Raw genomic sequence first — 55,766 nt, forward strand, 5'->3', positions numbered from 1 at the left:
AAGGACGCGCGGCTCATATCGCCACCCCGAGCGCTTCCGCCACGGTGAAGATATCCTTGTCGCCGCGGCCGCACAGGTTCGCCAGGATGATTTGGTCCTGCCGCATCTCGCGCGCCTTCTTGGTCACCGTCGCGATCGCGTGGCTTGGTTCGAGCGCGGGAATGATGCCCTCCGTGCGACACAGCAGCTGGAACGCGTCGAGCGCCTCCTGGTCGGTCGCGCTGTCATATTCCACCCGGCCGATGTCGCGCAGCCACGCGTGCTCGGGGCCGATCCCGGGGTAATCGAGGCCTGCCGAGATCGAATGCGCCTCGGTGATCTGGCCGTCCTCGTCCTGCAACAGGTACGTCTTGTTGCCGTGGAGCACGCCCGGGAAACCGCCCGCAAGGCTTGCCGCATGTTCCTTGTCGAGCCCGTGGCCCGCTGCTTCGACGCCAAGCATCTGCACGTCGGCATCGTCGAGGAACGGATGGAACAGCCCGATCGCGTTCGAGCCGCCACCGATCGCGGCGACCAGCATGTCGGGCAGGCGACCGACGCGCGACAGCATCTGCGCGCGTGCCTCGGTGCCGATCACGCTCTGAAAATCGCGGACCATCTCGGGATACGGATGCGGGCCGGCGGCGGTGCCGATGATGTAGAAGGTGTCGTGGACATTCGCGACCCAGTCGCGCATCCCCTCGTTCATCGCGTCCTTCAGCGTGTGCGCGCCGCTGGTCACGGGGCGGACTTCGGCGCCGAGCAGCTTCATGCGGAACACGTTGGGCGCCTGACGCTCGACGTCCTTGGCGCCCATGTAGATAACGCAAGGGAGCCCAAACCGCGCGCAGACCGTTGCGGTGGCGACGCCGTGCTGGCCCGCGCCGGTCTCGGCGATGATCCGCGTCTTGCCCATCCGCATGGCCAGCAGGATCTGGCCGATGCAGTTGTTGATCTTGTGCGCGCCGGTGTGATTGAGCTCGTCGCGCTTGAACCAGACCTGCGCACCCATGCCCTCGGGCGCGGATTCGCGCAGAGCCTCGGTCAGCCGTTCGGCGTAGTAGAGCGGGCTCGGGCGGCCGACATAATGTTCGAGCAGGTCGTCGAACTGCGCTTTGAACGCAGGGTCGGCCTTGGCGGCGCGATACGCTTCGTCGAGTTCGAGGACGAGCGGCATCAGCGTTTCGGCGACATAGCGTCCGCCGAAATCGCCGAAATGACCGCGCTCGTCGGGCTGGGCGCGGTAGGAGTTGGGGGCGAGAGTGGGAGCGTTCATGTGGAGCGCTTTAGCACTTCGAAATGTCGCGCCAAGCCCTTGTATCCCCGTGAAGGCGGGGATCTAGTCTGGGCACCCGCCTTCGCGGGTGAACAATTCAGGTGCGGGCAGCCGCGAGGAACGACGCGATCTTCGTTTCGTCCTTGATACCGGACTCGCTTTCGACCCCCGACGACACGTCGACGAGTTTGGCGCCGGTGCGGCGGATTGCCTCCGCGACATTTGCCGGATCGAGTCCGCCCGACAGAGCCCAGGGCAGGGGATGCTTGAACCCGTCGAGCAGGTCCCAGTCGAACCGCAAGCCCATTCCGCCCGGCAATGCGGCCGAGTCCGGGGTCTTGGCGTCGTAGAGTATCCGGTCGGCGACTCCGGTAAAGCCTTGCGCAGCCTCCAGATCGCCGCGTGTGCGAACTGCGACCGCGACCCAGGTCTCGATCCCGAACTTCGCGCGGATCGCGGCGGTCCGCGCGGGCGTCACCTTGTGGAGTTGCAGCACGTCGAGCGCGGCGGAGCCGACCGCCTGTTCCAGCATCTCGTCTTCGGGATCGACGAACACGCCGACCTTCGCGACATGCTCCGGTACGCGTGCGGCGAGTTCGGCGGCTTTCGCGAACGTCACGTGGCGCGGCGAGGCGGGGAAGAACACGAACCCGACATGGCTCGCGCCGTGCCGGATCGCCGCGTCGAGCGTCGCGGGCGTGGACAGGCCGCAGATCTTGGCGGTGGTCATCATCGTTCCTAAAACGGATCACGGAAGTCCAGCGATCCTCCCCCGCCAGGGGGAGGTGGCGCCGAAGGTGACGGAGGGGGAGGACCCGGAACAGAGGTTTTCCCGTACCTCCCCCTCCGTCAGGCTATGCCTGCCACCTCCCCCTGGCGGGGGAGGATCGTAACGATTTCATCGGCTGACTACAGCGTCGCGCCGATCGCGCGGGCGGCGGTGTCGGGATCTTCGGCCTGCGTGATCGGGCGGCCGACCACCAGAATCGAAGCGCCCGCATCCATGGCCTGGCGCGGCGTCACGACGCGCTTCTGGTCGCCGATCGCGCCGTCGGGCAGGCGCACGCCGGGGACCACGAAGAACCCCTTCGGCCAGATCGCCTTCGCCGCCGCGACTTCGGCGCCCGAGCAGACGATGCCGTCGACCCCAGCCTCGCGCGCCAGTTCGGTCAGCCGCGTAACCTGGTCGTGCGCGTTCCCGGTAACGCCGGTCGCCGCGAGATCGGCCGCGTCGAGGCTGGTGAGCATCGTCACCGCGATCACCTTGGTCCCGATCGGCGCCGCGGCCTTCGCATCCTCCAGCATCGCCCGCCCGCCGCTGGCATGCACCGTGAGGATCGCCGGTTCGAGCGCGCCGAGCGCCTGCACCGCCTTGGCCACCGTGTTCGGAATGTCGTGCAGCTTCAGGTCGAGAAAGATCGGCAGGCCGAACTCCGCCATCGCATGCACGCCGGGCTGGCCGTGTGCCGAGAAGAATTCGAGCCCCAGCTTGATCCCGCCGACATGATGGCGGACGCGCGCGGCGATCGCCTTCGCGCGCGTCAGATCGGGCGTGTCGAGCGCGACGTAGATCCGGTTGCTCATCGCACGTCGCCCGGCGGCACGGCGGTGGGTGTGACCGGTGCCGTCACCGTCGTCGTCGGTGTCGCAACCGGCGTTTCGACCGGCGTTTCGACCGGCACGAACGCCACCGGCTCTGGCCGCGGCGTCCGCAGTTCCAGCAATTCGCGCTCGCACGTCGACAGCCGTTGCCGCAGCCGCCACCGGATCGCGTGATTATACAGCATCGTCGGCACGAACCCGATCAGGAACGTCACGAACAGCAACAGCGGCAGGTTCACGTCGGCAATCAGCCCACCCCACAGCTGGATCTGGACGGCGTTCCAGTTGCTTATGGTGAACACTGCGGCGACGAACGCCAGCAGGCACCAGAACAGGATTTTCAGGAACTGCATGCGGCGACCCTCTATTGTGCCCCAATCGCGCCGAAACGCGGTTGGAAACGCAGAGCTACCGCCACATCGGCGTTTTGGCCAGTCTTCTACCGAGCAAGAGGGGCTTTAGCCTATCTCGGTCCGCAACTGCGCGATCAGCGGCAGGATCGCGGTCAGCCGCGGTTCCTCCTCGTCGAGGATCGCGAGGAACGCCGCCCGCTTGATCGCCGCGACCCGCCCCGGCTTCATCCGTACGGTCTGCGGCAACGTCGAGACGGTGATGTCGATCATCCGCTCCGACCCGTGCAGCCGCCCCCAGAGATAGTCGTTCTCGCGGTAGGCGCGGCTAAAGAACGCACCGAACGTGCCGAACTGGATCCCCTTCAACGTCGCCTCCGCGCCGCCGGAGCGGATCGCGGTCGCATCGTCGGGTGCGATCCGGTCGACCTTGATCGGGTCGAACTCGTCGAGCCCCTCGCCCTGCAACAGCGGCAGCGTCGCGGTATCGAAATACGGAAAGCCCAGATAGGCGAGTAGCAACGTCCGCCGTGCAGGCTTGGCGAGTGCGGCGAACGCTTCCGCCAGCCGCTGGTCGGTTTCTGCATCGAGCCGCTCCAGATCGAACGTCCGCCCCAGCGTCTCCAGCACCGCGGTCGCATCGCCCTTCATCGCGCGCACCGCATCGTGCATCCCGGCATGCATCTCGCCGCGTAGCCGATCCAGATACGGCGAAAGCGATTCATAGATCGCGTCGCGCATCGGCGCGAGCTCGGGCTCGTCGGCGGCGGTTTCCACTTCCGACAGCCGCCGCGCCATCAGCCGCAGCCGACGGATGCGAAAGCCGATGTCGAAGGTTCGCAGGAACGCGATCGACGCCGGGCTGGCACCGTTTGCGAAGCCCGCCCCGAGCTGGTCCGCGCCCGTCGCCGCGACCCGCGCTACGATCGCGGCGCGGATCTGCACCAGCCGCCGCGGGCTATGATGCCGCCCCGCATCGTACAACAGGCTCGCGATCGTCTCAATCACCGCGCTGCGCTTCAGATGCCCGTACGCGACGAACCCATAGCCCGAACTCGCCGCCGCGGCCTTCTGCGCCCGCCGCCGCCACGCGATCAGCCGCGGCGCGGTCGGGCGATCGAGGAACAATGTGTGGCCGAACAGCGATTCGACGTCGGCCTCCACCTCCGGCCGGATCGCGGTGACGATCCCGCGCATCCGGTCGATCCGCGCCGAGCGCGCGGCGATCGCCTCCAGATTGTCGCGGATCGGCTGCTGGCGCGGAATGTCGCTGATCGCGCCGATGATCGTCTGGAAGAACCCCGGCGTGCCCTCGCCGCGATTGAGCCGCAGCTTGATGCCGGGCGAGGGGTCTATGTAGATGAACCGCCGGTCGATCTGACGGCGTGCCGGGCGTTCCTTCAGCGCATCGAGCGCCGGGCGGAACGGCGCATTGGCAAGCACCGAGCCGTCGATCAGCACCGCGCTTTCCGCCGCGTTGGCCGCAGTATGACGGGGCAACACGCGCGCGAGGAAGCCGCTGCGACCCGGCCACGCGATCTTGCGCTGCTCCAGCACGCCGTCGAGTTCGGCGACCGTGAACGGCGGAAACGCGCCCGGAAAGCTCGACGTCGCGCGGGCTGCGAACGCCAGTTCCGCGCGCGGCGCGAGTGTCTCGGTCGCGCCGCCATGATCGGTGAAGTCGACCACCAGCCGGTGCTCGGTCTCGACCACCTCGGCGGGAGAATTGAGCTGCAGCCGCTCGGGATGCCCGGAGAAATCTGTCACCGTCACGAACAGGTCGAGTGGCTGGCCGGGCGGCAACAGCCGCGGCCCGCGCTCGCTCTCGTCCATCGCCTCGAACGCATCGAGCAGCAGATTCGTAAAGGTCTTCCCCCCGAACGGCGGCTCGAACCAGCGCGAGCGGATGAAATGCGACAGCTTGGTCCGGACCTCCTCGCGGGTCGGCTCGTCGAGCGCCTCGACCTTGTCCGTGCTCCGCCCCGCCGCCATCCACGCGAGCGGCATCGCCCATGCCTTCGAAAAGCGCGATTTCGGTGCCGCCTCGGTATCGATCAGCGCCTCGACATCGGCCGACGTCATCCACAGGTCGGTCAGCGGATCGAGGCTCTGTCCGGTCGCGATCGCCTGCGCGAGGAAGATGCCGTTGATCCCGCCCGCACTCGCGCCGGCAATGATGTCGGCGAGCACCCGCACCCGGATCGCGGCGTGGTCCTCGATCTCCTGGAGCAGGGCGTGATACACGCCCTGGCTGCCGCCCTTCGGCGCCTCGCCGTCGTGGAACGCGCGACTAGCGCAGACGAGGCGCCAGATTTCCTTGGTGATCCCGTGCATGTAGACCGCCAGGCTGATCCCGCCATAGCAGACGAGCGCCAGCCGCAGTTCCTTCTCGCGCATTCCACATCCTCGTCCGGGTATCGATTATAGAGCCAAGGCCTTCGGTTCGAGTATAGCCCATATCGGCAGGTGATCCGATGCCTTCCGCGCGGCGGGGCTCGCATGCACGCCGCATTCGACGACGTTGAGGTCACGCGACACCATGATCCGGTCGAGCCGTGCGACCGCCCGCCGCGAATGGAAACTCGCCCCCGTCTCGGCGAACGCATAGTCGCGCCCGAAATCGCGCAGGCATCCGGCACCCGCGCTCCATTCGTTGAGATCGCCCATCATCACCGTCGGATGGCGGTGCGCGCAGGTATCGACATGGTTCATGATCGCCGCCGCCTGCTTGCGCCGCCAAAGCCCCGACAGATCGAGATGCATGCCGAGCACGCGGATCGTCCCGCCGGCGAGTTGCACGTCCGCCATTACCGCCCCGCGCGGCTCCAGCGCCGGCAGGTGCAAAGGTTCGCTGGCGATCACCCGGGCCGACTTGCGGACCAGGATGACGTTGCCATGCCACCCCATGCTGAGCGCGCGGAGGCCGAAATCGATCGGCTTCCAGTCGCTATGTTCCTCCAGCAGATGATGCGGCAAGACGCAGGCTTTCGCGCCGAACCGCCGGTCCGCCTCCTGCAGCGCGATCACGTCCGCGTCGATCTCGCGCAGAACCTCGACCACGCGCTCGGGGTTGCGCCGACGGTCGAGCCCGATGCCCTTGTGGATATTGTAGCTGGCGACCTTGATCATGCGTGGGCCCTATAACGCCGTCCGCGCGATCGCGGTTGCATGTGACGGTGACGATCCAACCGTTTCCCGTCCCGGCGCGGCGCATCTTTCATAGCCCGATCGCCAGCCTCAGCGTGATTGCGCGCGGGCGGATCGGGACGGTCTGCGTGGTGGTGGCCAGCGTGAACGGATTACCGAACCCGAAGCTGTTGCCGCGACCATCGAGCAGATTGTCGACATCGATAGACCAGTGCCGCGGACCGTCGTCCAGCGTCGCGCCGGCGCCGACCGTCGCATAGTCTCCCGCGGGCCGATCGAGCAGGGGGTCGAAGCTCAACCGGGTCTCGCCGATATACCGGGCCGTGAGATAGCCGCTCGCCGGCATCCCGATCAGCGAGAACCGCCGCGTGACACCCAGCCGCGCCGAGTAATCGGGGACGACCGGCAAGCGGCGATCGTCCTGCTCCGCGCGGTCGCTTGCCGGCGATGTCAGCCGCGCGCGCTGGATCGTGGTGCCGAAGTCGATCGTGTAGGGCGCTGCGTCGAACCGCCCGCCGAACTCGACACCGTAATTGGTAGCGTTCCCCGCATCGACCGTCCCGAACAACCCGTCCGATCCCACCACGTCGCTGCGCAGATGCTCCCAGATCGATCCGAAGATCGCACCGCTCAAGCTCAGCCGATCGTTCAGCCCGCGGATGCGCCAGCCCAGTTCGAGGCTTTGCAACTCGTCGCCGGGGATGCGCTGTTGGTTGCTGATCGACGCCCGGGTTACGCCTGCCGGCCGAATCGCGCTGGCGTAGCGCAGCCAGATCATGCCGACATCGTCCCGATGCCAGCTGAGCGTGCCGCTCGGGGTAACGCCCAGCTTGGTGGTGCTCTGCTCGTCGGGGCCCTGCTGCTCGATGTCGTTCACGGTCACGAAGCCGCGCAGGCCGATCTTCAGATCGAGCGCGGACGACAGACGCTGCGTGCCCTCCGCGAACATCGCGGCCTCGAACACCGCCTCCTTGTCGTCGCGCCCGAGCACGTTGCCGGCGTCCGACTCGAAACGCCCCTTGAGGCGGGTGGTCGCATGCAGGATCGACGCGCCCACGATCCACGGATGGCGTGCGGTCGGATCGCTCAGCCGGACTTCCTGTGTCAGCAGGCGGATCGCGCGATCCTCGACATAGGCGACCGGCGCGATCGTCCCGAGCGCGCCGGCCATGATGCTCGCGTCGTATGTGCTGCCGAATTCATGCGATACGATCGAGGTGGTCGACTGCGCGTCGAGACTGCCGATCGGGCCGTGCACGTCGAGCGATGCCGAGAGGAAATCGTTGTCCTGCGGCTCGGCGATCGCGGTACTGCGTGAGAGGCCTCCCGTCGCATATTGGCTGTCGCGGGCCTCTATCGACTGCGCGATGCCGCTAGCGGTCGCGGTCCAGCCGTCGCCGATCGCCCAGCGCAGCGCGATGCGCCCGCCGCTGCGCCCGGTGCGGTTGACGTCGCGCTTGCCTCGGCCGGTATCGTTGATCCAGCCGGGCATCGTCTCGGTCCAGCGCGAGGCACGCAACGCCAGTGCACCGGTCACGATCGGCAGGTTCAGAACGCCCTCGAACGCGCCGCCGAACGCGCCGTTGTTGATGCCGGTCACCTCGCCTGCAACGCTGCCGGAGGCCTGGTCGAGCTCGGGTGCGGTGGTGACGATCCGGATGACGCCGCCCAGTGCGCCGGTGCCGTACAGCGTGCCCTGGGGCCCTCGGAGGATCTCGACGCGGTCGATGTCGACCATCCGGAGATCGGGATCGGGCGAGCAGTAACCGATGCGGGCGTCGTCCAGATACAGGCTGACGAGCGATTGGCTGGTGCCGTTGAACGCGCTGTCGGCGACGCCGCGCAGGAAGATGCGGTCGCGACCGGGGCCGAGATTGGTCGAGAACGCGCCATCGGTGGTCGCGAGCAGATCGACCAGGCCGCGTTTGCCGGCAAGGCGGTCGAGCGCGCGGCCGCCGAGGATGCTGATCGATGCGGGCAGATCGGACAGGCGTTCGTCGCGCTTGCTGGCGGTGACGATGATATCGCCGCCGTCGACGATCGGCGGTCCGACCGGCCGGGCACGGGCCGTACGAGGGGGCAGGGGCTCGATCCGCCAAGTCGTCGCATCGATGCGGACCGCGCGCAGCCGCGTCCCCGCCAGCAGCCGCTTCAGCGCGTCCGCGACATCGCGCGCACGTGTGATCCTCGGCGTCGGCGTATCGGGCAGGACGCCAGCCATCCCGATCGAAATGCCGGTCTGCCGGGCCAGCGAATCGAGTGTGGTGCGGAGCGATCCGGCGGGAATGACGATCGCCCGTAGCGGGCCGGTGCGCGCCGCCTCAGCGTGGGCCGGTACGCTCGATATGGACGACGCCATCAGCGCGGCGCACGCGTAGCGGCAACACCGCGCGAAGCTGATCGAGAAGCCGCGATCCGTCGCCAATCGTCAAAACCCCGGAGAAACTCAGTCCGGCGGCGGACGGATCGACCACCAGCGGGGTGCGTGCATACCGCGATATGTCCGCGACAACCAGCGTCAACGGCGCACCGTCATAGTCGAGGCGGCCATCGGTCCAGTCTGCCACCGACGTTGGTGCGACCGCGCGGCGTTCGGCGATCCCGGTCGCGGGGTCGATGTCGAGCCGTTGACCGGCCACGAGCGTCGTCGGCGCGCTGCCGTCCGCGGTATGCGGCGCGACGCTGACGCTGCCCTGCGCCACCGCGACCGAAATCCGGCCCTGTGCGCTGACCACCGCAAAGCGCGTGCCGATATCGCGGACGTCATAGCCGCCCGCCCGCACGATCAGCGTTCGCGACGGATCGTGGCGCACCGAGAAGCTCGCCGCACCGTCCGCGACTTCGATCAGCGGAGTCGTGCCGCCCGACACCGAGACCCGCGATCCGCGATCGAGCCGCATCGCGCTGCCATCGGCGAGCGTGACGGCGCGGGTCTCGCCGACGCCGGTCGCATAGGTCTGCACGCTGTCGTCCGGCCCGGTCAGCGTCGGCGCGACGAGCAACACTGCGAGGCCTGCGGCGAGCGCGCCGCCCGTGCCTGCGGCCAGCCAGCGCCAGCGGGTCGGGCGCGCGACCGGCGCGACATCGGCTGCGCTGTCGTCGTTCGCCGGCAGCAATGCGGCGATCGCGGGGGCGGCGGCGCCGAATTCCGCATCGAGCAGTGCGATTGAATCATAGGCGGCGCGGTGCGACGGATCGGCGTCGAGCCAGTCGCCGAAGCCAGCCCAATCCATGTCGGGCGTGTCGATCCGCGCGTGCCAGGCGGCGGCGACGTCGATCGGATCCTGGGTCGTTGCGTCCATCACGGCACCCTCGTTCCGAGCGGATGCCCCCCGCTCGTGTCATAGACGCCACCTCGCGCCCGCCACCGCAGTCCGGCGCGAAAATCAATCATTTAACGCCTTTCTGAGATGACAAAGCGCAACGGCGATATGCTTTTCGACCGCGCTGCGGCTGATCCCGAACTCGGCGGCGATATCGGCGTGCGACAGGCCGTCGATCTTGTGGCGGCGAAACACGCGCATCGCGCCTTCGGGCGGACCGGCGAGTGCGGCGGCGAGTTGCGCGATCCGCTGTCGCCCGGCGACCGCATCGAAGGCCGACGGCGCATCGTCGATCGCCTCGCCCCCCGCGGCCATCCCGGCCGTCGCCGTTATCGTCGTCGTCGCCTCGACATAGCCGCTGTCGCGACGGGCACGGCGCCCGTTCGCACGGACCCGGTCGAGCACGATGTTCATGCCTATGCGGTGCAGATAGGCGACCGGATTGGCGATCGGGCCGGCCACCGGCTCGGCGATATGCAGCCAGATTTCCTGGACGACGTCCTCGGCCTCCGCGACGCTGCCCGTCCGCCCGGTGAAGAACCGGACGAGTTGCGGGCGATGTGCCGCGAGCACCGCCGACAGGCCGGCAGGCTGAAGGGCAACGGCGTCGGCTACGGCTTCGCTCCGAAAGTCATGCGCCGCGTATTGCCCGCTGTCCGCTGGGAAGTCGCGTCCGAAATGTCGCGAGGCTTGGGGGAATAGTCCGCGCAGACGGGCGCCAGACGGAGGTTGTGGGAGCGGTAGGCGTGGTTCTCCGATCCGTCGCGCCGGTCCCGGAGCGCAGGCTGGCGGCGATCAGCCTCGGCGCGACCGCAGCATGATGCGCCACATTAGGATGAACCCGACCGCGATGAGCAACAGCGCCGCTGCCACGAACGACAGATAGAAGAGCGGTGCACGCCACGGCGATGCCGTCGCTTCGGGTATCGGGCCGGTTGGCCGATCCCGGTCACCGCTCGCCCCCCGAGCTTGGGGTGTGCCGAAACGACGTTCATCCTCGGTAATACCGAAGGGATGTGGTGCGACCGCGTTCATCGTCCCGTTCCTCGTCCATGGTGGAGCGCGTGGTGGTGCAGAGGCGCCTCGTCCGCCCCGTAGAGCGCGAGCAGCGCGTCGAAATGATCGTCCATCGTCCGGACCGGGCGCTCGCGGCGGGCCGCCGCGCCGGCCTCGATCGTGCCGGCGACCGCGAGGATCGCTTCGGCGGCGTCCTGCGCATCGCCCGAGCGATATAATGCGCCGTCGTTCGCGCAGGCGAGATCCGCCGCGCCGCCGCGATCGGGCGCGATCAACGTCAATCCCGATGCGATCGCCTCCGCCGCGACGAAGCAAAACGTCTCCGCCTCGCAGCCATGGATCAGCGCGTCTGCACTCGCCATCAACCGCGCCAGCGCACCGCGGTCGCGCACCGGTTCGAGCAGGCGGACGTGCGGGTTGTCGCCGATCGCTTCGATCACCCGGCGTTGTCGCGCGCCGCCACCGATGATCAGCAGGCCGACCGGCGCGTGCGTGCCCGCGATCGCGGCGGCCTGCGCGACCATGTCCCAGCGTTTCTCGGGCGCGTGGCGGCCCACCCCGATGAGCAGCAGCGCATCCTCGCCCAGCCCACATAGCGCCAGCATCTCGCGGCGCAGATTCAGATCGCGCAACCGCGGCGAGAACTGGCCCGGCTCGACACCCATCGGATCGGTCATCACCTTGCGCAGACCGCCCTCGCGCAGCCGCTGCGACAGGCTGTCGCTCGCGCTGACGACATGGTCGAATTGCGCATCCAGGCGGCGCAGATGACGCCAATACCAGTCGAACGCGCGGTCGATCGCCTGCGTCGATGCGACGTTGCCGAACCAGCGATAGGCATAGGCGGACAGCGGGTCCGCATGCGCGATCAGCGACAGCCGCGCGCGTGACCCCGAGCGCGTGCGCCAGTCCGCAACCATCGATGCGCTGCGCCACGGCGACGAGACTTCGACGATATCGGCATCTTCTTCGTCGAGTATCGCGTGCAGCGCCGCGCGGTCGGCGAAATACCGATAGGATCGGTCGAGCGGGAAGCGCGGCGAGCGCAGCCAGCGGACACGCCCATTCGGTCCGCGTTGCTCCTCACGATCCTCTTCGCCAGGCGCGATGACGACGACCTCGTGTCCGCGCGCGGCCAGCGCGACCAGTTTCCGGTCGATATAGGTCCGGACGCCGCCGCCGGTCGGGGTGTAGAACGCGCAGACGTCGACGATCTTCATGATGCCACCTGTTCGGTGACCAGATCGGCATAGCGCGACACGGTGCGCCGCTCGGCGAGCGTGCGGAGCGTCCGATCGATGCTGGTCAACAGCGAGTCCTTGGTGACGTCGCCGGGATGCACCGCGACGCGCATCGTCGGCATCCAGTTGGGCAGCACGCGCGCCGCGGCGGCGACCGCGAGCGAACTGGCGGTACGCGCGGGCGACCGGCTGGCCCAGGTCACCACCGGACCGCGCGCGACGATCGCGCCGGTAGCGGGCTGCCAGACGCGAAAATGATCCTCGGCGAGCGCGAAGTCGCAGGCCTTCAGCGCTGCATGCGCGCCCGGACCATAGAGCCACGCCGGTGCGATGAACCCGGCGACCGATCGGCCGATCGCCTGTTCGACCATGTCGCGACCGGCACGCATCCGGTGTTCGGCCTCGACCGCATCGAGCCCCAGAAACTCGCCTTCGCCCGCGGTCATGTAACGGGCTTTCAGCACGCTGGCGGCATTCCGATGGTCGCTGGCATCGCGGTGGAACCAGCCGTGGAGAAACATTTCGACACCGGCGTCAGCCCAGGCGCGCAGCTGGCGCGCAAACGCCGGCGACCGGTCGAGCCGGGCGGTACCCCAGTGATCCGGTACCACCAGCATCGCGAACCGCGGACCGCCGAGGATAGCCTCGACTCGTTCGGCAAGCATCGCGATCGGCTCCGCAAAGGTCGGCGACACGTCGTGGATCGATACCAGCAACCTCTTGTCCGTCGACCGTTTGTCGGCCGGGGTAGGCTCGAACCCGCGCTCTGGTGGCCGGGCAGGATCGGCAAAGTCGGTTTGCGCCATCGTCTCGCTCTCGTGGTCATCGGATCGCTGTTGACGGGACGGCACCGCCAGCCTGCCCCCGCAGTCCTGTCCGGATCGTGCCCGAAAATTATTTCAGGGCGGCGTCATCCCAAGCTGCGGCTCGCATTCGGCGGCGGCGTCGTTCGGCCATGATCGTACCCAGCGCGCCCTATCCGGACCCTGTCAGAACGCCTCGGGCAACCGTCCTACGGTCGCGACGCTGGCAACCGCGCCATCATTACAGGAGAGCCGCATGAGCGAGCTGCCGCTGACGCTGACCCGCGTGCAATTCCCGCCACTGAAGCCGACGATCGTCCGCAAGAACTTCCTCGGCCGCTGGCTGGCACCGCTGCTGTCGGCGGCGATCCTGATCGCCGCGCTATGGCAGCTTCGGGGACTCGACGTTGCCGGTATGCTCCGCCTGGTACCGCGCTCGCCGCTGTTCTGGACGATCTTCGCGCTCGGCTATCTGGTCACGCCGTTCAGCGAATGGGTGATCTACCGGCGATTGTGGCAATTGCCGCCAAGCGGTATCTTCGCGCTGCTGCGCAAGCGGATCAGCAACGAGATCGTGCTCGGTTACTCGGGCGAGCTGTATTTCTACGGCTGGGCGCGCAAGCATGCGAGCATGGTCGGCACGCCGTTCGGTGCGATCAAAGACGTTTCGATCCTGTCCGCGGTCGTCGCCAATGTCTGCACGCTCGTGTTGGCGGTGGTCAGCTGGCAGGCGCTCGGCGCGCTGCATCTCGGTACCGATGCGAAGGTGATGACGGTGTCCGCGGCGAGCATGGCGATCCCGTCGCTCATCACGCTCGTCCTGCGCAAGAAGTTGCTGACGCTGCCTCGCGCCGAGCTGAACCGGATCGCGGTCATCCATCTTCTGCGGATCGTCGCGACCACCCTGTTCGCCGCGTTGCTATGGGCTGCGGTGATGCCCACGGCGCCGATCGCCTGGTGGCTGGCGCTGGCGACTTTGCGCCTGCTCGTGTCGCGCCTGCCGCTGCTGCCCAACAAGGACATCGTGTTCGCCGGACTGGTCGCGTTCACCGTCGGGCGGACGTCCGAGGTGACCGCGGTGCTGACCATGATCGCGGGCCTCTGGCTCGTCACCCACCTGCTGCTCGGCGCCGCGCTGACGGCCGTCGAACTCGTCACCATGGAGCGTCCGAAGTGATCCTGCCTGTCGTCCTGGCACTTGCCGCCGCATCTCCCGCCGTATCGCCCACGGTCATGCCGCCTTCGACCCCGGCGCTCGGCACGGCGGAGGCGCGCTGCCGCCCGCACGAATCCGGCCCGGCGCTGATCGTCGACGTCGACGGCCTGAAGGACCGCGTCGGCGTCGTGCGCGCGGAACTCTACCCCGCGCGCGACGGCGATTTCCTGGCCGACGACAATGTCCTGGTCGGGCAGGGCAAGACCTTCCGTCGTGCCGTCCTTGCCGTCCCCGCCACGGGGCCGGTGTCGCTGTGCCTGCGCGTCCCCGGACCCGGTACCTATGCGCTGAGCGTGGTCCATGCGCGCGACGGCGGCCATGGTTTCAGCCCGCTCCACGACGGCATCGGCTTTGCGAGCAATCCGAAGCTCGGCCATGCCAAGCCGCATGCGGATCAGGCGAGCGTCGCGGTGCATGCGGGGCTCACCACCACGCATGTCGTGATGAACTACCGCAGCGGGCTGTTTTCGTTCGCGCCGCTTAAACGCTGACGCTGCGCACGACACATTCGCACTGAGGACGATGACCGGCTGCGGCGTCACCGCACCGAACGACGACAGGGATGAAGACATGGCGATGGTACGATATGGAGTGCTGGCTGCGGCGACTGCGATGCTGGTGGGCACCACGGCTATGGCGACGGCGACGCCCGTGCAGGCGCGTGACGTCACGCTGATGACCTACAACGTGCATGGCCTGCCATGGCCGATCACCGACGATCGCTCGGTCGATCTGCGCGCGATCGGTACGCGGTTGCGGGCGATGCGCGATGCTGGCGATCAGCCCGGCATCGTCGTCCTGCAGGAGGCCTTCGTGGATAACGCCAAGGCGATCGGCCGGACCGCAGGCTATCGGTACGCCGCATTCGGCCCGGCCGAGACCGCGACGGCGACCATCCCGCGCAACGACGACGGCTTCGTCTCGGAGGGCAGCCGACTGGTCGGCGAACGGCTCGGCAAGCATGTCGACAGCGGTCTGGCGATCTTTTCCGATTACCCGATCCTGGCCGTCCGGCGCATGGCCTATCCGGTCTGCGCGGGCTATGACTGCCTTGCCAATAAGGGCGCAGTGGCGGCGTTGATCGCGGTGCCGGGCATCGCGACGCCGATCGTCGTGGTCGACACGCACCTCAATTCCAACACTGCGTCGGGCGCACCGTCGCCGCGCGCGATCTACGCGTATAGGCGGCAGCTCGATCTGCTCGCGGACTTCATCGGTTCGCTCGGTGCCGGCGATCGACCGATCCTCGTGGCAGGCGATTTCAACGTCGGTCGCGATCTCGCGCGGCGGACGCATTTCGATCTGCGCATGCTGGGCGGCGAGGCGTCGCTACAGACCGCCGTGGCGTTCTGCCGCATCGTCCCGCGCTGTCCGGTGGCGGAGCCGTCGGGCATGGCGCTGTCGATCGGCCGCGGCAAGGACTGGATGATGTACCGCCCGTCGCCGACAGTGCGGATCCGTCCGGTCGCGCTCGCGGCGCCGTTCGGGCAGGCGGCAAACGGAACGATGCTGTCGGATCATGTCGGCGTGTCGGTCCGCTATCGGATCGACACGCTCGCAGCACCCGCCGCATCGATCGCCACGATCGCGAGCCGGTAACGCGGGCAGGGGCGGGATCGGTCTCGGCACAGCGATTGCGACCCTCGGTGGAACGTCGAGGCCGCTGCTGCGCTGTGCTTCACGCGGGCAGCTCCCCGCCGCGAGGACGATCGATATGGCCGACACGAGGACTGCGATACTCTACCGGATGATCCTCCCCGATCATGCCTGCCCGTTCGGCGTTCGTGCGAAGGCGATGCTGGAAGATCGAGGCTTCGAGGTTCGGGACCGGATCCTGCGGTCGCGCGAGGAGGTAGATGCCTTCAAGGCGGAGCACGGCGTCGCGACCACGCCCCAGATTTTCATCGACGACGAACGGATCGGCGGCAGCGACGATCTCGAACGGTATTTCGCATCATGAGCGAGGGGAAGACCATCAGCCCCCGCGCGGGATTGTCGCGCCCGGCGGCCTTGGCGATCGTGGCCACGGTGCTCGGTGCCAGCGCGGTGCTCGGGCGTCGCAATGCGCCCGATCCGTCGCATCCCGGCATCCGCCGCTGGTACAAGCGGCTCGACAAGCCGTCCTATACGCCACCGGACGCGGCGTTCGGTGCGGTTTGGCCGGTGCTCGAAACGGGGCTCGCGGTCGGCGGGTACAGGTTGCTCCGCCAGCCACCCGGCGCGCCGCGCAACACGGCGGTCGGCCTGTGGTTGCTCAACAGCGCGATGATCGGCGGCTGGACCGAAATCTTCTTCCGCAAGAAGGCGCTCGGGTCGAGCATGGCGGCGTCGGGCGCGATGATCGTCACCGGTGCTGCGTACGTCGTGGCAGCGGACCGGGTAGACCGGCCCGCTGCGGCGACGGCGATACCCTTCGTCGCCTGGCTGGGTTTCGCCACGCTGCTCGCCGGGCGCATATGGCAGCGCAACCGGCACGCCGAAGACGACGTCACATGACGAGTCTCACCGTCTGGCATGATGGTGGCTGCCCGTTGTGCCGGCGGGAAATCGCGGCGATGCGCCGGCTGGACCGTCGCGGCGCGATCGAGTTCGTCGACGTCAGCGACGGTGCGAGCGCTTGCCCGATCGACCGCGATGCGCTGCTCGCGCGTTTCCATGCGCGCGAAGACGGCCGGATGCTGTCGGGCGCAGCCGCGTTCGCGGCGATGTGGCGCGCTATTCCCCTGCTTCGACCGCTGGGCCTCGCAGCACGCAACCCTCTCGTACTGGCCGGACTCGAACGCGCCTACCGCCGGTTCCTGCGCGTTCGTCCCCGTCTCCAGTTCCTTGCCCGCAAGCTGGAGCGCGCGCGTTAGGTACCGTTATGGACGGTCGCGATCTGCGCGCGCGGGATCTGTCCGCGTGGCCAGATACGCCTCCACTGCAGCCTGGAGCGGAGCACCACCGTGAAGGCCGAGCTTGGTCCGCCGCCACAATATGTCTTCAGCGGTCTGTGCCCATTCCTCGTCGATCAGATAATCGATTTCGCGCGTAGAGAGCCCTTGGCCGATGTCATCGAGACGGGTCGCGTCGCCAAGGACCCACTCGATCCTCGTACCGTAGGCGTGCGCCATGCGGGTGGCGTTGACGGCGTCGAGGAACGGCCAGCGCGATCGGACGCTCTTCAAGAACGCTGCGAAGTCGCCGTTCGGAAGGTCGCCTCCCGGCAGGGGCACGCCCGCGGTCCAGGGTTTCGCCATGGCGGGCAGGAACGGCGCTAGGTCCTCGAGCGCGTGCTCCGACAGCCGACGATAGGTCGTGATCTTGCCCCCGAACGCGGACAGGATCTGCGGCGCTTCGCCGGTGCCGAGCCGCAGGACATAATCGCGCGTGACCTCGGAGGCGTTCTCGTTGCCGTCGTCGAACAGCGGACGGACGCCCGAATAGCTGCCGACGACGTCGCCCGCACCGACCTGTCGCGAGAAGTAGCGGTTGACGCTGTCGCACAGATACTCGGTCTCGTCGGGGTCGATCGTCGGGTGCGACGGGTCGCCTTCATAGGGCTTGTCGGTGGTGCCGATCAGCGTGAAGTCGTCCTCATAGGGGATCGCGAAGATGATCCGCTTGTCGGGGTTCTGGAGAATATACGCGTGTTCGCCCTCGAACAGCTTTTTCACGATGATGTGGCTGCCCTTGACCAGGCGGGGCGGGCGCTCGGCATGCGCCTGGGGCATTTCGGCGAGCACCTTGCTCACCCAAGGCCCCGAGGTGTTGGCGACCGCACGAGCGGTGACGGTGCTGCCGTCGCCGAGCGTCGCGACCCAGTGATCGGACTCCCGACGCGCGCCTTCGAAGCTGGTATGCGTGCGGATCTGCGCGCCGCGTTCGGCGGCGTCGAGCGCGTTCAGGACCACGAGACGCGCGTCGTCGACCCAACCGTCCGAATAGACGAAGCCGTAGCGGATAGGCTTCAGACCTGCGCCCCAGTCGGTCTTGTCGAGCCGGACGCCCTTCGATTTCGGCAAGCGGGTCCGGCCGCCGATATGATCGTAGAGGAACAGCCCGAGGCGAATCAGCCAGGCCGGGCGCATGCCGGCAGCGAGCGGCATGACGAACCGCATCGGGCTGATCAGATGCGGCGCGACGTCGATGAGTTTCTCGCGCTCGGCCAGCGCTTCGCGGACCAGCCGGAACTCGTAATATTCGAGATAGCGCAGGCCGCCATGGATCAGCTTGGTGCTCGACGACGAGGTATGCGAGGCGAGGTCGTCGCGCTCGACCAGCATCACGCTCAAGCCACGCCCAGCGGCGTCGCGCGCAATGCCGGTGCCGTTCACGCCGCCGCCGATCACCAGCAGGTCGACGTCGATGTCGAGTTGCGAATCACTCATGCCTTGGCCCTCGAGCTGGTTCGGTCGACGGCGTCCTGCCAGCCGGCCATCAGTTTCGTGCGCTCGTCGCTCTTCATCTTCGGATTGAAAATCCGGTCTTCCTTCCAGGTGGCGACGATGTCGTCGGGGCCGTTCCAAATCCCCACCGCCATGCCGGCGAGGAAGGCGGCGCCCGCCGCGGTCGTCTCGATGTTCGCGGGCCGGACGACGTCGGTGTCGAGCATGTCGGCGAGGAACTGGCAGAACCAGTCGTTCGCCGCCATGCCGCCGTCGACGCGAATCTGGCGGGCATCGCGTGCGCCGTCGGCGACCATCGCGTTCATCAGGTCCGCGGTTTGGTAGGCGACCGATTCGAGCGCGGCGCGGGCGATGTGCGATCCAGTCGCGGCGAAGGTTAGCCCGGTGATGCTCGCGCGCGCGTCGGGGTCCCAATGCGGCGCGCCCAGGCCGACGAACGCCGGCACCATGTAGACGCCGTCATTGCCGTCGAGCTTGGTCGCCATGTCGTTCGTGTCGGAAGCCTGATTGATCAGGCCAAGCCCATCGCGCAGCCACTTCACCGCCGCGCCTGCGACGAAGATCGAGCCTTCCAGCGCATAGGTGATCTCGCCATCGAGCTGATAGGCGATCGTCGTCAGCATGCCGTTCTTGCTGGTCACGGCCTCCTTGCCGGTATTGAGCAGCACGAAACAGCCGGTGCCATAGGTCGATTTGGCATCGCCACGCTGGAAACATGCCTGGCCAACGACCGCCGCCTGCTGGTCGCCCGCCATGCCGCCGATCGGCACCGCCGTGCCGAGCAGGTCCGGCGTGGTTTCGCCGAAGATCGTGCTGTTGTTCTTGACCTCGGGGAGCATGCTCTCGGGGATGTCGAGCATCCGCAGCATGTCCTGGTCCCACGCGCCCTTGTGAATGTCGAACAGCAGCGTGCGCGAGGCATTGGACGCGTCGGTCGCATGAACCTTGCCGCCGGTCAGTCGCCAGAGCAGGAAGCTGTCGATCGTCCCGAATGCGAGCTCGCCCTTGTCCGCGCGGGCGCGGACACCGTCGACATTGTCGAGGATCCATTTGAGCTTGGTACCCGAGAAATACGGGTCGAGGATCAGCCCGGTCCGTTCCCGCACCAGCGGTTCGTTGCCGTCCGCCTTCAGTTGTGCACAGAGCTTTGCGGTGCGGCGGTCCTGCCAGACGATCGCATTGTGGACGGGCTTGCTGGTCTTGCGGTCCCACACCACCACCGTCTCGCGCTGGTTGGTGATGCCAATCGCGGCAACCTTGCCGCCGTCCGCTTCAGCGGCCTCTTTCAAGGTCGCGACGGTGTCGCGCCAAATGTCCTCGGGGTCATGCTCGACCCAGCCCGATTGTGGATAATGCTGGGCGAATTCGCGGCGTACCGTCTGGCGGGGGACGCCGTCGGTGCCGAACGTCATGCTGCGGGTCGAAGTCGTGCCCTGGTCGATCGCCAGGATGATGGTGTCGGTCACGCCTTACACTCCTCGAATTATTGCGGGCTCGCGACGGGCTTGTCGCGTGGCAGGAAGGGGCGGACCAGCAGATGCTGCGCACCCCCACCGATCACCGCACCGATCAATGGTCCGGCGATCGGCGCCCACCAGTAATTGCCGACGCCGGGAAAGGCCGATGCGTCCCAACCCATCAGCCATGCGAAGGTACGGGGGCCGAGATCGCGTGCGGGATTGATCGCCCAACCTTCCAGATATCCCATCGACGCACCGATGACCGCGACCAGCAGGCCGATCACGATCGCCCCGAAATTGGCTTGCGGGGCCATGGTATTGAACTCGTCGGTGATCGCGAAGATCCCGAACATCAGAATTGCGGTCAGGATGATCTCGTCGACGAAACCCTTCATCGTCGTCACCGCAAGGCCGGGCGCGGTGAAGAACACGCCTGCGCCACCGCCGCCGGCGCGCGTCAGATGCTGGGTCGCGTTGAAGTGATCGATGACGTTGTAATACAGCGCGTAGACGATCGCGGCGCCGACGAACGCGCCGACCAGCTGCGCGCACCAATAGGGCAGCACCTTCTTCCATGGAAACCCGCGGTACAGTGCGAGCGCCAGCGTGACGCCGGGATTTGCATGCGTCCCCGATACCGCGCCGGTGACGTAGATTGAGATCGATACCGCCATGCCCCAGGTGATGCACACGCCCCAATAGGCGGTCTTGTACGGGCTGGGATCGTACAGCGTGTACATCGCGGCGACCGACAGGCCGAAGGTCATCACGATACAGATCGCGATCGCCTCGGAAATCAGCTCCCCGAGAAAGGCTTTGGCGTGCGGGCTCATTTGCCCTTTCTAACATTCGGTACGGTTTGGTCGAGTGCCGGAAGCGCAAAGCGCACCGGCCGCCGCCTCGGACTGGCGCAAAGACCTGCACGCGATCTCCGATGACGCAAAATGTGACGCTTGCAGGACGCTGCGGGGCATCCCCGAGCCCCCGTATCGGTCCGTAACAATCGGGTGTCTGCCTCGGTTGGTTCACCCGAATATGAAAGTCGGGGACGGAGCTGCATGGCCCATCGCCCAATGGACGCGATGGATCAGGACGAATCGCAATCGGAACGAAATGCCTCTTTTTCGATCCACCAAGGTCGCGCGCGGGATTACTCAGTCGATGCGAGGGGGTGAGGGTTACGGTGAGAAGGCGAAGCCGACACCCTCGATCGCCACTGAGCGGCGGTAGTTTCCCAGATACCCGCCGGCATGCGTCCGCTGACGAAATTCCTCGGTCCGACCTGAATCAGGCGCATGCCCTCGCGTTCCGAAAGGCGGCGGGATGGCATGTTCGCCATCGCCTTGGGTACGCGCATGACCGGGAAGCCGAGCACGTCGAACCAATAGTCCGTCGCCAGCTTGCAGGCTTCCGTCATCAGGCCCTGCCCATGCCAGTCCAGCCCAAGCCAGAAGCCCCGATTGTCGTTAGGTCTGTCCGCCACGCTGATGACGCCGATCAGGGGGCGTTGCTTCCCATTGAGCCGGATAGACCACGCCCATTCGATCCCTTGATCCACCGAGGGAAAGGTCACCTCCTGCAACAGCCTGCGCGCGCCATCGGCGGGATATGGCCATTGCATGCCATGCGAGAGGTATCGGACGATCTCCCAATGCGGGAACAGTCGCTGTATCGCGTGGCTATCGGCTAGCACCAGGGGTTCGAGCGCGATCCTGTCACCCTGCAATCTCGGCACATCGTTTCGCATGAGTAACGGTAGCAGGACTATTCGCGCGGTAATTGTACGGAACCGCCAAGTCCCGCACCGCGAGCGCTAGTCGATGGATTTTGGTGCGAAATGGCTTCGGATGAAATCAGGATTCTATGGGACGCTCGGGGCGTTGCACGATCTGAAATGCCTGGGCGACCCGCGCCACCGCGCAGCTTGGGAAGGCGATGGTGCCGGTTGCAGGAATCGAACCCGCGACATCCAGTTTACAAAACTGGCGCTCTACCAACTGAGCTAAACCGGCCCTTGCGTCGGGCGTTGCCCGGTACGTCGCGACCCAATGCTTCAAGACACGCCGAAGGTCCAGCCCTCGGTTCGCGCAATATGCGGCGTCATCGCCGTCGGTGTCCAGAGCTCGGGGCGATGCGCGTTGGCACGCAGCCAGGCGGCGGTGAGGATCGCGTCGGTGGCGTGATCGTCGTAGCGCGCCAGCGGTGCGTGCGGATGGCTCCCCAGATTGGCCAGCGCCGCGTCGAGCGCGGTCGCGTCGCGCATCTTACTGAGCCCCTTGCGGATACCGGCGGCGCGGGCGGCGATCGTGGTGTAGATCTCGACGATCACCGGGCCTTCGGGCGGTAGCGGATCGAACGGCCAGACCGGCACGCGGCTGGCAAGGCGGTGGAGCACGCGCATGCCGGTCAGGCTCGACTTGCCGACCTGCGCTGCGCCGACGAGGTTGAAGCAACTCGTCGGCGACAGGCCCATCGCGCGCTGGCCGTGCTCGCACACGCGCATCCGGCCCGCGCCACCGGGGAACAGGTCGCCGCAATCTCGGTGCTGGCGGAAGTGGCGGCGGATTTCGGGATCGGTGAGTAGGGTCGACACTGCGAGATGCGGGTCGGTGGCGGAGGCTTGGTCGACCATCGCCCAGAGCGCGCGGGCGTCGGGCGGACTGCCGGGAGCGCCCGGGAAATACCCGTCCCGATCGACGAACGGGAATGCGGGGGAGAGGTCCAGGCCGACCAGGGTCGGCTCGGTCTGGTCGAGCAACCACGCCAGCACATCGTCGCGCGACCATGCTGTAGCTTCCGGTGGCTCGACCAGCGCCGGCGCGGCATCGCCTGTATCGCAGATCGCGACGGCGATGCCCTTGTGCCGGTGCCCTTGCGCGCCGGACCAGTCGATCGCTGCAAACCGCGTGAAGCGCGTCTCAGCCATTCTTCTCGGCGCGCAGGCCATCCCAATAGGCAAGCCGTTCGGACAGCCGCTTCTCGAATCCACGTTCGGTCGGCGTATAGAAGGTCTGCGCACTCATCTCGTCGGGCCAGTAATCCGAGCCCGAGAACGCATCCTCCGCATCGTGATCGTACGCATACCCTTTGCCGTAGCCGATATCGCGCATGAGTTTGGTCGGCGCGTTGCGGATTGACGCTGGCGGCATCAGCGAGCCCGTCTCGCGCGCCGATTTCCATGCCGCCTTCTGCGCCTTGTAGACCGCGTTCGATTTGGGCGCGGTGGCGAGATAGACGCACGCCTGTGCGATCGCGAGTTCGCCTTCGGGGCTGCCGAGAAAGTCGTACGTGTCCTTGGCGGCGATGCACTGGACCAACGCCTGCGGGTCGGCGAGACCGATATCCTCGACCGCGGCACGCGTCAGGCGGCGGAGCAGGAACAGCGGTTCCTCGCCCGCCGTCAGCATCCGTGCTAGGTAATAGAGCGCGGCCTGCGGGTCGCTCCCCCGGATCGATTTGTGGAGCGCGGAGATGAGGTTGTAATGCCCCTCGCGATCCTTGTCGTACACGGCGACGCGGCGTTGCAGGAAGTTCGACAGCCCCGCGGGGTCGAGCGGCTCGGGCAGGTTGACCGAGAACAGCGTCTCTGCCTGGTTCAGCAGGAACCGGCCGTCGCCATCGGCGCTGGCGATGAGCGCGTCCTTGGCGGGCGGGGTCAGGGGCAGGGGGCGCTCCATCTCCGTCTCGGCGCGGTCGAGCAGCTGCTCCAGCGCACCGCGGCCGAGCCGTTCGAGGATCAGCACCTGCGCGCGGCTGAGCAGTGCGGCGTTGAGTTCGAACGAAGGGTTCTCGGTGGTCGCGCCGACCAAGGTCACCGTGCCGTCCTCGACATAGGGCAGGAAACCGTCCTGTTGCGCGCGGTTGAAGCGGTGGATCTCGTCCACGAACAACAAGGTGCGCTTGCCGATCTTGGCGTGCTCGCGCGCCTCGGCGAACGACTTTTTGAGATCCGCGACGCCGGAGAACACCGCCGAGATCGCGACGAACCGCAGGTCGACCGCGTCGGCGAGCAGCCGCGCGATCGTCGTCTTGCCGGTGCCGGGCGGGCCCCACAGAATGATCGAGGACAGGCGTCCGGCCGACACCATCCGCCCGATTGCGCCTTCGGGGCCGGTGATGTGATCCTGCCCGACCACCTCGTCCAGCGTACGCGGACGTAGGCGATCAGCGAGCGGCGCGTTTTCGGGATGCGTTTCGGTGGGGGCGGCGGGTTCGAAGCCCGCGAAGAGATCGGCCATGGGGGGAAGATAGGGGCGGGGGACCGGTTTGCCCATCCGTCGGCCATCCATGCGCGCTGAGCATCCTGACTCACTTCGTCAGCTTCATACGCATCGTCATCCCCGCGCAGGCGGGGATCCATACAGGCTGACGGCTTTGCACGCTCGTGCGGTCCGAGGGGCTGGGTCCCCGCCTCCGCGGGGATTACAGAGGATGGAAACATAAATTGCCGCGCCCCTCTTGAACTAGAAACAGTCTGCGATATATCGCAACTCGGGAATGAAGATATATCGGAGAACACTCAAATGCGTTTTGGTATGGGATATGGAGCCTGGACCGGAGGTCCGCGGGCCGACGGCGAAGGCCGCGGTCGCCCCGGCCACGAAGGTCATGGTCGCCACGGCCATCGCGGTGGCCCGGGTGGTCGGCGGCGGCTGTTCGATGGCGGCGAGCTGAAGCTCGTGATGCTGAAGCTGATCGCGGACGCGCCGCGTCATGGCTACGACCTGATCCGCGAGATCGAGGGGCTGACCGGGGGTGGCTATGCGCCGAGCCCGGGCGTCGTCTATCCGACGCTCAGCATGCTCGACGAAATGGGGCTGATCGAGGAGCAGCAGTCGGAGGGCGCGAAGAAGCGCTTTGCGGCGAGCGACGAGGGCCGCGCGCATCTGGGCGAGAATGCGGCCGTGGTGGACGGCTTGTTCGCGCGGCTAGCAGCAGTGGGTGCGGAGTCCGAGCGGACTGATGGCGCGCCGATCCGGCGGGCGATGGGCAATCTTCGGCAGGTGCTCCAGCACCGGCTGATGCGCGAAGACGTCAACGAGGATACGCTGCACGAGGTCGCGGCGTTGCTCGACGAAGCCGCGCAGAAGATCGAGCGCTTGAAGTGAGCGTCTCGGTCGCGAGGGTGCCGACGCATTCGGCCAGCAAGTATCTCCAGCAACTGGCCAAGCATTGGAGCCACAAGATGGAGGTCACCTTCTTGGAGGAAGAGGGCCGGATCGCCTTTCCGAACGGCGCGGTGCTGGAGATGCGCGCGGACAGCGAGACGCTCGACGTCGCGCTGACCGTGCCGGAAGGCGAGGACGTCGAGCGGATGCGCGGGGTGGTGTCGAGCCACCTCGACCGCTTCGCCTTCCGCGAGGCGCCGCTGACGTTCGATTGGACGACCGTCTGAGGGCGTAACTTGCTCCCCTCCCTGAAAGGGAGGGGTCGGGGGTGGGTAGGCCGGTTTGAGCCACCAAGCCTCGGATTCGCGGAACCCGACCCACCCCCAACCCCTCCCTTCCAGGGAGGGGAGCAGTCGCGAGCTAAGCCCCCCGCCGCGCCATAACCTCTAGATACGTGTCCAGCACGGTCTGGTTGATCGTATCCCACAGATACCCGGCCGCCTTGTCATGCCCGGCCCAGCCCATCCTCTCCCGCAGCCCCGGCTCGGAAACGATCCGCCCGATCGCGTCCGCATACCCGCCGATATCGGTCGGCGGCACCAGAAAACCGGTCACGCCGTCGTCCACCAGCCCGACCGCGCCCGACGCGCGCGCCGCGACGACGGGAACGCCCGCCGCCATCGCCTCCAGCGTAACGTTGCCGAACGTCTCGGTCACGCTCGGATTGAAGAACACGTCCATCGACGCGACCGCACGGCCGAGATCGTCGCCCGACTGGAACCCCGCGAAGATCGCCCCCGGTACACGCTCGGCAAACCAGCTCCGCGCGGGGCCCTCGCCGATCACCAGCACCTTGTGGCGCACCCCGCGCTGTTCCAGCTCCCGGATCACGTCGGCGAAGACGTCGAGACCCTTCTCCTTCACCAGCCGCCCGAGAAACCCGACCGCAACCTCGCCGTCCGCAATCCCGCGCGCGCGCCGCCAGTCGAGATCGCGACGCGTCGGCGTGAAGCGATCATGGTTCACCCCGCGCGACCAGATCGCGGTCGGCGTCGTCACGCCCCAACTACGGACGATCTCCGCCATGCCGCGCCCCGGCACCAGCACCTTATCGACCCGGTTGTAGAACCGCGTCAGGATCTTCACCATGATCGGCTCGAAGAACGCCATCCGGTAATAGCGGAAATACGTCTCGAACCGCGTGTGCAGCGACGCGACCGTGGCGATGCCGTTGCGTCGGCCATAGCTGATCGCGCGGTGGCCGAGAAAATCCGGCGCCGACACGTGGATCATGTTCGGTGCGAACGCATCCAGGTCGCGCCGGATCGCCGTCGGCAGCCCGCGCGCCATCTTGTATTCGCCGCGTCCTGCGGGAAGCGGCAGCGACGGCACCGCAACCAGATCGCCGGTCGGCGGGAAGGCCGGCTTGGCGTTGGTCGGCGAATAGACACGCACCGTCGCGCCCTTCGACAACAGATGGCCGACGAGCAGGTTCAGCGCCTGGTTTGCGCCATCGCGTACGTAATTATAGTTGCCGCTGAACAGGGCGATGCGCAGGTCGGTGGCGTGCATCGTCGCGCGGATAACGCCGTGCGCGGTCAAGCGCCACTAAATCTGCAACATAGGTCGACCGCCGGCCATTGATGTTCCCGTATCGTTCTCGTACATCGCTCGGATGGCGAAACCCCAGAAGCGTTACGTATGTCAGGCCTGTGGATCGGTGTCGCACCGCTGGGCAGGGCAATGCAGCGATTGCAGCGAGTGGAACACGCTGGTCGAGGAGGCGAACACCGCCGTCACCCCGTTCCATTCGAAGCACAATCTCCAGACCGGCGGTCGCGCGATCCAGCTGGTTGGGCTCGATGCCGAGATCAAGCTGCCGGACCGGATGGCGACCGGCATCGCCGAACTCGATCGAGCGCTGGGCGGCGGCTTCGTCGAGGGTTCGGCGACGTTGATCGGTGGTGATCCGGGAATCGGTAAGTCGACGCTGTTGTTGCAGGCAGCGGCGAAGATGGCGCTGGCTGGGCAGTCGGTCGCCTACGTCTCGGGCGAGGAGGCCGCGGACCAGGTCCGCTTGCGCGCGCGGCGGCTGGGCTTGGGCAACGCGCCAGTGCAGCTGGCGGCGGCGACCTCGACGCGCGACATCCTGACGACGTTGCAGACCAAGCCACCCGCGATGCTGGTGATCGATTCGATCCAGACGATGCACTCCGACCTGATAGAAGGCGCGCCCGGCACGGTCAGCCAGGTGCGGGCCTCGGCGCAGGAACTGATCCGCTTCGCCAAGGAGCGGGGCACTGCGGTGGTGCTGGTCGGTCACGTCACCAAGGACGGCTCGATCGCCGGCCCGCGCGTGCTGGAGCACATGGTCGACACGGTGCTGTCTTTCGAAGGCGAGCGCAGCCACCAGTACCGAATCCTCCGCGCGATCAAGAACCGCTTTGGCGGGACCGACGAGATCGGCGTGTTCTCGATGCAGACCGAGGGGCTGGCGGAGGTCGGCAACCCGTCGTCGTTGTTCCTGACGCACCGCGACGATGCGATGACCGGTGCGACGGTGTTCCCGGCGCTGGAGGGGACGCGGCCGGTGCTGGTCGAGATCCAGGCGCTGACCGTGCGATTGGCGTCGGGCGCGACGCCACGGCGCGCAGTGGTCGGCTGGGATTCGGGTAGGCTGGCGATGATCCTCGCGGTGCTGGAAGCGCGGTGCGGGCTGAGCTTCTCCAATGCCGAAGTGTATCTCAACATCGCGGGCGGCTACCGCGTCCAGGACCCTGCGGCGGACCTCGCGGTGGCGGCGGCGCTGATCTCGGCGATGTCGGAGCGGCCGGTGCCGGTCGACGCGGTGGCATTCGGCGAGGTCGCGCTGTCAGGCGAGATCCGCCCGGTCGCGCATGGCCCGCTAAGGTTGAAGGAAGCGAGCAAGCTCGGCTTCGAACGTGCACTCGTGCCCGCGTCGATGACGGGAGAGAAGAGCGGCATGAAACTCTCGGGGTTCAAGACGCTGGCTTCGTTCGTCGATCACATGATGGGGCGTGGGTAGGCGCGGGCGTCGGCGGCGGCGTGGCATAGCTGTTCTTGGAGCGGACACCCCCAAGGGCAAAGCGTGTTTCCCCGCGAAGGCGGGGATCCAGACTGGGCTCCCGCCTTCGCGGGAGAACAAGCTCGTGGGTCGTTCCCGCGTGCGAGCGCGCGTTAATGTCCGCCCGCTATATCCGTTCGCGACACGCGTCGTTTCAGAGCCGCGTACCGCGCGTTTGTTACCCATGCCAGAGAGGTACCTCCCCGGCGGAGGCCGGGGCCCAATTGGGGGACGCGGTTGGCGACCGCTGCGCTTCGTTACCACGACCTCTCCAATTGGGCCCCGGCCTCCGCCGGGGTGGTGCAATAACTGCGATCATTACGCACAGATCGACCAAACCGCACGCGGTCCGCAAAACCCGCGACAACTCCCAACGCATGGCCTCTCGCGACAGCCATGCTATGGCCACCAGCATGGCGAACACTAAAAGCAATGCCGGTACCGTCGAGGTCGACGGCACCCGATACGACTGGCACCTCCAGCGCGAGCCGCAACACACGGATGCCGATGGCTGGAAGGGCATGACGATCTCGCTGTTGCAGGACGACGCCAAACGCGAAGCCCTGCTCGAATTCCCTGCGCCGAAACGCCTGTTGAAGGGCTTGCCGCGTGGGCGGCACCAGATCGACGACGCGACGATCGCGCGCGGCGTGCGGGCGGCATTGGCCGCGGGTTGGGAGCCGATGTCGCGCGGCAAGCCGATGGTCTTCACGGTGGATTCCGAAGGGAATTGAACCATGGATCGGCGTGAAACCCCGACCCTGACGGACGCGCGCGCGCAGACGCAGCCCCAAGCCGATCTCGAAACCACGCTGCTGGGGCCGGTCCTGCCCGATCGGAGCTGCGGCGATTGCACCGCGTGCTGCACCGAGCTGACGGTAGATACGCCAGAGTTCGCCAAACCCGCGGGAACGCCGTGTGTCCATCTCTGCGAACAGGGCTGCGGTATACACGCAATCCGGCCGCGCATCTGCCGAACCTGGTTCTGTGCCTGGCGACGGGTCGCGAGCCTGCCCGACGCAGCACGGCCCGACCGATCCGGGCTGCTCGTCTCGCTCAATTTCGTCAATAAACCGAAGAACTGCCTGGAAGGCGTCTCGATCAACGTCCGCGTGCTCGCCGGCAGCGACGCGATCACTAATGGCATGGCGGCGACCGTACTCGACAGCGTGTGCGACCAGCTGGTCCCGGTCTGGTTCAGCGACGGGTCGAAGAAAATGCTGATGCATCCCGACAACGACGTCGCCCGCTTCGTCCTCTCCGGAGAGGCTGCACCCCCGCATTTGCAGGACGACGTCGCCGCATGGCGCGAACGCTACGGCGTGTTCGGCTTGAACCGCTAGGACGCGTCGGTCGCAGCATGCACTAGCGGTTCGGCCCCTGCGTCCCTATTCCAGAGCGCATGAACCTCACTGCCCTAGACATCGTCGTCCTGATCGCCGTCGCCGGTTCCGCGGTGCTGGGGCTGGTCCGCGGGTTCGTGACCGAAGTGCTGTCGATGTTCGCCTGGGTGGCGATGGTGGCGATGTTGAAGTTGTTCCACATCCCGCTCGCCGCCGCGCTATCGCCGGTGGTCGGCACCGTCGGCGGCGCTGCGGTGCTCGCGTTCGCGATCATTACCGGCATTACCTATATCGGCGGGCGGCTGGTCGCCAACGCGATCGGCGCGCGGACGCGGACGTCGATCCTTGGTCCGGTTGACCGTGCGCTTGGCTTCGGGTTCGGCGCGTTGAAGGGCCTGATTCTCGCCAGCCTCGTCTTCCTGCTCGCGACACTCGTCATCGACACGATGGGCGGCGGAGCCTCGCGCCGGCCCGGCTGGATGACGACGTCGCGCACCTATCCGCTGCTCAACGCGACCAGCGCGAGCATCGCCGATTTCGTCGACCGCCGCCGTCGTGGCAAACCCGTCTTCGGCGCAGCCACGCCGCCTTCTAGATCCGAAAACGCAAGCGAGCCGAAGTCATGAGCGCTCCCCTCTACAATGCCGAGATCCTGCGCCTCGCCGCAACGATTCCGCATCACGAACGCCTGTCCGAGCCGATGGCGACCGCCGAGAAACGCTCGCCGATCTGCGGTAGCCGGGTGACGATCGACGTCGCGGTGGACGATGCCGGGCGGGTCAGCGAGGTCGGCCTGCTGGTCCGCGCCTGCGCGCTCGGCCAGGCATCGTCGTCGTTGCTCGCGGCGAATATCCTCGGCCGTACCCCCGCCGAACTCGCCGCAACCCGCGATGCGTTGACCGCATGGCTTGCGCGCGAGGGCGATGCGCCCGATTGGCCGGGAATGGATATTTTCACCCCCGCGCTCGACTACACCGCGCGTCACCCCTCGATCCGCCTCGCGTTCGAAGCTGCGGCTGAGGCTGCCGGCATCGCTGCAAAGGCGAAGGTTTGATGGCCGAGGGCGCGGCACCGTCGCTGCTCCGCGACGGCGTCGTATTGCTCGGCTTCGGGCTGATGTTCGTGTTGCTGTTCCGCCGGCTCGGGCTCGGCGCGACGCTGGGCTATCTCGTCGCGGGCGCGGTGGTCGGGCCGCATGTGCTGGGCTTGGTCGGCGATGCGGAGTCGAAACTCGGGTTCGCTGAACTCGGCATAACGCTGCTGCTGTTTATCGTCGGGCTTGAATTGAACCCGTCACGCCTTTGGAAGATGAAGGAGGAGATCTTCGGTCTCGGCTTTCTTCAGGTTGCGATCTGCGGTCTCGCGATCACGGCCATCGTCTGGGTCGGCGCGAAGTTCTCGCTGCCTGCCGCGCTTGCGCTCGGCCTGCCTTTGGCCCTGTCGTCGACCGCGCAGGTCCTGCCGATGCTGCGCTCGTCGGGGCGGATGAAGACGCCATTTGGCGAACGCGCGTTCTCGATCCTGCTGTTCCAGGATCTCTCGATCGTGCCGTTGATCACGATCGTCGCCGCGATGAGCCGCAATCCGGCCGACGCCAACGCGCCTCCCGGTTGGCTGCTGGCGCTTTACACCGTGTTGGCGGTCGTCGGCCTCGTGATTGCAGGGCGCTTCCTCCTGCGGCCGTTCTTCCGCCTGATCGGCAATCTCGGCGAGCGCGAGATGTTCGTGTTCGCCGGCCTCTTCACGGTCATCGCCAGCGCGGCAATCATGGAATGGCTCGGGCTGTCGACCGCGCTTGGCGCGTTCATTGCCGGTGTGATGCTTGCGGACAGCCCGTATCGCCATGAACTCGAAGCCGATGTCGAGCCGTTCCGCTCGATCTTGCTCGGTCTCTTCTTCCTCGCGGTCGGCATGGTGCTCGACCTGAATGCGATCGCCGAGCGGCCGGTGTTCGTCGTCGCGATGGCCGCTGCGCTGATCCTCACCAAGACCAGCGTCATCATGCTGATCGGCATGGCGTTCAAGATGACGTGGCGGCAGGCGTTCGCGCTGGGCCTGCTACTGAGCCAGGGCGGCGAGTTCGGCTTCGTGCTGTTCGCGCAGGCGCAGGCCGGGCTGCTGATCGAACCGCAGGCGGCCAGCTTGTTCGGCGCGATCATCACGCTGTCGATGGCGACGACGCCGTTCCTGATGGGCATCACGCGGCGTTTCCGGGCCGAGCCGATCGCCGAGGGGCAGGAGCGCGACGGGCCCAAGGTCGATGGCGCCAATGCGATTATCGTCGGCTATGGGCGCTTCGGCCAGACGGTCGGCCAGATCCTGCTCGCGCAGGATATCCCGGTCACGCTGATCGACACCGATATCGAGATGATCGACATCGCCGGCGAGTTCGGCGCGAAGGTCTATTACGGCGACGGCACGCGGCTCGACCTGTTGCGACAGGCGGGCGCAGCGGAGGCGGAGATTATCTGCTTCTGCATGGACGGCGACCAGCTCGATCCCGACACGATCGAAGGCGTGCACGAGGCATTCCCGGACGCTGCGATCTACGTCCGCGCCTTCGATCGGCGCGCGCTGGTGAAGTTGAAGAACACGTCGGCGACCGCGGTGGTGCGTGAAGTGCTCGAATCGGCGGTGAAGATGGCGCGGCTGGCATTGCGCGGGCTTGACGTTGCGCCTGCCGATATCGATCGCGCGGAGGAAATGTATCGCGCGCGCGACAAGGAGCGGTTGCAGTTGCAGATCGATTCCGGAGACATGCGCGCGGCGCGTGCCGAGACGGCCAAGCGCTTTCCCTGGGGGAATGATTCGCAATGATGATCGTTGTTCTTGCAGCCTTGTCGGGTGCGATCGCGGTCGCGGCGGGGGCGTTCGGCGCGCATGGCGCGAGCGGGTCGGCGGCGGAGTGGCTGAAGACCGGGGCTCAGTACCAGCTCGTCCATGTCGTCGCGGCGCTGGTCGCGATCCGGATGGAGGCGCGGGGGCCGGCGTGCCTGTTCGTCGTTGGTGCGGCGATCTTTGCGTTGACGCTGTATGCGATGGCGCTGGGTGCGCCGCGGTGGTTCGGCGCGATCACGCCAATCGGTGGGGCGTTGCTGATCTGCGGGTGGCTGTGGCTGGCTTGGAGTGCGGCACGACCCTGACCAGCGAACGGTGGTTCGCGTTTATGATCCTCCCCCGCAAGGGGGAGGTGTCACCGAAGGTGACGGAGGGGGAGGAACGCGCGACCGCGGTTATCGCTTACCGCCCCCTCCGTCTGGCAAACGCCAGCCACCTCCCCCTTGCGGGGGAGGATCGCACGGTCAGCGCTTCTTTCGACATGCGTCGGAGCAGTAGATTACGCTGTCCCAGTCCCGCGCCCACTTCTTCCGCCAGGTGAACGGCCGCTCGCACGCCGGGCAAACCTTGGTCGGCAAATTCTGCTTGGCGACACCGTTCGGCATCAGCGGGGCTGCGCGTCTAGGAACGCCTCGACGTCGGCGAGGTCGACGGTCTTGTCGAGATACGTCCGGCCGATCCCGCGCGCGAGCAGGAAGGGCAGCGTGCCGGCCGCCATCTTCTTGTCGTGCCGCATGTGATCGACGAGCCGCGCGCCGCTCGCGCCGACACCGGCCGCCGCAAGCCCGTCCGGCAATCCCGCGTCACGCCAATGCGCCGCTACACGTTCCGCATCCTGACCCGAACAGATCCCTTGCGATGCCGAGAAGCCGAACGCCAGCGCACACCCCGCGGCCACGCCCTCGCCGTGGATCAGCGCCTGCGAGAACCCGGTCTCGGCTTCCAATGCATGCCCGAACGTATGCCCGAGATTGAGCAGCGCCCGCGTTCCGTTCGTCTCATGCTCGTCTGCCGCGACGATTCGCGCCTTGGCCGAAACGCTGTGCGCGATGGCATATTCGCGCAGGCCGATGTCACCGCCCAGCAGCGCGGCACCGTTCGCCTCGCACCATTCGAAGAACGCGAAGTCGTCGATCAGGCCGTATTTCACGACCTCAGCATAGCCCGCACGCAACTCGCGGATCGGCAGCGTGTCGAGCACCTGCGGATCGATCAGCACCATCACCGGCTGGTGGAACGCGCCGATCAGGTTCTTGCCGGCCTTCGTGTTGATCGCGGTCTTGCCGCCGACCGAGCTGTCGACCTGCGCGAGCAGGCTGGTCGGGATCTGCACGAAGTTGCAGCCGCGCTTGAGGATCGAGCAGGCGAACCCGACGAGATCGCCGATCACGCCGCCGCCGAGCGCCACGACATGATCGCCGCGCTCGACGCCGAGTTCGAGCAGGCGGTCGCACAGCATCTCCAGCGTCGCCCAGCTCTTGCTGCCTTCGCCCGGCGCGAGGACGATTGCCTCGGACTCGATCCCCTCCGCGCTCAACGAAGCCTGCAGCGTCGCCAGATGCAGCGACAAATTTTCGTCGGTGACGATCGCTACGCGCCGACCCTTCGCGAGCGGCGCTAGAAATTTGCCGGCCCGCGCGAGAATCCCTGCTTCGATATGGATCGGATAGGTCCGCGAACCCAGTTCAACGGTAACGGTCTTCATCGGCCAAGCGCTCTCAGGATTGCGGCGACGGTCGCTTCGTGCGGCGTCTTGTTGCTGACGATATGGATGTGCGCCTGCGCGTAGATTGGGTTGCGGACGCGCGCCAGTTCGGCGAGCACTTTCCCCGGATCGCGATTGCGCAGCAGCGGGCGCGTGTCGCGCCTGCCGACCCGCTCCACCAAGATGTCGGGATGCGCGCTAAGCCACACCGACACCGCATCGCGCAGGATCAGCTCCCGCGTGTCGTCGTTGATGAAGGCGCCGCCGCCGGTCGCGATGACCTTCGGCGTGCCGTCGATCAGCCGCGCGATCACGCGGCGCTCGCCATCGCGAAAATACTCCTCACCGTATTTGGCGAAGATCTCGGCAACGGTCATGCCCGACGCGGCCTCGATCTCGTGATCGGCATCGACGAAGGGCAGGTTCATGCGCAGCGCGAGGCGCCGGCCGACGGTGGTCTTGCCGACGCCCATCAGCCCGACGAGCACGATCGGCCGGTCGATCGGGGCAGGGGCGGAACCGCCTGAGGGCCCGCCTGAGGGGTTGTGGCTTTGCAACATCGTGAGGGGCGCTATACAGCGGCACCGCGCGAGGGCAAAAGCTCTTGGCGCCTGTTTCGTCCACTACAAGGTTACGCCGTCATGTCCCGTTTCATCGTCTCGGTCGTCGTCGTTCTTGTCGTGGTGGTCGGCGGCCTGTTCCTGCTGGCCGGTCGCGCGACCGAGCGTCCGCAGAGCCGCGTCGAGAAGGCCGTGACGCTTGCGAACCTCTCTTAAGGCAACCATGACGGCGGCGGTTGCCGTCGGAGCCTTGGTCGCGCTGGCACCGGCGATCGGGCAGGACCGTCCCGAATCGATCCTGCCGCCGGGGTTCGGCGAGCCGACGCCCGCGCCTGCGCCGCGTCCGGCCCCTCCGGCCGGTACGCAGCCTGCACGCCCGGCAACGCCAGGTCCGTCGCAACCGCCGCAATCGCCAACGCCTGGGCAGCCGCTGCCGCCGAGTGCGATGATCCAGCCGCTGCCGGCGACCACGCCCGAAACCGCGTTGCCCGTGCCCGCCGTGACGCCGGCCCCGGTCGATCCGGCTGTGCTTGCGCGCTACGAGATGCCCGAATTCGCGCGTCGTTCGCTCGCAACGGTCGGCCCGGTGGCCCCGAGCCAGGGCGGGCTGGAGGCGGATGCGTTCGGCGATGCCGACGGCCAATATGTCGAGACGCTGATGCGCCGCCTGACCGCGCCGCTGCCGTCGCGCTGGATGTCGATCCTGCTCCGGCGCGCGCTGGTGTCGCGCGTCGATACGCCGAGCCGCACCAACGGCGCGGACTTCGCGGCCGAGCGCGCTTGGTTGCTGCTGCGAATGGGAGAATCGGTCGCTGCGCGGGCGGTCGCGCAGAGCGTCGACACCGACAACTACACGCCGAAACTGTACCAGGTCGCGATGAACGCCTCGCTGGCGACGGGCGATCCGGCCGGCTTCTGCCCGCTCGTGCCCGGCGCGATGCGCTATGCGCCGGCGCGGGGCTGGACGATGGCGCAGGCGATCTGCGCCGGCTTGTCCGCCAACCCCGCGCAGGCGACCCCGCTGATCGCGACCGCCAAGCGTCGCAACGTCGCCAGCGGCATCGACATGCTGCTCGCGCAGAAGGTCGTCGGGGCCGGTGCGCAGGGTCGCCAGGCAGTGACGATCGAATGGGACGGTGTCGACCAGCTGACCGCGTGGCGGTTCGGCCTGGCGATGGCGACCGGCGTCGCGGTGCCGGACGAGTTGTATGCGAGCGCCGGGCCGCAGGTTCGCTATTGGCAGGCGCTGTCGCCGTCGGTTCCGCTCGGGGCCCGGCTGGCGCCTGCAGAGTCCGCGGCAGGGCAGGGGGTGCTCTCCAGCGCCGCGCTGGTCGATCTCTACGCCGCCGCCTCGACCGACGACGATACGCAAAGCTCGGCGACCGCGACCGCCAACGATCTCCAGACCGCCTATGCCGATCGCAGTCCCGATGCGCGGTTGAATGCGTTGCGCCAATTGTGGGGCGGGGCGGCCACGCGGCCGTCCTACGCAAGGCTCGTGCTGACCGCGCGAGCGGCGGCGCGGATGAACCCGGCGCTGGCGAAGGCCGAGGCAGACCATCTGGTCGCGTCGATGCTGTCCGCCGGGCTCGACCGTACCGCCGCGCGGTGGCTTGGGACGGTGCCGGCAGGTGGCGACGCCTGGGCGATGATCATGCTCAGCGATCCCGATGCGTATCGCCGGCTCAGCTATTCCGATCTCGCCTCCTATTCGGGCGGCGAAGGCGATTCGGCGTTGAAGCAACGCATGTTGTTTGCGGGTCTGGCCGGCCTCGGGCGGCTCGCCTCCGGCGATATTGAACGCGCCGCGCAGTCGCTCGGTGTTCGCATCGGTGCCGACAATGCCTGGACCCGCGCGCTCGACCGGGCCGCGCGCGCTCGTCAGCCGGGGACGGTCGTCGTTCTCGCCGCCATCGGCATGCAGGCGTCCGGCTGGAAGGATATTCCGCCCGAGGCGCTGTACCGGATCGTCGGCGCGCTGCGTGCCGTGGGGCTCGACGGCGAAGCGCGGATGGTCGCCGCCGAGGCGATTGCCAGGGCGTGACCCACGCCGGGTGCCAGACCGTGATCACGCCGGCTGCCAGAACGTGACCGACGCCGGGTTCGAGGGCGTGACCCACGCCGTCGACCGTGCGCTGATCGATCGGTTCCTGGAGATGATGACCGCGGAGGCGGGGGCGGCGGCCAACACCGTCGCCGCCTATCGCAGCGACCTGACGCTTGCCTCGCAGGCGCTCGACGGCGGCTTGGTCGATGCCGATGTGGATACGCTGGCGAAACTGGCGGGCGGCTGGTCGGCGCTGTCCCGCTCGACTGTCGGGCGAAAGTCCGCCTCGCTCCGCCGCTTCTTCGCGTTCCTCGCCGACGAGGGGCACCGCGCCGACGATCCCGGCAAGGCGCTGCCCCGCCCCGGCACCGCGCGCACCTTGCCCAAGGTGCTGAGCCACGCCGATATCGACCGGTTATTTGCGGCGATCGCCGAACGCGCGGCGCGCGATCCGCTCGATCCCAACGACCTGCGGCTCTCGGCGTTGTTCGAACTGCTCTACGGCTCGGGCCTGCGTGCGACCGAACTCGTCAGCCTGCCACGCAATGCGGTCCATCCCGATCGCCCGTTCCTGATCCTGCGCGGCAAGGGTGGGCGCGAGCGGCTCGTTCCCATCTCCGACCGCGCGCGAGCGGCGGTGGCGGTATGGCGGACGCATGTCGCGGCGGATCGCCTGTGGCTGTTCCCCTCGGGCAAGGGCCACCTGTCGCGCATCCGCCTGTACCAACTGGTCAAGGCGCTCGCGGCCGAGGCCGGCATCCCGCCCGACCGTGTCAGCCCGCACGTCCTGCGCCATGCCTTCGCGACGCATTTGCTCGCCGGCGGCGCCGATCTGCGCGCGCTGCAATCGATGCTCGGCCACGCCGATATCGCCACCACCGAGATCTACACGCACGTCGACTCGAGCCGTCTCGTCGAACTCGTCAACACGCGGCACCCGCTGGCGGATATGCCACCTCGTTGACGCGGACGGCGTCGCACCGTAACCGCCGCACATGCCAAGCTTCCTCGACTTCGAGAAACCGATCGCCGAACTCCAGGGCCGGATCGATGAACTCCGCGATACCGCCGCCGAAGGCAGCGTCGACCTCGCCGCCGACATCGCCCGTCTGCAGGCGAAGTCCGACAAGCTGCTGAAGGACACGTTTGCGCGTCTGACCCCGTGGCAGAAGACGCAGGTCGCGCGCCATCCGGAGCGTCCGCATTTCAAGGATTACGTCGCCGCGCTGTTCGACGAGTTCGTGCCGCTCGCGGGCGACCGCGCGTTCGGCGACGACCAAGCGATCCTCGGTGGCTTCGCGACGTTCCGCGGCCGGAAGATTATGGTGCTCGGCCACGAAAAGGGCGACGACACCGCCAGCCGCCTCCGTCACAATTTCGGCATGGGCAAGCCCGAGGGCTATCGGAAGGCGATCCGGTTGGTCGAACTCGCCAACCGATTCGGCCTGCCGATCGTCACCTTGGTGGACACCTCCGGCGCGTTCCCCGGCATTCAGGCTGAAGAGCGCGGCCAGGCAGAGGCGATCGCCCGATCGACCGAAGCCTGCCTCAACGCCGGCGTTCCGATCGTCGCGGCGATCGTCGGCGAGGGCGGCTCGGGCGGTGCGGTCGCGCTCGCGGCGGGCAACCGCGTGCTGATGTTCGAACACGCGGTCTATTCGGTGATCAGCCCCGAAGGCTGTGCCTCTATCCTGTGGCGCACCGCCGACAAGGCACCCGAAGCCGCCGAAGCGATGCGGATCACCGCGCAGGACCTGAAGGCGTTCGGGGTCATCGACGATATCGTCGCCGAACCGCTGGGTGGCGCACACCGCGACCGGGTCGCGGCGATCGATGCGCTGGGCGACGCGCTGTCGTCGGCGCTCGACGATATGGTGACGCTTGCGCCTGCCGACCTGCGCAAGGATCGCCAAGCAAAGTTCTTAAAGATGGGCCGTCTCTGAGGTTCGCGATCTAGGCAACGAAAAAGGGGCGGCGAAACCGAAGTTCCGCCGCCCCAATTCCTAAGCCTGATTGCGGTCTGCTTACGTGGCCGACGCGTTCAGCTTGGTCGAGACGTTGTTGAACGTCTTGTTCAGGCTGTTGCCCAGGCCCTGCATCGCAGCGATGGCGGCAACGGCGATCAGCGCGGCGATCAGGCCGTACTCGATTGCGGTCGCGCCCTTGCTGTTCTTGAAAAACTTGCGAATCGTCTTCATTCCGGTCTCCATCGTTGGATTGCTTCAGTGTCACCCGGCTGGACCGGACGGGCCGGATCAGCAGTTCGAGAATTACGAGCGGTGAGTTGAGAAAGGTTTAAGGTGACCCGGTTTCTTTCCGGGTCAGCGGGCGGCACTGACCTTGGTGTCGACGGTGTTCCACATACCCGTGGTCGAGTTGGCCAATGCGGTCAGGCCGACGATCATCGCGATCACCATAAGGGCGAGGATCAGGCCATATTCGATCGCGGTCGCGCCGCGCTGCTGGCGCAACGCACGCGCGATCGTTCGGATGATCGGGGACGTTGCGAAATCTCTCGGCCTCATGAGGCTGGTCTAGTCGTGAGGAGCTTAAGGAATGACCAACATTCAATCCGGAACGGCAGGATCGTTGCTGCTACCCGTCGTCGCTGCCGCGCTGGTCGACCTGGACGGGCGCGTCCTGCTGCAGCAGCGCCCGGAAGGGAAATCGCTTGCCGGTCTGTGGGAGTTTCCGGGCGGCAAGGTCGAAGCGGGCGAGACGCCGGAAGCCGCGCTGATTCGCGAACTTGAGGAGGAACTGGGCATTGCCGTACCGCATGCCTGCCTCGCGCCGGCGGCGTTTGCGAGTGCGGGGTTGGGGGAGCGTCACCTGTTATTATTACTGTATATCACACGCAAATGGAGTGGGGTGCCCCGCGCGCTGGAGGCGTCCGCGCTGCGCTGGGTCCGGCCGGCGGACATGCACGGCCTCGCCATGCCGCCCGCGGATCGTCCGTTGATCGGCCTGCTCGACGCGCTGATCTGACCGCAAAATCCCCGACGATATGCACCCTATTCAAGGGTTTATCGATTTAAGCGAGGGTATGTCGGTCCGTCGCTCCACCAATGGCTCGTCACCATGGCGGATCGGCATACTCCGTGTTCAAATATCCGCTTGATCCGGGCGACGCGCCGGAGCATTATCGCGTCGCCGGCAAGCGTCCCCAAGACCGCAGCCGGCCATCCGGACTGCGGCTCGCACGCGTTATTCCCTTTTCTCGCGCGAGCCGTTTCCCGCAAGATCGGCCCGACACGCATCGGTGCCACGCGATCCGGCGCCAGACCGTTCCGCCGTTTCCAGCGCGTTGGCCAGGATCGCAGCGACCAGCGTGTCGTCCTGCGCATCGGCAAGATGCAATGCCCACGCGATCGCCGAGCGAAGCGACAGTGCGTCGTCTGAGGAAACGTCCATAGTGTCATTCTCCACGTCCGCGATCCACGTCGGACCGGACGGATTTGCGGCAGGTGGTTCCGCATATCGAAAGGCGGCGCCCCAACATCGCTGTTGGAGCGCCGCCCTAGACACGCTGACCGTTGAGAGTGGCGCGATGCCGGGTCTACCCGGCACCGCGCCGATCGGTATCAGATGCCGATATCAGCAGTTAGACGCGGCGACGTGCTGCGGCGGTTGCGCCGAAGCCTGCGGCGGCGGCACCGATCAGCAGCGCGATGACGACCATGAAGGACGTCCCGGCAGCGGCACCGGCGGCTGCGTCGGTAGCCGACTTGGCGGTCTCGATCGTGTCGTTCTTGGTCTTCACGAACTGAGCCTTGGCGCGCGTAACCTGGGCCTGGGCCTCGGGGCGGCTGATCTTGCGCTGAGCGGCGACGATGTCGACGATCCGGCTTTCGGCCTGCGCACCTTCCTGGCCACCACGGGCAAGCGCCGGCAGCTGCTTGGCGATTTCCTTCTGCGCCTGCTCAGGCGTCATCTGCGCGGGATCCGACGGCGCATCCGACAGATACTCGGCAGCTTCCTCGCGGACGTCGGTTACGTCGACATTCGCGACGTCGGCAACCTTGGGGGCTGCGGCGCCGATGCCGCTACCGGCTGCGGTCGCGACCGAGCCGACGGTGCGGAATGCACCACCGATGATGCCGCCGACTGCCGAGGTGAGCAAGTACAAGGTGAGGATCAGCGTGACGCCCCACACGACCAGGCCGTGGATCAGGCCGTCGAAACGATCCTGGACGCCGGCGACGCGTGCTGCGGCATAACCACCTGCGCCGAGGGCGATGACCGTCGTGATCACCCAATAGATGCCTGCGCCGATCCCGAACCCGGCCGCCCCCGGCGTGGTACCCTCGACCGGGTCGACGAGGCTGAGACCGATGCCGGTCCCGAGGATGCCGAGCACGAGCTGGACCGCGATCGCGATCACGACGCCCGCGAAGATCGCACCCCAGGATATGCGCGTCGGGGTCTTCGCATAGCGAATGTCATCGACCGGCAGGCCGCCGGGCGTCAGATGGGTAGCCATAAATACTCCTGTTATAAAAAACTGTCGAACGACGGCGTCAGTCTGCGCCGTTCTCGTCGATGTGGTTTCCGCGCTTCACCGGCGGCGAGACGGGCTTCCGCGCATCGTCCTTGCCGTCGCGGTCGGCGTCGGCGTCGGCTTCAGCGGTGGCGGCATCGTCGTCCGGCCGTTCGCCGAGCGGCTCGCCGATGATCTTGCCGATCGCATCCTGCACCGATTCCCGGGCCTGGCGAACGCGTGCACGCTCCTCTGCGGGAGTGACGTCCCGGTCCTGGGACGACGCGTCTTGTGGGACCGCGTCGTTGACCGAATCGTCATGCTTGAGATCTTTTGCGCGGGTCATGCCGTCGCCTCCAAGGATTGTGCATCGGCGCGCGGCGTAGGTGCCGGCATGGAATCCCCGTCGAAGCCGCGTGCGCGCGCCCATGCGGCGGCGGCGTTGCGACGGTTGACGCCGATCTTCGAATAGATCCGTGCGACGTGGTTGCGCACGGTGTTGCCGGATACGTTGAGCGTGCGCGCGATCGACTTGTCGTCGAGACCGCGACAGATCAGCGCCAGTACCTCGCGCTCGCGCTGAGTCAGTTCGTCCAGCCCGACGCCCATCGGCTCGACCTGCGGCGTACGGATCCGCGCGAGCTTCTCCATGATCGAGCGGCTGAGCCAGCTCGTGTCCTTCATCACCGCCTCGATCGCGTGGACCAGTTCGCGCTCGGACGCTTTGCGCGTACTGATGTCGCGCATCGCCCACAGCACGCAGGCTTCTTCGCCGAGCATGATCGGTTCGGTCGACACGATGCAGTCGATGACCTCGCCATCCTTGAGGCGGAGACGGACCTCGCGGTCGCGGATCGGCGTGCCGGCCTCGATCTCGCCTTCCATCGCCTCGCGCAGTGCCGGGGTCTCCCACAGGTCGACCTCGTCGAGCGGTCGCCCGACGATCTCGTCCGCGGTGTAGCCCGTCAGGCCGGTGAAGGCCTCGTTCACGTCGCACAGCCGGTGGCCGTCGAGCGCGCCGATCGCCAGCGCGACGGGTGCGAGCGAGAACGTCCGCGTGAACCGCTCCTCGCTTTGGCGAAGCGCCTGCTCCGCCTTCCGCCGCGGTTCGAGATCGGCGAAGGTGAACAGCATGCACGGCTGTCCGCTCATGTCGATCGGCTGGCCGGCGACGATGACCAGCTTGGTCGCGCCACCGGGAAGGTCCAGCTCGGCCTCCATCTGCGGGATGGTGCGGCCCTCCTTCAGGCGCTCCTTGGCGAGGTCGCGCTTGTCGGCGCGCGCCAGCACGTCGATATCGTAGACACTGCGCGACAGGATGGCGTCGCGGTCATGCCCGGTCATGTCGATGAAGCCCTGATTGACCTTCACGAAACGAAGGTCGCACAGGCGGGCGATGATCGCCGGCGCCGGATTGGCGTTGAACGATTGTTCGAACCGGTCCTCCGCCTCGAACCGCGCCGACACGTCCTGGATGATCAGGACTAGGCATTCCGGCTCTTCCGCCTCGTTGGTGAGAACGAGGCTTCGGACCTGGTGGACCCAGCGCGGCTCCCGCTCGCCCGCGACGGCGACCTCGACGACCACCTGCGAGAACGCCTCGCCCGACACCACCCGCTCGATCGGATAGTCGGCGTCGTTCAGCTTGTGGTTGTTGCGATACCGCAGCTGGAACCGCTGGCGGTAATCGTCGACCGTGTTGCCAAGATCCTCGACCGACTCGACCCCGTGCATCCCGAGCGCCGCATGATTGGCCCACAGGATCGCCTGGTCGGGATCGATCAGAATCACGCCCTCGTTCAGCCCCGCGATGATCTGGCGCAGGTGGCGCAGATCGGCGGAGTCGCGGAGCGACTTGAGGGCGGGCGCCAAGGGGGCGGGGTCCGTAGCCACGGGATCAGTCGCGCCGACCGTGCACGAGCCAGGCGATGCCGTAGCCGACCGCGGCCGCACCGAGCGCCCACAAGACGGGGGCCTCCTGCGCCGAAGCCTGGGCCGATGCGGCGCCGCGACGGGCCACCTCGGCGGCGCGCTCGCCGGCGTCGCGGGCTTCGCTGCCGATCTTCTCGGCCAGCTCGGGGGCGCCATCGACCGCGTCGTTGATCGCCGACTTGGCGCGACCGTACAGATTCTGCGCGCCACCGGCGACCTGATCGACGACGCCGTCGACCTGCCAGTCGCGGCTGTTCACGGTGTCGCCGATAGCCTTCTCGACCTTGCCGCCGACATAGCGAGCGCCGCCCTGAAACTCGTCCTTGTTCATGATCGTATTCCTTTCAGAAATCACGTCTCGCATCGCGTGACCGCGATCGGTCGCATCGAAGGCGTGCTCGTTACGCCATCGTTGCAACCGGACTGGACGCATAAACTGCCGTCTAAGCGCTTGGTTCCTGGTAGTTTTGTGCCACCGTCTAGTCGGTATGTACCTCGTCGGGACAGTGGGCCTGGACAGCGGCGGGCGTCATCCCGACCCGCTTTCACGCAGCCGTTTTCGCCCGGTCCTTCGTCTCCGGCATCGCGATCAGGTACAGCGCCAGCCCAAGGCCGGCGATGGTCGCGAGCGTCAGGAAACTTGCGGTGTAGCCGGACCAGACGATGATCGCCCCGGCGAGCGTCGCGGACAGCGCGGCGCCGAGACCCTGCACGCTGGCCACCGCGCCCTGGCTCACGTTGAACCGGCCGGTGCCCTTGGTCAGATCGGCGATCACCACCGGGAACAGCGCACCGAAGATGCCTGCGCCGACGCCGTCGAGCGCCTGTACTCCGACCAGCCACCATGGATTGTCCGACACCGTGTACAGCGCGCCGCGCGCCGCGAGGAACCCGAACGCGATCAGGAACAGCGGCTTGGTGCCCCATTTCTCGGTATTGCGGCCGACCACGATCGCGACCGGCACCATGACGAGCTGTGCGGCGACGATGCAGGCGGCGGTGAGCGAGGTCGCCTGGTCCTTGCCGACGGTGTGCGAGAGCAGCTGGCTGACCGATGTGAGCATCGCCGCGTTGGCGAGGTGGAACAGGAAGGCGGTGACCGCGAAGATCATCAGCGGCTTGTTCTCGATCAGCATCTTCCAGCCGCTCGGTTCCTCGCAATCGTCGTCGGGCTCGCAATCGAGGCCGCGCGCGACCGCGTTGTCGATGTCGTCATTGTCGATCCGCGACGCCGTCACGATGCTGGCGACGGTCAGCGCGCCCATCAGCCAGAACACGACGACCGGCCCGAACTTCCACGCGAGCACGCCCGCCAGCGCCGCCGACACCGCGTTGCCGGCATGATTGAACGCCTCGTTGCGGCCGACCCGCTTGGCGAACAGCTTGGGGCCGACCAGGCCGAGCGTGATCGCCGAGATCGCCGGGGCGAACACCGCGCCGGCGATCGCCGCGATCGACTGGGTGACGGCGACCGCGGTGAAGCCCGTGACGATCGGCAGCGAGATGCTGCTGAGCGTGACCAGCAATGCCGCGATCATGACGATCCGCGGCTTGTTCCTGCCGCGATCGATCAGGCCGCCGGCGGGGGTCTGCGAGATCAGCCCGACGATCCCGGCGATGGTCAGGATCATGCCGACCGTCGCCTCGTTCCAGCCGTGCGCCGGACCGCGCACCGCGAGGAGATAGATCGCAAGATACGGTCCGAGGCCGTCGCGCACGTCGGCAAGGAAGAAGTTCAGCGCGTCGAGGGTCCTGTTCGGCGCGGACTTTCCGCCTGCCTCGGAACCACCCTTTTTGCCGGCGTCTTCGGCAAAACCGTCACCCGTCGTGCTGGCCATGGCAATTCCCTGAAAGTCGGTGTCGCGGAACCCGGCGCGGTCGGGAAACCCGTCGGCCATCGGATCGCTAAAGCTATCGCCCGGGGGAAAGTTTCCGCGGACTATAAATATAGTTGGATCATATATTCCCCAATGAAGTCAGAAGCTAAACCGAAACTGAACGGCGCGGTTCAGCGTCGGATCATGAATAAAATGTCACGGAACGATGATCATCCAGCCACGCTATGGGGCGACGCTCGACTAGGAAGTGTGCGAGGACTTTGGAGCTGGTTTAATGGCACCAGATGGCGCGCAACGCGGCCCCGATAATAACGGACTCGATAGGCGAACACGGCGATGACGAAGACGACCCGGCGGCTCGGCGCGCGGAGGCTGGCCGCGTGACATTGCCGGTCTATGCGATCTGGGCGATCTGTTTCGCCGCCACGTTCGGCGTGATCACGCGCCCGTTCAAATTGCCCGAGGCGGTCTGGGCGGTCGCCGGTGCTGCGCTGCTGCTGGTGTTCGGGCTGATGTCGCCCGGTGCCGCGTGGAGTGCGGTGCTGAAGGGTGGCGACGTCTATCTTTTCCTGATCGGGATGATGCTGTTGTCCGAAGTCGCCCGCGACGAGGGGCTGTTCGACTGGGTCGCCGAGCACGCTGTCCGGCTGGCCAGGGGATCGACCAGCCGGCTGTTCGCGCTGGTCTTCGGCGTCGGGATCGTCGTCACCACCTTTCTGTCGAACGACGCGACGGCGGTGGTGCTGACCCCCGCCGTCTATGCCGCGGCAAAGAGGGCGAAGGCGGATCCGTTGCCGATGCTGTTCGCGTGTGCACTGATCGCCAACGCAGCGAGCTTCGTGCTGCCGATCTCGAACCCTGCGAACCTCGTGCTGTACGGCGGCGCGATGCCGTCGCTGGGCGCGTGGATGGCGTCGTTCGCGCTGCCGTCGCTGCTGTCGATCGGTGTGACGTTCCTGGTGCTGCGCTGGGTCGAGCGCGAGCGCCTGACCGGCCAGTGCGAGACCATCGTCGAGACCGGTACGCTGCCCCGGGGCGGGAGAATCGCGCTCGGCGGGATCTTCGCGACCGCCGTGCTGCTGATCGCCGCGTCGGCGCAGGGCCATGATCTCGGCCTGCCGACCTGTCTCGCCGGGATCGCGACGATGGCCGCGATCTGTATCGGTGGCCGCAAGTCGCCGTTTTCGACGCTCCGATCGGTATCCTGGGCGGTCCTGCCGCTGGTCGCCGGGCTGTTCGTGCTGGTCGAGGCGCTGGCGAGCACCGGCGTGATCGCTATGCTGGCGCGCTGGCTGGCGGCGAGCGCGGCACGATCGCCATCGGTCACCGCCGGCGTGGCGGGCACGATCCTGGCGTTCGGATCGAACCTGATGAACAATTTGCCGGCCGGGCTGATCGTCAGCACCACGCTCGATCAGGCGCACGTCCCGCAGATCGTCACCGACGGCTTGCTGATCGGCGTGGACCTGGGGCCCAACCTGTCGATCACCGGTTCGCTTGCGACCATCCTGTGGCTGACCGCGATCCGCCGCGAAGGCGAGGACGTCGGTTTCTGGCGCTTCCTGAAGGTCGGCGCGCTGGTGATGCCGCCCGCGCTGTTCGCGGCACTCGGCGCGCGGTTGCTGCTGGGGTAGGGGATCGTTCGAACGCGTGGATCGCAGTCACGCGTGACTGGAAATTGGAGGCCCGACCGGGAATCGAACCCGGGTGCGAGGATTTGCAGTCCTCTACGTCACCACTCCGCCATCGGGCCCCGATTGCGTGAAGGCGGCGCAAATGCTTCGTTTTGTCGTCGCGGTCAACCGTCAGTTAGGGGCAGACGGGCGATTATTCCCTGTCGCCGGTGCGCGCCGACGACGGGACGGGAGATCGGACGGCATCAATCCGGATCAAGACTCGCGCCGGAGTGGTTCTTTCCCTAAGGCGACGGTAACGATAAACCGACTTGGGGGCAGGTCGCTTGAGAAAAGATGCGGTTGCGGGCGGAACGAACACTGCGGACGTGGAGGAGGCGGTTTTCGCGATGCCGGCCGGGATGGCGATCCGGTACGATCGACCGGCCGCCGCGCTCGCCGACTACATCACCGGCTATCACGTCTATCGCTCGAGCGATCCTCCGGGCGGGGAAGGGCAGGTCGACTGGTTCCTGCCGGCGACCGCCAACGTCCGGATCGCGATCGATGCCGGGCCGATCGCGGTATCGATCGGTCGACGGACCTATGATCCATTGCCCGCCGCCAGCCTGTTCGGGCCGACCAGCCAGGCGCTGAAGGCGACGACTCACGGCGGCGTGATGATCGGCTTCGGCATCAGCGCGCTCGGCTGGGGGAGGCTGATGCGCCGACCGGCGGACGATTTCCGCAATCGGATCGTGCCGTTGGAAGACGTGCTCGGCCGCGGGTTCACCAACCGCCTCGTCGCAGCACTGCAGGCCGCGACGGACGATGCGGCGGTCGCGCTCATTCTCGATGCGCTGTTGATCGAGCGGCTTGGGCCTCCGCACCGCGATGCCCCGCTGGTCCGGCAGCTTATGGAAATCCTCGCCAGCGATGGTCCCGCCGACATGACGTCGGCGGCGGCGCGGCTTGATATCCCCACGCATGCGCTTCGCCGTCTCTCGGTCCGGCATTTCGGATTCCCGCCCAAGATGCTGCTGATGCGCGCGCGTTTCCTGCGATCGCTCGTGCGGCTGATGTCCACGGGCGAAGCGGCGAACTATGCGCTGATCGACGACAGCTATTTCGATGCGTCCCATTTCCTGCGTGATTCGGGCACGTTCCTCGGCATGACCCCGCGTCGTTTCATGGCGCTCACCAAACCGTTTCTCGAAGCCAGCTTGCGTGCGCGCGATGCCGTATTGGGTTCGCCGACCCAGGTGCTGCATGACATCGACACCGCGCCCGCCCGCAAGGTCGGTCATGAGTCCGCACACGCGTCTAAACATTTGTTAGGGGCGCATCGGGTCATTTCCGGCGACGCTGCCGATATTCGCTGCTAGAGCAGTCGACAGAGGTAGTGCTCAGGTCTTCCGCGTGCACCCTCGGCGCTCCGCCCGCGGCATCTCGGTGTCACACGGGCGGGCGGGGCGCCTTCAACTTCCCCGCGTCGTGATACCTACAGCGCGCGATACCTCCAGCGGCCAGACCTACAGCGTCGCGATGGACCGCACCGATCCTCGAATCACCCGACCCGAAGCACAGCCTGCGTGGAATCCGATCAACCGGTGCTTGGCGGCGGCGCGGTCGCGCGATATCAGGTCGGTACGCAACAAGTGTATTGCACAACTAAAACAGCTGTGCGACAGGATGGCCCATGACGACGACAACTCTCGATACTTCCTCGCTCGCAGCCGAGACGCATGACATCGGCGGGACCGCCATGTCCTCTGCACCCGCTACGTTCGACACGATGCGTCACGCGATGGTCGCGAGCCAGTTGCGCACCAACGCGGTCAACGATCAGCGCGTCGTAGCGGCGATGGCCCGTGTGCCGCGCGAGCAGTTCATGCCCGACGGCGTGCGCTCGATCGCCTACCGCGACACGGCGATCCCGCTCGGTGGCGGTCGTTACGCCAATCTGCCGATGGCGACCGGCCGGCTGCTGACCGAAGCGTATCTGACTGCGACCGACCGCGTGCTGCTGATCGGCGCCGCTACGGGCTATACCGCCGCGGTGCTGAGCGAGATCGTCGGGTCGGTCGTCGCCGTCGAAAGCGACCCCGCATTGCTGGCGATCGCGCGCACTGCGCTGGCCGGTGTCGGCAACGTCGAACTGGTCGAGGGGCCGATGCAGGACGGTCACGCTGCCGGCGCACCGTATGACGTGCTGATCGTCGACGGCGCGATCGAGTCGGTGCCCGACGCCCTGATCGCGCAGGTCCGCCCGGATGGTCGCGTGACCGCCGGCATCGCCGAGCGCGGGCTGACCCGGCTAGCGTCGGGCCGCAAGACCGATGGCGGCTTCGCACTCGTCGCGTTCGTCGATGTCGAATGCGTAGTGCTGCCGGGCTTCGCAACGCCCAAACCCTTTCAGTTCTGAGGCTCAGCATGCCGCGCACCGCTCATATCCGCCGTCTGCTTGTGAGTGTTGCGCTGATCTATAGCGCTGCACCGGCTCAGGCCGAGACGCTACGCGAGGCGCTGGCGAAGGCCTATAATACCAACCCGACATTGACCGGCCAGCGTGCGACGCAGCGGGCGACCGACGAGAACGTCCCGATCGCCCGTGCGGCCGGGCTGCCGTCGGCCAATGCGACGGGCGATTACACCGAGTTCGTCGTCAATGCGGCGAACAACTTCCTGGCGCCGCAGCGGCAGGGCGTGGCGCGGGCGAACGTCTCCGTGCCGCTGTATCTGGGCGGGCAGGTGCGCAATTCGGTCGCCGCCGCCAAGACCCGCGTCGAGGGCGGGCGTGCGACGCTGCGCAGCACCGAGGCCGATCTGTTCACCAACGTCGTCGCCGCGTACATGGACGTGATCCGCGACGAGGCGATCGTCGGCCTGAACACGCAGAATGTCCGCGTGCTCGACGTCAATCTTCAGGCGAGCCGCGACCGGTTCCAGGTCGGCGACCTGACGCGGACCGACGTTGCGCAGTCGGATGCGCGTCTGGCGCTTGCCCGTGCGCAGCTCCAGTCGGCACAGGCGCAGCTGATCACCAGCCGCGAGAACTATATCCAGCTGGTCGGCAGCCCTCCGGGTGTTCTCGAAGCGCCGCCGACCCTGCCGCATTTGCCCGACAGCCCCGCCTCGGCGGTGACCGTCGCGATCGAGAATAATCCCGTGCTGATCGCCGCCGCCAAGGAGCGCGACGCGACCCGCTACGACGTCGGCGTCGCGCGTGCGAGCCGCCTGCCGCAGATTAGCGCGGTCGGTGGCGCCAGCTACACCAATTATCTGAACTCGATTCCACCGAGCGGCGGCGGCATCGGCGCGGGCAGCACGCCCAACGCGAACAAGGCGGTGCAGGCCGGACTGTCGCTGACCTTGCCGCTGTTCCAGGGCGGCCGCCCCGCCGCGCAGGTCCGCCAGGCCGAAGCGTTGCAGTCGCGCGCGATCGAGAACGTGACCGCCACCGAACGCAACGTCATCTCGCAGGCGCGGTCTTCCTATGCCACGTGGCGCTCGTCCGAGCAGGTGATCCAGTCGTCCGAGACCGCAGTCAACGCCAACAAGCTGAGCCTCGAGGGCGTCCGCGCCGAGAACAGCGTCGGCACGCGTACCATCCTCGACATCCTCAACGCCGAGCAGGAATTGCTCAACAGCCAAGTGACTCTCGTCACTGCTCGACGCGACGCCTATGTCGCGGGCTTCGCGTTGCTGGCGGCGATGGGGCAGGCCGAGGCGCGCGATCTCGGGCTCGACGGCGGCGTGCTGTACGATCCGGTCGCCAATTATCAGCGCGTCCGCCACAAGATCTGGGATTTCGGCGGCGATGGCGAGCCGGTGCCGGTCGCCACCAGTACCGCCCAATCGCCCGCACAGGATGCCCGCGTCGCGCCACAACGCGACCCGTTGCTCGATACGCCGGTTGACAGGAACCCCGCCTTAACCACAGGTATGGCGGCGCCGAGCCGCCAATAGGGGTGTGCGCGGCTACGGGGTTTGGGATGGTCCGGATGGGGGACGTGAACGGCGAGCCGTCGATGGAGGAAATCCTCTCGTCGATCAAACGCATCATCGCCGAAGAGGGCGACACGCCCGGCCGGTCGCGCCGTCCGTCGCGGACGATGTCGGCACCGGTCGAGCCTGCCCAGGGGTATCAGGAGCCCGCCTATCGGGACGCCGCGTATCTCGACGACGAGAACGACGACGATGAAATTCTCGAATTGAGCGATCCGATGCCGATGGTCGACCGTACACCCCGCACGCCGAAATCCCCGGTACTGACGTCGGTCGATGCCGCGCCGGAACCGCGTCAGGCCGCAGCCAAGCCGCAGGCACAGGTCCAGGCGCCGCCCGCGGAGGCGACGTCCGAGTCGATCGTGTCGCGCGAAACCGCCGCCGCAACGCGCGCGCCGCTCGAAGCGTTGACGCGGATGATGATCAAACCCGACACCAACAGCGACGGTACGCTCGAGGGGCTGGTCCGCGAGATGCTGCGGCCGATGCTACGCGAGTGGATCGATGCGAACCTGCCGCATATGGTCGAGGACATGGTCGCGCGAGAAATCGCCAAGATCATGAACCAGCAGCCTTAATCTTCGCGTCGCCGCGGCGGGAACCTGTGTGGTTCTGCCGGGGTTACGCTTTCCATGTCCGATCCGAGCACGCAAAATCCGGTAGCCCAGCAGGCCCCGACCCTTGCTCCGGTCGAGGGAAGGCCGAGCAACCGTATCGCGCCTGCCGACGCGGGCAGCGACATCTTCTTTGCCGCCGTACAGACCACGCGGATGCCGATGGTCGTGACCGACCCGCACCGCGACGACAACCCGATCATCTTCTGTAACGAGGCGTTCTCGTTCATGAGCGGCTATTCGCAGGACGAGATCCTCGGCAAGAATTGTCGCTTCCTCCAGGGCCCCGAGACGGACCGGGCTGCGGTCGCCGAGGTCCGGGCGGCGATCGAAAAGCGCGAGGAAGTCGCGGTCGAACTGCTCAACTACCGCAAGAACGGATCGACGTTCTGGAATGCGCTGTTCGTGTCGCCGGTCTTCGCCGAGAATGGCGAGCTGCGCTATTTCTTCGCCAGCCAGCTCGATATTTCGCGCCGTCGCGAGGCCGAGGAAGCGCTCCACGAGGCGCAGAAGATGGAGGCGGTCGGCAAGCTGACCGGCGGGATCGCGCATGATTTCAACAATCTGTTGCAGGTCATCCAGGGCTATGCCGATATCCTCGACGCGCGGATCGACGCGAACGATCGCTCTGCCCGACGCGCGGTCGACGCGATCTCGACCTCGGCCTCGCGCGCGGCCACGCTGACGCAGCAATTGCTCGCGTTCGCGCGAAAGCAGGAATTGCGCGATCGGCTGATGAACCTCAACCAGCTGATCGGCGATTTCCGTGCGATCCTGGAGCGCAGCATCGGCACCGGCATCACGCTCAAGCGCGACTTGGCCGCTAACCTGTGGAACTGCCGCGTCGATCCGGTCCAGGCCGAGATGGCGCTGCTGAACATCGTTTCGAACGCGCGCGACGCGACCGGCGGCACCGGCAAGGTCACGATCGCGACGCGCAACGCGGTGCTGCCCGAGGACGCCAGCGTCGCGAAGCTCGAACCCGGCGAATATGTCGTCGTCAGTATCTGCGACGACGGCCCGGGCATCGACCTTGCCACCGCCGACAAGCTGTTCGAACCGTTCTTCACGACCAAGGAAATGGGCAAGGGCGCCGGGCTCGGGCTGGCCATGGTCTACGGCTTCATGCGCCAGTCGGGCGGTCTCGCCACCGTGCGGAATGGCGACAATGGCGGGGCGGAGTTCTCGCTGTATTTCCCGCGTGCGAGTGGCGCGGTCGAGCGCAAGCCTTCGGCACCCGTCGCGCCGCGGTCCGGTGGGGCCGAGCGGGTATTGATGGTGGAGGATCAGGCGGAAGTCGGCGAGCTCGGACGCACGATCCTGGAGGATCTCGGTTACGACGTCGTGCTGGTCAACAGCGCGCGCGGAGCCCTCGACACGCTGGCGCGCGATTCGGACTTCGCGTTGCTGTTCACCGACATCCTGATGCCCGGCGGGATGAACGGCGTCACCTTGGCGCAGTCGGTACGGCGCGATTATCCGCGCACCGCCGTGCTGTTGACGACCGGTTTTGCGGACGAGGCGATCGACGAGGGCAGCCGGTCGTTCGAACTGATCCGCAAGCCGTATCGGCGCAACGAATTGAACGAGCGGATCCGGCAAGTGCTCGACAAGCCCGGGGCGCGGACTTGAGCGCGCGTATCTGAGGCGCGCGCGGACTTGAGCGGGCGTAGCTGAGGCTGGCCTAGCCCGGACACGCTCGCTAAGGCTCCGTGCATGAGCGAGCTTCCCAAAACCTTCGACCCGGCCTCCATCGAATCGCGCTGGTACGCGCATTGGGAGGCCAGCGGCCAGTTCCGCCCCGACCGTCCGAACGCCGAGCCGTGGACGATCGTCAACCCGCCGCCCAACGTGACGGGCTCGCTGCACATCGGCCACGCGCTCGACAACACGCTGCAGGATATCCTCACGCGCCACGCGCGGCTGAAGGGCAAGGATGCGTTGTGGGTGGTCGGCACCGATCACGCGGGCATCGCCACGCAGATGGTGGTCGAGCGCCAGATGGGCGCGCTCAATCCCCCGCAGAAGCGCACGGACATGACGCGCGAGGAGTTCGTTGCGAAGGTCTGGGCGTGGAAGGAAGAGAGCGGCGGCGAGATCACGCAGCAGCTTCGCCGGCTCGGCTGCTCGATGGACTGGGCGAACGAGCGCTTCACGATGGACGAGGGCTTTTCGAAGGCCGTCCTGAAGGTGTTCGTCGACCTGCACAAGGAGGGGCTGCTGTACCGCGACAAGCGCCTGGTGAACTGGGACCCGGGCCTCGGCACCGCGATCAGCGACCTCGAAGTCGAGACGCGCGAGATCAAGGGCAGCTTCTGGCACCTGCGCTATCCGCTCGCCGACGGGTCGGGCTTTATCGAGGTGGCGACGACGCGGCCGGAGACGATGCTCGCCGACATGGCCGTGGCGGTGAACGCTTCGGATGAGCGCTATACCTCTTTGATCGGCAAGCAGGTGAAGCTGCCGATCACCGGCCGGCTGATCCCGATCATCGCCGACGATCATGCCGATCCGGAACTCGGGTCTGGCGCGGTGAAGATCACGCCGGGGCATGACTTCAACGATTTCGAGGTCGGCAAGCGGGCAGGGATGGCCGCCGGGTCGATGCTCAACATGCTCGATGCGAAGGCGCGGGTGGTGCAGGTTTCGGACGGGCTGATCCCAGACGACCTGCTCGGGCTGACGACGGTGGAGGCGCGGAAAGCCGTCGTCGCGCGGTTGAAGGCCGAAGGCTTCCTGATCCCGCACGTCGACAAGGACGGCGAAGAGCACGACGCCGAGCCGCGCACGATCCAGACCCCGTATGGCGACCGCTCGGGCGTGGTGATCGAGCCGTGGCTGACCGACCAATGGTATGTCGACGCGAAGACGCTCGCGCAACCGGCGATCGAGGCGGTCCAGACCGGCGCGATCGATATCGTGCCGAAGACGTGGGAGAAGACGTTCTTCAACTGGATGGACAACATCCAGCCCTGGTGCGTGTCGCGCCAGCTGTGGTGGGGGCACCAGATTCCGGCGTGGTTCGGTCCGGATGGTACGCCGTATGTCGCCGAAACCGAGGCGGAAGCGCAGGCCTTAGCAGGCGAGGGCGTGAGCCTTACGCGCGATCCCGACGTGCTCGACACCTGGTTCTCCAGCGCCCTTTGGCCCTTCGCCACGCTCGGCTGGCCTGAGGAAGGTGCCGTTCCCTCCCCCCTGCGGGGAGAGGGCCAGGGTGAGGGGCAGCCAAGCAGCGCAGCGCCCGGTACGACCCCTCACCCCGACCCTCTCCCCGCAGGGGAGAGGGAGCAGAAGCAGTTAGGCGGGCGCTACCCGAACGACGTGCTCATTTCCGGCTTCGACATCCTGTTCTTCTGGAACGCGCGGATGATGATGCAGGGGCTGCACTTCATGAAGGACGTGCCGTTCCGCACGCTCTACCTCCACGGCCTGGTCCGCGCGGCGGACGGCGCGAAGATGTCGAAGTCGAAGGGCAACGTCGTCAACCCGCTCGGGCTGATCGACCAGTACGGCGCCGACGCGCTGCGCTTCTTCATGGCGGCGATGGAGAGCCAGGGCCGCGACATCAAGATGGATGAGAAGCGCGTCGAGGGCTATCGCAACTTCGCCACCAAGCTGTGGAACGCGGCTAGGTTCGCACAGGCCAACGGCATCGTCGCCAGCACCACGCTGGAGGCACCGCGCGCGGAACTCGCGGTCAACAAGTGGATCATCGCCGAGACGATCGCGACCGTCCAGACGGTCGACCTCGCGCTCGCCGACTACCGCTTCGACGGCGCCGCCAACGCGATCTACCAATTCGCGTGGAGCCGGTTCTGCGACTGGTATCTCGAGCTGATCAAGCCGCAGATGGTCGGCGACGAGCGCGGCGTCATCGATGACGAATCGAAGGCCGTCGCCGGCTGGGTGCTCGACCAGATCCTGGTGCTGCTCCACCCGTTTATGCCATTCATCACCGAAGAACTGTGGCACGCGATGGGCCCTCGCGATCATGACCTGATCGTCGCGCAGTGGCCGATGGCGGATGCGCGGTCGCTCGATCCGGAAGCGAGCAAGGAGGTCGATTGGCTGATTCGCCTGGTTCAGGAAATCCGCACCGCGCGGAATGAACTGAACGTACCGCCGGGCGCGCGCCTGCCGCTCTACGTCCGCGATGCGAATGCGGCGACGTTGGCGCGGCTCGAACGCCAGGCGCCGGCGCTGGCGCGTCTCGCCCGCGTTGCGCATGCGGACGGTGAAGCCACCGGCGGCGCGGCGCAGGTCGTGGTCGACGAGGCGACGTTCGTCCTGCCACTCGAAGGCGTCATCGATCTCGACTCCGAACGCGCCCGCCTGACCAAGGCGATCGCGGCGGCGGAGAAGGAACGCGATGCGCTGTCGGGCCGGCTCGGCAACGCCAGCTTCGTCGAGCGCGCCAAGCCCGAAGCCGTGGAAAAGGCCAAGGCCGACCACGCTGATAAGGCTGCCGAAGCCGCGCGGTTGCACGCAGCATTGGGACGCCTGGGCTGACCTGCTCCCCTCCCGCCTGCGGGAGGGGTTGGGGGAGGGGCGTGCCTCACTGTCCGGACGCCAGTACGTACGTCGCGCCCTCCCATGATCCCTCCCGCAAGCGGGAGGGGAATGCGCTGCCCGTCACCCGAGCGAAAGCGGGCGTATCCCACTCAGTAAATGCACCGGCCGCCCGATATCGAGATACCCCCGCTTTCGCTGGGGTGGCGGACGAGGAGGGGGTATTCGTTACAGGCGAAGGCGGTGCCGATCGAGGGTAGCCTTCGTCCTTCAAACCAGCAGGATGG

General features: G+C 67.0%; 57 protein-coding genes and 2 tRNA genes. 27 read left to right on the forward strand and 32 right to left on the reverse strand.

Annotated features, from left to right (window positions below; genetic code table 11):
• Positions 1–13: 13 nt before the first annotated feature.
• From trpB to H8S47_RS11080, 12 genes are all read right to left on the reverse strand, one after another.
• Positions 14–1,255, reverse strand: coding sequence for a tryptophan synthase subunit beta (gene trpB / locus H8S47_RS11025; RefSeq protein ID WP_187503919.1), 1,242 nt, complete (start codon positions 1,253–1,255; stop codon positions 14–16).
• A gap of 97 nt (positions 1,256–1,352) precedes the next feature.
• Complete coding sequence (locus H8S47_RS11030) at positions 1,353–1,988, reverse strand: phosphoribosylanthranilate isomerase (RefSeq protein WP_187503920.1); 636 nt, start codon at positions 1,986–1,988, stop codon at positions 1,353–1,355.
• A gap of 176 nt (positions 1,989–2,164) precedes the next feature.
• Positions 2,165–2,839, reverse strand: coding sequence for an orotidine-5'-phosphate decarboxylase (gene pyrF, locus H8S47_RS11035; protein ID WP_187503921.1), 675 nt, complete (start codon positions 2,837–2,839; stop codon positions 2,165–2,167).
• On the reverse strand, positions 2,836–3,210 hold the full coding sequence (locus H8S47_RS11040) for a hypothetical protein (RefSeq protein ID WP_235982796.1): 375 nt from the start codon (positions 3,208–3,210) through the stop codon (positions 2,836–2,838). The genes pyrF and H8S47_RS11040 overlap by 4 nt, the downstream gene beginning before the upstream one ends.
• Before the next feature lie 105 nt (positions 3,211–3,315).
• Complete coding sequence (locus H8S47_RS11045; RefSeq protein ID WP_187503922.1) at positions 3,316–5,604, reverse strand: patatin-like protein; 2,289 nt, start codon at positions 5,602–5,604, stop codon at positions 3,316–3,318.
• 24 nt (positions 5,605–5,628) lie between these two features.
• On the reverse strand, positions 5,629–6,336 hold the full coding sequence (locus H8S47_RS11050) for an endonuclease/exonuclease/phosphatase family protein (RefSeq protein ID WP_187503923.1): 708 nt from the start codon (positions 6,334–6,336) through the stop codon (positions 5,629–5,631).
• An 88-nt stretch (positions 6,337–6,424) separates the two neighbouring features.
• Complete coding sequence (locus H8S47_RS11055; RefSeq protein ID WP_187503924.1) at positions 6,425–8,779, reverse strand: TonB-dependent receptor; 2,355 nt, start codon at positions 8,777–8,779, stop codon at positions 6,425–6,427.
• The gene (locus tag H8S47_RS11060; RefSeq protein ID WP_187503925.1) at positions 8,676–9,656 is read right to left on the reverse strand and encodes a FecR family protein; all 981 of its coding nucleotides are present in this window, start codon (positions 9,654–9,656) and stop codon (positions 8,676–8,678) included. The genes H8S47_RS11055 and H8S47_RS11060 overlap by 104 nt, the downstream gene beginning before the upstream one ends.
• Before the next feature lie 84 nt (positions 9,657–9,740).
• Positions 9,741–10,250: an RNA polymerase sigma factor gene (locus H8S47_RS11065; protein ID WP_187503926.1), complete on the reverse strand. Its 510-nt coding sequence runs from the start codon at positions 10,248–10,250 to the stop codon at positions 9,741–9,743.
• Positions 10,251–10,472: 222 nt separating this feature from the next.
• On the reverse strand, positions 10,473–10,712 hold the full coding sequence (locus tag H8S47_RS11070; protein WP_187503927.1) for a hypothetical protein: 240 nt from the start codon (positions 10,710–10,712) through the stop codon (positions 10,473–10,475).
• Positions 10,709–11,914, reverse strand: a complete 1,206-nt coding sequence (locus H8S47_RS11075; protein ID WP_187503928.1) for a glycosyltransferase — start codon at positions 11,912–11,914, stop codon at positions 10,709–10,711. Before H8S47_RS11075 ends, H8S47_RS11070 begins: the two co-directional genes overlap by 4 nt.
• On the reverse strand, positions 11,911–12,741 hold the full coding sequence (locus H8S47_RS11080; protein ID WP_187503929.1) for a DUF2334 domain-containing protein: 831 nt from the start codon (positions 12,739–12,741) through the stop codon (positions 11,911–11,913). Before H8S47_RS11080 ends, H8S47_RS11075 begins: the two co-directional genes overlap by 4 nt.
• 253 nt (positions 12,742–12,994) lie before the next feature.
• Here H8S47_RS11080 and H8S47_RS11085 point away from each other — a divergent pair, with 253 nt between their 5' ends.
• From H8S47_RS11085 to H8S47_RS11110, 6 genes are all read left to right on the forward strand, one after another.
• On the forward strand, positions 12,995–13,915 hold the full coding sequence (locus H8S47_RS11085) for a hypothetical protein (RefSeq protein WP_187503930.1): 921 nt from the start codon (positions 12,995–12,997) through the stop codon (positions 13,913–13,915).
• 56 nt (positions 13,916–13,971) lie between these two features.
• Complete coding sequence (locus H8S47_RS11090) at positions 13,972–14,445, forward strand: DUF2141 domain-containing protein (protein ID WP_187503931.1); 474 nt, start codon at positions 13,972–13,974, stop codon at positions 14,443–14,445.
• Positions 14,446–14,476: 31 nt separating this feature from the next.
• Positions 14,477–15,553: an endonuclease/exonuclease/phosphatase family protein gene (locus H8S47_RS11095; RefSeq protein ID WP_187503932.1), complete on the forward strand. Its 1,077-nt coding sequence runs from the start codon at positions 14,477–14,479 to the stop codon at positions 15,551–15,553.
• Positions 15,554–15,668: 115 nt separating this feature from the next.
• Positions 15,669–15,914, forward strand: a complete 246-nt coding sequence (locus H8S47_RS11100; RefSeq protein WP_187503933.1) for a glutaredoxin domain-containing protein — start codon at positions 15,669–15,671, stop codon at positions 15,912–15,914.
• Complete coding sequence (locus H8S47_RS11105) at positions 15,911–16,450, forward strand: TspO/MBR family protein (RefSeq protein WP_187503934.1); 540 nt, start codon at positions 15,911–15,913, stop codon at positions 16,448–16,450. Before H8S47_RS11100 ends, H8S47_RS11105 begins: the two co-directional genes overlap by 4 nt.
• The gene (locus H8S47_RS11110) at positions 16,447–16,809 is read left to right on the forward strand and encodes a thiol-disulfide oxidoreductase DCC family protein (RefSeq protein ID WP_187503935.1); all 363 of its coding nucleotides are present in this window, start codon (positions 16,447–16,449) and stop codon (positions 16,807–16,809) included. The genes H8S47_RS11105 and H8S47_RS11110 overlap by 4 nt, the downstream gene beginning before the upstream one ends.
• A 6-nt stretch (positions 16,810–16,815) precedes the next feature.
• Here the strand turns inward: H8S47_RS11110 and glpD are convergent, their stop codons facing one another.
• The 7 genes from glpD to H8S47_RS11145 form a co-directional block, all read right to left on the reverse strand.
• Positions 16,816–18,324 carry a glycerol-3-phosphate dehydrogenase gene (gene glpD / locus H8S47_RS11115; RefSeq protein WP_187503936.1) on the reverse strand — a complete coding sequence of 503 codons (1,509 nt, stop codon included), beginning with the start codon at positions 18,322–18,324 and terminating at the stop codon, positions 16,816–16,818.
• A complete protein-coding gene (gene glpK / locus H8S47_RS11120; protein WP_187503937.1) occupies positions 18,321–19,808 on the reverse strand; it encodes a glycerol kinase GlpK in 1,488 nt (495 codons plus the stop codon). Before glpK ends, glpD begins: the two co-directional genes overlap by 4 nt.
• 17 nt (positions 19,809–19,825) lie before the next feature.
• A complete protein-coding gene (locus H8S47_RS11125) occupies positions 19,826–20,635 on the reverse strand; it encodes an MIP/aquaporin family protein (RefSeq protein WP_187503938.1) in 810 nt (269 codons plus the stop codon).
• A 317-nt stretch (positions 20,636–20,952) separates the two neighbouring features.
• Positions 20,953–21,549: a GNAT family N-acetyltransferase gene (locus H8S47_RS11130; RefSeq protein ID WP_187503939.1), complete on the reverse strand. Its 597-nt coding sequence runs from the start codon at positions 21,547–21,549 to the stop codon at positions 20,953–20,955.
• A 189-nt stretch (positions 21,550–21,738) separates the two neighbouring features.
• Positions 21,739–21,814, reverse strand: a tRNA-Thr gene (locus H8S47_RS11135).
• Between the two features lie 41 nt (positions 21,815–21,855).
• The gene (locus tag H8S47_RS11140; RefSeq protein WP_187503940.1) at positions 21,856–22,728 is read right to left on the reverse strand and encodes a hypothetical protein; all 873 of its coding nucleotides are present in this window, start codon (positions 22,726–22,728) and stop codon (positions 21,856–21,858) included.
• The gene (locus H8S47_RS11145) at positions 22,721–24,040 is read right to left on the reverse strand and encodes a replication-associated recombination protein A (protein WP_187503941.1); all 1,320 of its coding nucleotides are present in this window, start codon (positions 24,038–24,040) and stop codon (positions 22,721–22,723) included. The genes H8S47_RS11140 and H8S47_RS11145 overlap by 8 nt, the downstream gene beginning before the upstream one ends.
• Before the next feature lie 285 nt (positions 24,041–24,325).
• Between H8S47_RS11145 and H8S47_RS11150 the strand changes: the two genes are divergently transcribed.
• Together H8S47_RS11150 and H8S47_RS11155 are read left to right on the forward strand one after the other, a co-directional pair.
• Positions 24,326–24,910, forward strand: a complete 585-nt coding sequence (locus tag H8S47_RS11150; RefSeq protein ID WP_187503942.1) for a PadR family transcriptional regulator — start codon at positions 24,326–24,328, stop codon at positions 24,908–24,910.
• Positions 24,907–25,197, forward strand: coding sequence for a DUF2218 domain-containing protein (locus H8S47_RS11155; RefSeq protein ID WP_187503943.1), 291 nt, complete (start codon positions 24,907–24,909; stop codon positions 25,195–25,197). The genes H8S47_RS11150 and H8S47_RS11155 overlap by 4 nt, the downstream gene beginning before the upstream one ends.
• Positions 25,198–25,330: 133 nt before the next feature.
• Here H8S47_RS11155 and H8S47_RS11160 read toward each other — a convergent pair whose 3' ends face one another.
• Entirely contained in the window at positions 25,331–26,482 is a 1,152-nt protein-coding gene (locus H8S47_RS11160) for a glycosyltransferase family 4 protein (RefSeq protein WP_187503977.1), read from the reverse strand.
• Positions 26,483–26,585: 103 nt separating this feature from the next.
• Here H8S47_RS11160 and radA point away from each other — a divergent pair, with 103 nt between their 5' ends.
• From radA to H8S47_RS11195, 7 genes are all read left to right on the forward strand, one after another.
• Positions 26,586–27,956 carry a DNA repair protein RadA gene (gene radA, locus H8S47_RS11165; RefSeq protein WP_187503944.1) on the forward strand — a complete coding sequence of 457 codons (1,371 nt, stop codon included), beginning with the start codon at positions 26,586–26,588 and terminating at the stop codon, positions 27,954–27,956.
• A 440-nt stretch (positions 27,957–28,396) separates the two neighbouring features.
• A complete protein-coding gene (locus tag H8S47_RS11170) occupies positions 28,397–28,729 on the forward strand; it encodes a hypothetical protein (protein WP_398457780.1) in 333 nt (110 codons plus the stop codon).
• A 3-nt stretch (positions 28,730–28,732) separates the two neighbouring features.
• Complete coding sequence (locus H8S47_RS11175) at positions 28,733–29,338, forward strand: YkgJ family cysteine cluster protein (protein WP_187503946.1); 606 nt, start codon at positions 28,733–28,735, stop codon at positions 29,336–29,338.
• A 59-nt stretch (positions 29,339–29,397) separates the two neighbouring features.
• Entirely contained in the window at positions 29,398–29,964 is a 567-nt protein-coding gene (locus H8S47_RS11180; protein ID WP_187503947.1) for a CvpA family protein, read from the forward strand.
• The gene (locus tag H8S47_RS11185; RefSeq protein ID WP_187503948.1) at positions 29,961–30,392 is read left to right on the forward strand and encodes an iron-sulfur cluster assembly scaffold protein; all 432 of its coding nucleotides are present in this window, start codon (positions 29,961–29,963) and stop codon (positions 30,390–30,392) included. The genes H8S47_RS11180 and H8S47_RS11185 overlap by 4 nt, the downstream gene beginning before the upstream one ends.
• Positions 30,392–32,155: a cation:proton antiporter domain-containing protein gene (locus H8S47_RS11190; RefSeq protein WP_187503949.1), complete on the forward strand. Its 1,764-nt coding sequence runs from the start codon at positions 30,392–30,394 to the stop codon at positions 32,153–32,155. The genes H8S47_RS11185 and H8S47_RS11190 overlap by 1 nt, the downstream gene beginning before the upstream one ends.
• Positions 32,155–32,481: a DUF423 domain-containing protein gene (locus H8S47_RS11195; protein ID WP_187503950.1), complete on the forward strand. Its 327-nt coding sequence runs from the start codon at positions 32,155–32,157 to the stop codon at positions 32,479–32,481. The genes H8S47_RS11190 and H8S47_RS11195 overlap by 1 nt, the downstream gene beginning before the upstream one ends.
• Before the next feature lie 159 nt (positions 32,482–32,640).
• Here H8S47_RS11195 and H8S47_RS11200 read toward each other — a convergent pair whose 3' ends face one another.
• Genes H8S47_RS11200 through H8S47_RS11210 form a run of 3 tightly spaced genes read right to left on the reverse strand, consistent with a single transcriptional unit; the run spans position 32,641 to position 34,441 of the window.
• Complete coding sequence (locus tag H8S47_RS11200) at positions 32,641–32,781, reverse strand: DUF2256 domain-containing protein (protein ID WP_082444318.1); 141 nt, start codon at positions 32,779–32,781, stop codon at positions 32,641–32,643.
• Positions 32,781–33,881 carry a 3-dehydroquinate synthase gene (gene aroB, locus H8S47_RS11205; protein WP_187503951.1) on the reverse strand — a complete coding sequence of 367 codons (1,101 nt, stop codon included), beginning with the start codon at positions 33,879–33,881 and terminating at the stop codon, positions 32,781–32,783. Before aroB ends, H8S47_RS11200 begins: the two co-directional genes overlap by 1 nt.
• Positions 33,878–34,441: a shikimate kinase gene (locus H8S47_RS11210; protein ID WP_187503952.1), complete on the reverse strand. Its 564-nt coding sequence runs from the start codon at positions 34,439–34,441 to the stop codon at positions 33,878–33,880. The genes aroB and H8S47_RS11210 overlap by 4 nt, the downstream gene beginning before the upstream one ends.
• Positions 34,442–34,522: 81 nt before the next feature.
• Between H8S47_RS11210 and H8S47_RS19045 the strand changes: the two genes are divergently transcribed.
• From H8S47_RS19045 to H8S47_RS11225, 4 genes are all read left to right on the forward strand, one after another.
• The gene (locus H8S47_RS19045; RefSeq protein WP_267904487.1) at positions 34,523–34,657 is read left to right on the forward strand and encodes a hypothetical protein; all 135 of its coding nucleotides are present in this window, start codon (positions 34,523–34,525) and stop codon (positions 34,655–34,657) included.
• Positions 34,658–34,664: 7 nt separating this feature from the next.
• Complete coding sequence (locus H8S47_RS11215; protein WP_187503953.1) at positions 34,665–36,485, forward strand: hypothetical protein; 1,821 nt, start codon at positions 34,665–34,667, stop codon at positions 36,483–36,485.
• Between the two features lie 67 nt (positions 36,486–36,552).
• Positions 36,553–37,452, forward strand: coding sequence for a tyrosine-type recombinase/integrase (locus H8S47_RS11220; RefSeq protein WP_328805507.1), 900 nt, complete (start codon positions 36,553–36,555; stop codon positions 37,450–37,452).
• Between the two features lie 31 nt (positions 37,453–37,483).
• On the forward strand, positions 37,484–38,431 hold the full coding sequence (locus tag H8S47_RS11225; RefSeq protein ID WP_187503954.1) for an acetyl-CoA carboxylase carboxyltransferase subunit alpha: 948 nt from the start codon (positions 37,484–37,486) through the stop codon (positions 38,429–38,431).
• An 81-nt stretch (positions 38,432–38,512) separates the two neighbouring features.
• Here the strand turns inward: H8S47_RS11225 and H8S47_RS11230 are convergent, their stop codons facing one another.
• Both H8S47_RS11230 and H8S47_RS11235 read right to left on the reverse strand, forming a co-directional pair.
• On the reverse strand, positions 38,513–38,686 hold the full coding sequence (locus H8S47_RS11230) for a Flp family type IVb pilin (RefSeq protein WP_187503955.1): 174 nt from the start codon (positions 38,684–38,686) through the stop codon (positions 38,513–38,515).
• Positions 38,687–38,809: 123 nt separating this feature from the next.
• Positions 38,810–39,013 carry a Flp family type IVb pilin gene (locus tag H8S47_RS11235; protein WP_187503956.1) on the reverse strand — a complete coding sequence of 68 codons (204 nt, stop codon included), beginning with the start codon at positions 39,011–39,013 and terminating at the stop codon, positions 38,810–38,812.
• Positions 39,014–39,044: 31 nt separating this feature from the next.
• Between H8S47_RS11235 and H8S47_RS11240 the strand changes: the two genes are divergently transcribed.
• On the forward strand, positions 39,045–39,473 hold the full coding sequence (locus tag H8S47_RS11240; protein WP_187503957.1) for a (deoxy)nucleoside triphosphate pyrophosphohydrolase: 429 nt from the start codon (positions 39,045–39,047) through the stop codon (positions 39,471–39,473).
• 219 nt (positions 39,474–39,692) lie between these two features.
• Here the strand turns inward: H8S47_RS11240 and H8S47_RS11245 are convergent, their stop codons facing one another.
• From H8S47_RS11245 to H8S47_RS11270, 6 genes are all read right to left on the reverse strand, one after another.
• Positions 39,693–39,899 (reverse strand): hypothetical protein, encoded by a 207-nt coding sequence (locus H8S47_RS11245; RefSeq protein ID WP_187503958.1) that lies wholly within the window; start codon positions 39,897–39,899, stop codon positions 39,693–39,695.
• A 190-nt stretch (positions 39,900–40,089) separates the two neighbouring features.
• Entirely contained in the window at positions 40,090–40,968 is an 879-nt protein-coding gene (locus H8S47_RS11250; RefSeq protein ID WP_187503959.1) for a hypothetical protein, read from the reverse strand.
• Between the two features lie 37 nt (positions 40,969–41,005).
• Positions 41,006–41,311: a hypothetical protein gene (locus H8S47_RS11255; protein WP_187503960.1), complete on the reverse strand. Its 306-nt coding sequence runs from the start codon at positions 41,309–41,311 to the stop codon at positions 41,006–41,008.
• Positions 41,308–42,858 carry a PAS domain S-box protein gene (locus H8S47_RS11260; RefSeq protein WP_328805504.1) on the reverse strand — a complete coding sequence of 517 codons (1,551 nt, stop codon included), beginning with the start codon at positions 42,856–42,858 and terminating at the stop codon, positions 41,308–41,310. The genes H8S47_RS11255 and H8S47_RS11260 overlap by 4 nt, the downstream gene beginning before the upstream one ends.
• A 4-nt stretch (positions 42,859–42,862) precedes the next feature.
• Complete coding sequence (locus tag H8S47_RS11265; protein WP_187503961.1) at positions 42,863–43,228, reverse strand: CsbD family protein; 366 nt, start codon at positions 43,226–43,228, stop codon at positions 42,863–42,865.
• A gap of 214 nt (positions 43,229–43,442) precedes the next feature.
• On the reverse strand, positions 43,443–44,735 hold the full coding sequence (locus tag H8S47_RS11270; RefSeq protein ID WP_187503962.1) for an MFS transporter: 1,293 nt from the start codon (positions 44,733–44,735) through the stop codon (positions 43,443–43,445).
• Between the two features lie 380 nt (positions 44,736–45,115).
• On the opposite strand from H8S47_RS11270, the gene H8S47_RS11275 reads away from it, so the two are divergent.
• Positions 45,116–46,369, forward strand: a complete 1,254-nt coding sequence (locus H8S47_RS11275; protein WP_328805505.1) for an arsenic transporter — start codon at positions 45,116–45,118, stop codon at positions 46,367–46,369.
• A 45-nt stretch (positions 46,370–46,414) separates the two neighbouring features.
• On the opposite strand, the gene H8S47_RS11280 is transcribed toward H8S47_RS11275, so the two are convergent.
• A tRNA-Cys gene (locus H8S47_RS11280) sits at positions 46,415–46,488 on the reverse strand.
• 270 nt (positions 46,489–46,758) lie between these two features.
• Here H8S47_RS11280 and H8S47_RS11285 point away from each other — a divergent pair.
• The 6 genes from H8S47_RS11285 to H8S47_RS11310 all read left to right on the forward strand — a co-directional run bounded on the left by H8S47_RS11285 (position 46,759) and on the right by H8S47_RS11310 (position 55,479).
• Positions 46,759–47,733 (forward strand): hypothetical protein, encoded by a 975-nt coding sequence (locus tag H8S47_RS11285; protein ID WP_187503964.1) that lies wholly within the window; start codon positions 46,759–46,761, stop codon positions 47,731–47,733.
• A gap of 380 nt (positions 47,734–48,113) precedes the next feature.
• Positions 48,114–48,773 carry a protein-L-isoaspartate O-methyltransferase family protein gene (locus tag H8S47_RS11290; RefSeq protein WP_187503980.1) on the forward strand — a complete coding sequence of 220 codons (660 nt, stop codon included), beginning with the start codon at positions 48,114–48,116 and terminating at the stop codon, positions 48,771–48,773.
• 8 nt (positions 48,774–48,781) lie between these two features.
• Complete coding sequence (locus H8S47_RS11295) at positions 48,782–50,317, forward strand: TolC family outer membrane protein (protein WP_187503965.1); 1,536 nt, start codon at positions 48,782–48,784, stop codon at positions 50,315–50,317.
• A 35-nt stretch (positions 50,318–50,352) separates the two neighbouring features.
• Complete coding sequence (locus H8S47_RS11300; protein WP_187503966.1) at positions 50,353–50,934, forward strand: DUF2497 domain-containing protein; 582 nt, start codon at positions 50,353–50,355, stop codon at positions 50,932–50,934.
• A 54-nt stretch (positions 50,935–50,988) separates the two neighbouring features.
• On the forward strand, positions 50,989–52,602 hold the full coding sequence (locus H8S47_RS11305; RefSeq protein WP_187503967.1) for a histidine kinase famiy protein: 1,614 nt from the start codon (positions 50,989–50,991) through the stop codon (positions 52,600–52,602).
• Positions 52,603–52,686: 84 nt separating this feature from the next.
• Positions 52,687–55,479 (forward strand): valine--tRNA ligase, encoded by a 2,793-nt coding sequence (locus H8S47_RS11310; RefSeq protein ID WP_187503968.1) that lies wholly within the window; start codon positions 52,687–52,689, stop codon positions 55,477–55,479.
• The last annotated feature ends 287 nt before the right edge of the window (positions 55,480–55,766 follow it).

Source organism: Sphingomonas albertensis, from assembly GCF_014358075.1.
Lineage (GTDB): Bacteria > Pseudomonadota > Alphaproteobacteria > Sphingomonadales > Sphingomonadaceae > Sphingomonas > Sphingomonas albertensis.

Coding starts and splice junctions, on each gene's coding strand:
- H8S47_RS11040 (WP_235982796.1), bottom strand. CDS start 3,210: ATGCAGTTCCTGAAAATCCTGTTCTGGTGCCTGCTGGCGTTCGTCGCC.
- H8S47_RS11180 (WP_187503947.1), top strand. CDS start 29,398: ATGAACCTCACTGCCCTAGACATCGTCGTCCTGATCGCCGTCGCCGGT.
- H8S47_RS11240 (WP_187503957.1), top strand. CDS start 39,045: ATGACCAACATTCAATCCGGAACGGCAGGATCGTTGCTGCTACCCGTC.
- H8S47_RS11080 (WP_187503929.1), bottom strand. CDS start 12,741: ATGGCGCAAACCGACTTTGCCGATCCTGCCCGGCCACCAGAGCGCGGG.
- H8S47_RS11110 (WP_187503935.1), top strand. CDS start 16,447: ATGACGAGTCTCACCGTCTGGCATGATGGTGGCTGCCCGTTGTGCCGG.
- H8S47_RS11070 (WP_187503927.1), bottom strand. CDS start 10,712: ATGAACGCGGTCGCACCACATCCCTTCGGTATTACCGAGGATGAACGT.
- H8S47_RS11075 (WP_187503928.1), bottom strand. CDS start 11,914: ATGAAGATCGTCGACGTCTGCGCGTTCTACACCCCGACCGGCGGCGGC.
- H8S47_RS11085 (WP_187503930.1), top strand. CDS start 12,995: ATGAGCGAGCTGCCGCTGACGCTGACCCGCGTGCAATTCCCGCCACTG.
- H8S47_RS11060 (WP_187503925.1), bottom strand. CDS start 9,656: ATGGACGCAACGACCCAGGATCCGATCGACGTCGCCGCCGCCTGGCAC.
- H8S47_RS11160 (WP_187503977.1), bottom strand. CDS start 26,482: ATGCACGCCACCGACCTGCGCATCGCCCTGTTCAGCGGCAACTATAAT.
- H8S47_RS11150 (WP_187503942.1), top strand. CDS start 24,326: ATGCGTTTTGGTATGGGATATGGAGCCTGGACCGGAGGTCCGCGGGCC.
- glpD (WP_187503936.1), bottom strand. CDS start 18,324: ATGAGTGATTCGCAACTCGACATCGACGTCGACCTGCTGGTGATCGGC.
- H8S47_RS11270 (WP_187503962.1), bottom strand. CDS start 44,735: ATGGCCAGCACGACGGGTGACGGTTTTGCCGAAGACGCCGGCAAAAAG.
- H8S47_RS11125 (WP_187503938.1), bottom strand. CDS start 20,635: ATGAGCCCGCACGCCAAAGCCTTTCTCGGGGAGCTGATTTCCGAGGCG.
- H8S47_RS11185 (WP_187503948.1), top strand. CDS start 29,961: ATGAGCGCTCCCCTCTACAATGCCGAGATCCTGCGCCTCGCCGCAACG.
- H8S47_RS11290 (WP_187503980.1), top strand. CDS start 48,114: ATGTCCTCTGCACCCGCTACGTTCGACACGATGCGTCACGCGATGGTC.
- radA (WP_187503944.1), top strand. CDS start 26,586: ATGGCGAAACCCCAGAAGCGTTACGTATGTCAGGCCTGTGGATCGGTG.
- aroB (WP_187503951.1), bottom strand. CDS start 33,881: ATGAAGACCGTTACCGTTGAACTGGGTTCGCGGACCTATCCGATCCAT.
- H8S47_RS11100 (WP_187503933.1), top strand. CDS start 15,669: ATGGCCGACACGAGGACTGCGATACTCTACCGGATGATCCTCCCCGAT.
- H8S47_RS11090 (WP_187503931.1), top strand. CDS start 13,972: ATGCCGCCTTCGACCCCGGCGCTCGGCACGGCGGAGGCGCGCTGCCGC.
- H8S47_RS11285 (WP_187503964.1), top strand. CDS start 46,759: ATGCCGGCCGGGATGGCGATCCGGTACGATCGACCGGCCGCCGCGCTC.
- H8S47_RS11215 (WP_187503953.1), top strand. CDS start 34,665: ATGACGGCGGCGGTTGCCGTCGGAGCCTTGGTCGCGCTGGCACCGGCG.
- H8S47_RS11200 (WP_082444318.1), bottom strand. CDS start 32,781: ATGCCGAACGGTGTCGCCAAGCAGAATTTGCCGACCAAGGTTTGCCCG.
- H8S47_RS11045 (WP_187503922.1), bottom strand. CDS start 5,604: ATGCGCGAGAAGGAACTGCGGCTGGCGCTCGTCTGCTATGGCGGGATC.
- H8S47_RS11105 (WP_187503934.1), top strand. CDS start 15,911: ATGAGCGAGGGGAAGACCATCAGCCCCCGCGCGGGATTGTCGCGCCCG.
- H8S47_RS11175 (WP_187503946.1), top strand. CDS start 28,733: ATGGATCGGCGTGAAACCCCGACCCTGACGGACGCGCGCGCGCAGACG.
- trpB (WP_187503919.1), bottom strand. CDS start 1,255: ATGAACGCTCCCACTCTCGCCCCCAACTCCTACCGCGCCCAGCCCGAC.
- H8S47_RS11250 (WP_187503959.1), bottom strand. CDS start 40,968: ATGGCTACCCATCTGACGCCCGGCGGCCTGCCGGTCGATGACATTCGC.
- pyrF (WP_187503921.1), bottom strand. CDS start 2,839: ATGAGCAACCGGATCTACGTCGCGCTCGACACGCCCGATCTGACGCGC.
- H8S47_RS11310 (WP_187503968.1), top strand. CDS start 52,687: ATGAGCGAGCTTCCCAAAACCTTCGACCCGGCCTCCATCGAATCGCGC.
- H8S47_RS11305 (WP_187503967.1), top strand. CDS start 50,989: ATGTCCGATCCGAGCACGCAAAATCCGGTAGCCCAGCAGGCCCCGACC.
- H8S47_RS11145 (WP_187503941.1), bottom strand. CDS start 24,040: ATGGCCGATCTCTTCGCGGGCTTCGAACCCGCCGCCCCCACCGAAACG.
- H8S47_RS11295 (WP_187503965.1), top strand. CDS start 48,782: ATGCCGCGCACCGCTCATATCCGCCGTCTGCTTGTGAGTGTTGCGCTG.
- H8S47_RS11255 (WP_187503960.1), bottom strand. CDS start 41,311: ATGACCCGCGCAAAAGATCTCAAGCATGACGATTCGGTCAACGACGCG.
- H8S47_RS11030 (WP_187503920.1), bottom strand. CDS start 1,988: ATGATGACCACCGCCAAGATCTGCGGCCTGTCCACGCCCGCGACGCTC.
- H8S47_RS11225 (WP_187503954.1), top strand. CDS start 37,484: ATGCCAAGCTTCCTCGACTTCGAGAAACCGATCGCCGAACTCCAGGGC.
- H8S47_RS11265 (WP_187503961.1), bottom strand. CDS start 43,228: ATGAACAAGGACGAGTTTCAGGGCGGCGCTCGCTATGTCGGCGGCAAG.
- H8S47_RS11095 (WP_187503932.1), top strand. CDS start 14,477: ATGACCGGCTGCGGCGTCACCGCACCGAACGACGACAGGGATGAAGAC.
- H8S47_RS11210 (WP_187503952.1), bottom strand. CDS start 34,441: ATGTTGCAAAGCCACAACCCCTCAGGCGGGCCCTCAGGCGGTTCCGCC.
- H8S47_RS11050 (WP_187503923.1), bottom strand. CDS start 6,336: ATGATCAAGGTCGCCAGCTACAATATCCACAAGGGCATCGGGCTCGAC.
- H8S47_RS11130 (WP_187503939.1), bottom strand. CDS start 21,549: ATGCGAAACGATGTGCCGAGATTGCAGGGTGACAGGATCGCGCTCGAA.
- H8S47_RS11170 (WP_398457780.1), top strand. CDS start 28,397: ATGGCCACCAGCATGGCGAACACTAAAAGCAATGCCGGTACCGTCGAG.
- H8S47_RS11235 (WP_187503956.1), bottom strand. CDS start 39,013: ATGAGGCCGAGAGATTTCGCAACGTCCCCGATCATCCGAACGATCGCG.
- H8S47_RS11300 (WP_187503966.1), top strand. CDS start 50,353: ATGGGGGACGTGAACGGCGAGCCGTCGATGGAGGAAATCCTCTCGTCG.
- H8S47_RS11195 (WP_187503950.1), top strand. CDS start 32,155: ATGATCGTTGTTCTTGCAGCCTTGTCGGGTGCGATCGCGGTCGCGGCG.
- H8S47_RS11140 (WP_187503940.1), bottom strand. CDS start 22,728: ATGGCTGAGACGCGCTTCACGCGGTTTGCAGCGATCGACTGGTCCGGC.
- H8S47_RS19045 (WP_267904487.1), top strand. CDS start 34,523: ATGTCCCGTTTCATCGTCTCGGTCGTCGTCGTTCTTGTCGTGGTGGTC.
- H8S47_RS11245 (WP_187503958.1), bottom strand. CDS start 39,899: ATGGACGTTTCCTCAGACGACGCACTGTCGCTTCGCTCGGCGATCGCG.
- H8S47_RS11190 (WP_187503949.1), top strand. CDS start 30,392: ATGGCCGAGGGCGCGGCACCGTCGCTGCTCCGCGACGGCGTCGTATTG.
- H8S47_RS11230 (WP_187503955.1), bottom strand. CDS start 38,686: ATGAAGACGATTCGCAAGTTTTTCAAGAACAGCAAGGGCGCGACCGCA.